We start from the raw sequence: 55,505 nt of genomic DNA, 5'->3' as shown, positions 1-55,505 counted from the left end.
CGTCGCCCCCGGCGCGGCCGGGCGCAGCAGGTCGGCCGGGCCGACCCCCAGCAGGGTGGTCGCGACGGCCGCGCCCACCGCCACCGTCAGCGCCGCCGCCGCGCCCGTCAGCAGGCCGGTGTGCAGCCGGCTGTCCGCCACCAGCAGCGCCGGGGACGGCAGCCGGGGGCCGGGGCAGCCGTGCAGCGCCGCCTCGTGCAGCAGCGCGCCGAGGCGCTCCGCGAACTCCGGGTCGTCCGGGTCGGGGCCGACCAGCGCCGGGACCTCCCGGGCCAGCGAGGCGCGCGCCGCCCGCACCCGGGCCGCGGCCGCCGCCGCGGTCGACTCCGCCTCCACCGCCAGCCGTTCGACCGACAGCCCCAGCGTGTCGTGCAGCACCAGCGCCCGGCGGCGCGGCCGCGACAGCCGCTGCAGGGCCTTGAGCAGCGCCTTGTCGCGGGGCGTCAGCCGGGTCGGCGGCTCCGGGGCGACCGGCTCGGCGACCTTGATGCGGCGGCGCGGACGCAGCGCCGGGGTGCGGCGCGGGCCGCCCCGGTGCCACGGCGACAGCGCCAGGTCGAACGCCGCCGAGCGGACGTGGCCCTCCGGGTCGGGCAGCGCCGACACCTCCGGCCAGCGCCGGCCCGCCGCGCCCAGCGCCAGGTGCACGCAGTGCACGGCGCGGTGCCGGTGGCCGGTCAGCAGGAAGGTCTGCTGCACCAGGCGGGTGTGCACCAGCGCGGCGAACTCGGCGAAATCGGCGGGGGGTTCGGCCGGGGCCGGCTCGGACTCGGGCGCGGGCGGCTCGGACGGGGCCGGCTCGGCCGGGGTGTCGGGGGCCCCGGCGGCAGGCTCCGGCCCGGGCGGGTTGCCGGGTGGCGCCGGCTCGTCCGTCGTCGGTTCGGGTGAAGCCTTCGCGCGGTCCTTCGGGCGGCCGGCGGCCGGCGGCGCGGCGGGCCGGCCCAGGGCGGCGGCGAGGACGGCGGCTTCCTCGTGGGTGCGGGCGCCGAGTTTGCGCATGGCGCGGTTGAGGTGGGCGCGGGCGGTGCCGGGGGCGATGCCGAGGTTGCGGGCCAGCGTGCGCAGGTCGTCGCCGGCGGCGAGGCGGGCCAGGGCCTGGGTTTCGCGGGGGGTGAGGCGGCGCAGCAGGCGCTCGGCGTCCTCGCGGGTGCGGGGGGAGTCTCCGGTGGTGCGCTCGGGTTCGGCGGTCGAAGGTGAAGTCACCGCAATCCTCCGCTGCGAATCCGTCCCGGCGATAGGCACATGTACTGATAATCCGGGACACGGCGAAGGTTCGCGCGTTGACACCCCGTAACGCGCGGCCTTGGCAGCATGTGGCCCATGACGCAGCTGATGGGCCGTCCGATCCTCGGCCTGCCGAGCGAACTCGACCCTCGTTCCCCCCTTGCCGATCTGCTCGCCGGAGTCCGCACCGCGCTGCTCACCCTGTCCGTGGTCGCCGTCCCGGTGTTCGGCCTGTGGGTGCTGGCCCCGTACGGCGACGACTCGGCGCAGGGCGCGGCCAGGACGGCGTTCGCACTCTGGCTGCTCGGCCACGGCGCGCCGCTCGCCCGGGGGCCGGAGGGCGCGCCGGTGACGGTGGTTCCGCTGCTGCTCACCGTCGTCGTCTCGGTGCTGCTGGTCCGGGCCGGGCGGCGGCAGGCCCGGCGTGCCCGGGGGCGCGGGTTCGTGCGCTGGCGCTCCCCGCTGGCGATGTACGCCGGGTACCAGCTGGTCGCGGCGGGCGCGGTCGCGCAGTGCGCGGACCCGGAGACGGCGCTGTGCTCGCGGGCGGTGCCGGACCTGCTGGCGGTCGCGGCGCTGACGGCCGGGGCGATCGGCTACGGGCTGTGGGCCGGGCTCGGACGGCCCGGGCAGCTGCGGCGGCTCCCGCTGCCGGACGTGCTGTGGCCGGCGGAGGGCGCCGAGCCGCTCGCGCTGCGGGTGCTGGCGGGGTGGGGGGCCGCGCTGCTGGCCGGCGGCGGGGCGGTGTTCCTGGCGGCGCTGCTGCTGGGCTCGGCCGGGCAGAGCGCGCAGCGGCTCGGCGGCGGCACCGCCGGCTGGCTCGGCATGCTGCTGGCCTGCCTGGCGCTGGTGCCCAACGCGCTGCTGTGGGCGGCCGGTTACGCGCTCGGCCCGGGCTTCACGGTCGGCGCGGGCGGCCACGGCGGGCCGCTCGGGACCAGGCTCGGCGCCGTCCCCGAGTTCCCGCTGCTCGCCGTGCTGCCCGGCCCGCGCGGCGCGGACTGGCACCTGCTGGCCTGCGCCGGGCCGGCCGCCGCCGCGGTCGTCGCCGCGCTGCTGCTGGGCCGCGCCGCCACCCGCTGGAGCGCCGCGCAGACCGCCGTGGTCGCGGCCGTCACCGCGCTCGCCGCCGCACCGCCCGGGATGCTGGCCGGCTGGTCCTGCGGGGGCGCGCTCGGCTCCGGCCGGATGTCCGAACTCGGGCCGGTGCCATGGCAGTTCGGCCTGGCGCAGAGCGCCTGGCTGCTCGCCGTGGCGGTGCCGGGCGCGGTGCTGACCCGCTGGTGGCACACCCGCCGCGGTCCCGGCCCGACGGTGCGGCTGCGGGTCGGAACGTACCGCCTGGTGTGCCGGCTCGCGGCCTAGTCGCGCCGGGGCTTCCGGCCGGGGCCGGACCGCGAGGAGCCCGGTCGGATCCGACCGGGCTCGTGCGCAGGTACTCGGCGGGCCGCTCCGGGCGGCGCCGGTCAGGCGTCGCGGCGGCGCAGGGTGCGCAGGCCGGCCAGGACGGCGACGGCCGTCCACAGGGCCATCAGCAGCAGGCCGGTGCCGTGGCCGAAGTGGAACTCCGGGTCGTCCTGCAGGCGGGTGGCGTACAGGCCGGCCCGGTCCGGCAGGAACTGGACGAGGTCGCGGACCCCGGGGATCGCCGACAGCGCGGTGGTGCCGAGCGAGACCAGCGGGGTGAGCAGGCCCAGCGCGGCGGTCTGGTTGCGCAGCACCGTGGTCAGCGACAGGCAGATCAGCAGCAGCAGCGGGTGGTACAGCACGCCCGCCGCGAGCGCCCGGTAGGTGCCGGGGGCGGACAGGTCGATGCCCACCGAGCCCATGGTGGCGGCGAGTTCGCCCGTCACGGTGAGCAGGCCGACGGCCAGGCCCAGGCCCGCGCCGATCAGCAGCTTGCCCCGGTAGAAGCGCATCCGGTCGGGGACGGCGGCCAGCGACGTGGCCAGCGTGCCGGAGGAGTACTCCTGGCCGACCAGCAGGATGCCCAGGCAGACCACCGCGACCTGGCCGAAGTTGAGGCCGTAGTACAGGCCCACCATCGGGTCGTCGGTCAGCGAGGCGTCGACCTCGCCGTAGGCGAGCTGGGCGGCCGCGGTGATGCCGGCGCTCAGCGCGATCGCGATCAGCGGGGTGGTCCACAGCGAGCGCAGCGTCGTGAACTTCGCCCACTCGGCGCGCAGCGGGTAGGTGGTGGCGCTCATGCCGCCACCGCCCGGTACTCGACGGCGTCCGCGGTCATCCGCATGAAGGCCTCCTCCAGTGAGTCGTGGGTGACGGACAGTTCGATCAGCACCACCCGGCGGGACGCGGCCAGCGCGCCCAGCTCGCCCGGTTCGGCGTCCGGCACGTCCCAGGCGTCGTCGCCGGCCGGCGTCGCCTCCGGGTGGTGCTCGGCGAGCAGTGCGGCCAGCGCGGCCCGGTCGACGGCGCGGACCCGGACCCGGCGGCGGCCGTTCTCGGCCAGGAAGTCGGCGGTCGAGGTGTCGGCCAGCAGCCGGCCCCGGCCGATCACCACCAGGTGGTCGGCGGTCTGCGCCATCTCCGCCATCAGGTGCGAGGAGACCAGCACCGCGCGGCCCTCGTCGGCGAGCCGGCGCAGCAGCGTCCGGATCCACCGGATGCCCTCCGCGTCCAGGCCGTTGACCGGCTCGTCCAGCAGCAGCGCGGCCGGGTCGCCGAGCAGCGCGGCGGCGATGCCCAGGCGCTGGCGCATGCCCAGCGAGAAGGTGCGGATGCGGCGGTCGGCGGCGTCGGAGAGGCCGACCATGGCGAGCACGTCGCCGATCCGGCGCTTCGGCAGCCCGTGCGAGGCGGCGATCCAGCGCAGGTGGCCGGCGGCGGTGCGGCCGCCGTGCACGGCCTGCGCGTCCAGCAGGGCGCCGACCCGGCGCAGCGGCTCGGTGAGCTGTTCGTAGCGGCGGCCGTCGACCAGCACCTCGCCGGAGGTCGGGCGGTCCAGGCCGAGCACCGTCCGCAGGGTGGTGGACTTGCCCGCGCCGTTCGGCCCGAGGAAGCCGGTCACCCGGCCCGCCTCCACCCGGAAGGTGAGGCCGTCCACGGCCCGGCGCTCCCCGTACGCCTTGGTCAGGTCACGAATCTCGATCACGGCGGCTCTCCTTCCGTCGGTTCCGACTGGCTGTGACGAACAGTCAACCGAACGGCGCGGGACGGGAGATCCCGCCGGGGAGTGGTCGTCCTCCCTCTCGGGAGGGAGGGCGCCGCGGGGGTCGGATGGGGCAGGATGGCGCGATGCCCGCACCCTTCGCGCCGCTGCTGCGCCCCGTCACGTACGCCCGCTGGCTGCACCTGCTGATCGGCATGCTGTTCGCCGGGGTCGTGCTGCTGGTCTACCCGGGGACGGAGGGCATCTCGACCGGCCGGATGGTGCTGGTGGGCGCCGCCGTCGACGTGCCGCTGCTGTGCCTGCTGGCGCTGGTGCCGGGGGTGCGGCAGGTGGAGGGCGTCCAGGCGCGGCTGCTGCTGGTGCCGGAGCGCGAGGAGGCGATCGGCATCGCGCCGTCGGCGAGCTGGGCGGACCGGGGGCGGACGGCGCTCTGGCTGGTCGCCCGGGTGGCGCTGGGCACGGCCGTCGGGTCGCTGATGATCGCGGCGGTCGGCGCCGCCGCCACCGCCGCCGGGCCGCCGTTCGGGCCCCGGGCGCTGCTCGTCCCGCTCCTGCTGTTCGCCCTGCTGTGGCTGGTGGAGCTCACCGGACGGCTTCAACTCGCCATGGCGGTAAGGCTGTTGGGCCCGTCGGCGGCCGAGCGGCTGGCCGCCGCGGAACTGCGCGCCGAACGCCTGCTGGAGCGCAACCGGCTGGCCCGCGAACTGCACGACTCGATCGGCCACGCGCTGACCGTGACGGTCCTGCAGGCCGGCGCGGCCCGCGAGATCGCCGACCCGGCGTTCCGCGACAAGGCGCTGGACGCGATCGAGACCACCGGCCGCCGCGCCCTGGACGACCTGGAGCGGATGCTGGTGCTGCTGCGCGAGGCCCCCGAGGGGGCCGCTGCCGAGCAGCCGGGCCTGGACCGCGCCGAGGAGCTCTTCGCCGGCGCCCGCGCCGCGGGCAGCCCCGTCGACGCCCGCCTGGAGGTCCGGGTCGCCGAACTGCCCGGCGTGCTGTCCCGCGAGGCGTACCGGATCGTCCAGGAGGGCGTCACCAACGCGCTGCGGCACGCGCCCGGCGCACCGATCCGGATCCGCGCGCTGGTCGAGGCCGGCACGCTGGAGCTGTCCTGCCGCAACGCCCCCACCGGCCGGGGGAGTTCGCGCAAGGGCGGCGGCAAGGGCCTGCGCGGCATCCGCGAACGCGCCGTGCTGCTCGGCGGCGAGTGCGAGGCCGGCCCCGACGGGACGGACTGGGTGCTGACGGTGCGGCTGCCGCTACGGTTGGCCCGGTGACGATGATCAAGGTGCTGCTGGTCGACGACGAGGAACTGATCCGGGCCGGCCTGCGCGCCGTCCTGGACGCCCAGGACGGCATCGGCGTGATCGGCGAGGCCGAGGACGGCGCCCAGGCCCTCGCCCTGGTCCGCACGCTGCGCCCCGACGTGGTGCTGATGGACGTCCGGATGCCCGGCGTGGACGGGCTGGCCGCGACCCGGGCGATCCTGCGCGCCGCGGACGAGCCGCCGAAGATCCTGGTGGTCACCACCTTCGAGGCCGACGACTACGTGTACGAGGCGCTGCGGGCCGGCGCGGACGGCTTCCTGCTCAAGCGCTCCCGCCCGGCCGAGATCGCCCAGGCGGTGCGGCTGGTCGCGGCCGGCGAGTCGCTGCTGTTCCCGGCGTCGATCCGCCGCCTCGCCGCGGCCCGCGCCGACCGCGCCGCGGACGGCGGCGCGGTGGCCCGGGCCGGGCTGACCGAGCGCGAGGAGCAGGTGCTGCGGCTGATGGCGCGCGGCCTGTCCAACGCCGAGATCGGCGAGCGGCTGCACCTGGGCGTGCAGACCGTCAAGACGCACGTCAGCAGCCTGCTCGGCAAGCTCGGCGCGCGCGACCGCACCCAGGCGGTGATCGCCGCCTACGAGTCCGGCTTCGTCGCCCCGGCCGCCGACGAGGCCTGACGGCTCACTCCGCCGGGCCCTCGTAGATCGTGGTCACCCAGGCGGGGACGTCGGTGCCGCAGCTGTGCACGCCCTCCCTGGTGATCGCGGAGTTCACGCAGTCCAGGTAGTCGTGGTACGCGAACTGCATGCCGAACGTCGCCAGCGACATCACCAGCGCCAGTCCGCCGGTGAGCAGCGCCGACAGCGCGGCCGGGACCTGCGGGCGGACCGGGCGCGGCGCGAACGGGTCGGTGACCGGCTCGGCGGGCGCGCGCAGCACCGTCACCGCGTACCAGACGGCGAGCAGGGACAGCGGGAAGCCGATCCAGAACAGGCCGAACAGCGTGCACAGCAGCGCCGCGAAGCCCGACAGCAGGGCGTTGCGGGCGGTGCGGTGCGCCGGGTCGGACAGGTCGAGCCGGGGCCCCTGCGGGCCGGGCTCGGGGCGCGGGCCCCACTGCGGCGGCTGCGGGCGCCCGTCGTCCGGCGACCCGTCCGGCCGGTCGCCGGAGGCGGGCGGCTGCGGAACGCGGGGACGCCAGGGCTGGTCCGGGGCGCCGGGCGGAGGGGGCGCGAAGGGGTTGCGCTCGCCGCTGTCCTCGCCGCTGCTCATGGTGTCGGCCGTTTCTGCTCGTCGGTTCTCCGCCCGGCGGTGGGGGAGTGGGCGGTCGGTCAATGATCCCCCAACCGCTCGGCGGCTGTAAGGCACCCTGCCGGACCGCCGCCGGGCGGCCGGGAGATCCCCGTCTCAACTACGCGCGTAGCGTTGCCAGCTGGTTACGGGTGCCCTCCCACCAGCCGTTATCGTGGTGACGGTCGGCAGCTCCCGACGGTTCCCCGGGGCCCGCAGCGCCGCGGCCGCCCGCGCCCGTCGACGGCTCCCGACCTGCCGCCGCCCGTAATGGCCCCACCGACGGTGGACGTACCAGCGGGCGACACCGACCTACGGAGACTCGCGCCGTGGCTGCCGCTGACGCCCAAGTGTTCCCGCCCCGTACCCCCGGACCGGCCCGGCTGGTGGTGCTGGTCTCCGGCTCCGGCACCAACCTCCAGGCGCTGATCGACGCCGCCGCCGACCCCGCCTGGGGCGCGGAGATCGTCGCGGTCGGCGCGGACCGCGAGGACATCGCCGGCATCGACCGCGCCGAGAAGGCCGGCATCCCGGTCTTCGTCGAGCGCGTCAAGGACCACGCCGACCGGGCCGCCTGGGACGCCGCGCTGACCGCCGCCGTCGCCTCCCACCGGCCCGACCTGGTGATCAGCGCCGGATTCATGAAGATCCTCGGCCCCGCGTTCCTCGGCGCCTTCGCCGGACGCACCGTCAACACCCACCCCGCGCTGCTGCCCGCCTTCCCCGGCGCGCACGGCGTCCCCGACGCGCTCGCGTACGGCGTGAAGGTCACCGGCTGCACCGTGCACCTGGTGGACGCCGGCGTGGACACCGGGCCGATCATCGCCCAGGGCGTGGTGGAGGTCGAGGACGCCGACCACGCCGACGGCGGCGAGGCGCTGCACGAGCGCATCAAGACAGTCGAGCGCAAGCTGCTCGTCGAGGTCGTGGGCCGGCTGGCCCGCGAAGGACACCGCATCGAAGACCGAAAGGTATGGATTCCGGCATGAGCGCCGCCCCCTCCGCCACTGCGCCCGTCTCCGAGAACGTTCGCCCGATCCGGCGCGCGCTGATCAGCGTCTACGACAAGACCGGTCTGGAGGAGCTGGCCCAGGGCCTGCACGCCGCCGGGGTCGCCATCGTCTCCACCGGCTCCACCGCCGGGCGGATCGCCGCCGCCGGCGTCCCGGTCACCGAGGTCTCCGAGCTGACCGGCTTCCCCGAGTGCCTGGACGGCCGGGTCAAGACCCTGCACCCGCGGGTGCACGCCGGCGTCCTCGCCGACCTGCGCCTGGAGTCGCACCGCGCGCAGCTCGCCGAGCTCGGCGTCGAGCCGTTCGACCTGGTCGTGGTGAACCTGTACCCCTTCACCGCCACCGTCGCCTCCGGCGCCACCCCCGACGAGTGCGTCGAGCAGATCGACATCGGCGGCCCGTCGATGGTCCGCGCCGCCGCCAAGAACCACCCCTCGGTGGCCGTCGTGGTCGACCCGGCCCGCTACGCGGACGTGCTGACCGCCGTCCGGGACGGCGGCTTCGACCTGCTGACCCGCAAGCGCCTGGCCGCCGCCGCGTTCGCGCACACCGCCGCGTACGACGTCGCCGTGGCGAGCTGGTTCGAGGAGTCCGGCTACACCGAGTCCGAGGAGGCCTTCCCGACCTTCCTGGGCGACACCTGGGAGCTCGGCAACGTCCTGCGCTACGGCGAGAACCCGCACCAGCAGGCCGCGCTCTACCTCGACGGCACGGGCGGCCTGGCCGGCGCCCAGCAGCTCCAGGGCAAGGAGATGTCCTACAACAACTACGTGGACACCGACGCCGCCCGTCGCGCCGCCTACGACCACGCCGGCCCCGCCGTCGCGATCATCAAGCACGCCAACCCGTGCGGCATCGCCACCGGCGCGGACGTCGCCGAGGCCCACCGCAAGGCGCACGCCTGCGACCCGGTCTCCGCGTACGGCGGCGTGATCGCCGTCAACCGCCCGGTCACCGTCGAGCTGGCCGAGCAGATCGCCCCGATCTTCACCGAGGTCGTCGTCGCCCCCGGCTACGAGGACGGCGCCCTGGAGGTGCTGGCCAAGAAGAAGAACCTGCGGGTGCTGCTCGCCCCCGAGGCCCCCGCCGACAAGCTGGAGTCCCGCCGGATCTCCGGCGGCGTGCTGCTCCAGCAGGTCGACCGCGTCGACGCCGCGGGCGACGACCCGGCCACCTGGACGCTGGCCACCGGCGAGGCGCTGTCCGCCGACGAGCTGGCCGAACTCGCCTTCGCCTGGCGGGCCTGCCGGGCCGTCAAGTCCAACGCGATCCTGCTCGCCAAGGACGGCGCCTCGGTCGGCGTCGGCATGGGCCAGGTCAACCGGGTCGACTCCTGCAAGCTGGCCGTCACCCGGGCCGGCGAGCGCGCCACCGGCTCCTACGCCGCCTCCGACGCGTTCTTCCCGTTCGCCGACGGCCTGGAGATCCTGCTGGAGGCGGGCGTCAAGGCCGTCGTCCAGCCCGGCGGTTCGATCCGCGACGAAGAGGTCGTCGCCGCCGCCGAGAAGGCCGGCGTGACCATGTACTTCACCGGGACCCGGCACTTCTTCCACTGACGCCCGGTCACCGCACGCCGAGGGCCCCGCACTCCGACCGGAGTGCGGGGCCCTCGGGCGCTCGGGGCGAGCGCTACCTCTTGATCACCACGGTGCCGGCGGCACGGTCGTGCCAGCCCTGCAGCTTGCCGGAGTTGTCGAAGAACGGCGACAGCCAGACCAGCAACAGGCCGATGCCGCACAGGACGTAGCCGACCTGCGGGATGATGAAGCGGATGAAACCGCCGCCGACGCCCGGGTTCTGGCCGTCGTTCTCCCTGACCACGCGCAGGCCCAGGGCCATCTTGCCCAGGGTGGCGCCCGCCAGGCCGACCATCAGCCACTCGTAGAGCAGGTTGAAGATGCCGATCACGGCGATGAAGCCGAAGAAGACCGCGAAGAAGCCGCCGACCGCCTGGGCCTGGTCGTCCATGCAGCTCTGGTACGACGAGGTGCCGTAGAGGGTGGAGCAGTCCTTGATGTCGTTCGTCATGCCGAGCATGCCGGCCAGGCCCAGCGCGAACGCGATGCCCAGCACCACACCGGTGATCAGGCCGTCCAGCAGGCGGGCCAGGAAGCGCTGGCCCATGGTGGCCACCCGCACCATGCCGATGTTGGCGATGTTGATGTAGCCGTTGTTGGCCTGGATCGTGCCGGGCGCCTGCGGGTAGCCGTAGCCGTAACCGGCCTGCGGCGGCACCTGGCCCTGCGGGTAGCCGTAGCCGGGCTGCGGCTGCTGCGGCGGCTGCTGCGGGTAGCCGTAACCGGGCTGCTGCTGGCCGTACGGGTTGTTGGGGTCGGGCGGGTAGCTCATCGATGCCTCCGGGCAGGAAGGAGCGTGGACGGAACAGTGAAAACCTGGGGACGGACGGGCAGGGGAGTCGCCGACCGGGTCGGACAGTAGCGGACGGGTCCGACGGAGCGGGGGTCAACAGCCATCGGCAGCAGACCCGTTCAGAGCGTGAGGACGCCGAGCCGGACCAACTCCCAGACCCAGGCCGCGATCGCGGCCACGCCGAGCAGCAGGTTCCGGCCGCCGTACGACAGCCCGCGCCACCAGCGGCCCGGGCCCAGCGGCGCGAACACCAGCGCCGCCACCACCGCCACCGTCACCGGGTTCGCCGCCAGCGCGGCCCCCCACTGCGCGTGGCCGGCCTCGATGAACACCGTGGTGCTGCCGCACAGCGGGCACGGCACGCCGGTCATCAACCGCAACGGGCAGAGCACGCCCGGGTCGTGGGCGTCGTGCACCGCCGCCACCGCGAACGCCGCACCCGCCGTCGCGGCCAGCCCCACCAGCACCCGCAGCACCGCGCCCGGCAACGCCTGGACCGACCCGCGCCGACGATCCGCCGGCGCACCGCCGCCCGGCGGCAGCGGACGGGGCGTCACCGGCGCGGCCGGCCCGGGAGCCGCGGAGCTCATCCGGTCTGGAAGGCGAGGACGAGGACGCCGATGCTGATCAGCACGGCCAGCGAGTTCAGCGCGATGCCGCCGATCGCGGCGGTGCGCCCCGTACCGCCCAGCTGCGCCGCCTTGTTGAGCCCCCCGACGCCCAGTCCGAGGCCCACCAGGCCGGCCAGGCCGACGACCCAGCAGGACAGCAGGATCGCCACGAAACCGACCACCACCGAGGCCGTCGCCAGCGCGTTGTTCGCCGCCATCGGAACGCCGGGCGGGTACGGGTGCGAGAAGTGCTGCGGCTGCGGCTGCGGATAGCCGTAGTGGGGCTGCTGCGGCGGCTGCGGCGCCTGGGGATAGCCGTACGACGGCTGCTGCGGCGGCGGGCCGGGCGGGCCGCCTGCCTGGCCGTAACCGCCGTACGGGTCCGGCTGGTACGGATTGCTCACGTGTCGATTCCCCCGACTTTTTTCGTCTCCCGCCGCCCGAACAGTCCGTCACCAGGTGGTGGGCGGCGGTACTTGCTTTGTCATCGTGGGCCTTGGCGCAGCACGCTGTCCAGCCACATGCGGGCCGAGGACACGACCGTGGCACAACCGCAACCCCCTCGGCACGCTCCGTGGCCGCGCCCCGGACGCTCCGTGCAGGCCACGCCCCGGCACCGACACCGGCCCCGCATCCGGAAGAATGGAGACATGACTGCCCAGATTCTCGATGGCAAGGCCACCGCGGCCGCGATCAAGTCCGAACTCGCCGTCCGCGTGGCGGCCCTCAAGGAACGGGGCATCGTCCCCGGCCTCGGCACCGTCCTGGTCGGCGACGACCCGGGCAGCCGGTGGTACGTCAACGGCAAGCACCGCGACTGTGCGGAGATCGGCCTCGCCTCCATCCAGCGCGAGCTGCCGGCCGACGCCACCCAGGAGGACGTCGAGAACGTCGTCCGCGAGCTCAACGCCGACCCGGCCTGCACCGGCTACATCGTCCAGCTGCCGCTGCCCAAGGGCCTGGACCAGAACCGCGTGCTGGAACTCATGGACCCCGACAAGGACGCCGACGGCCTGCACCCGACCTCGCTCGGCCGCCTCGTCCTCGGCATCGACGGCCCGCTGCCCTGCACCCCGCTCGGCATCGTCGAACTGCTCCGCCGCCACGACGTCGCCATCGACGGCGCCGAGGTCGTGGTCGTCGGCCGCGGCATCACCGTCGGCCGCTCGATCGGCCTGCTGCTCACCCGCCGCAGCGAGAACGCCACCGTCACGCTGTGCCACACCGGCACCCGCGACCTCGCCTCGCACCTGCGCAAGGCCGACATCGTCGTCGCCGCCGCGGGCGTCCCGCACCTGGTCAAGCCCGAGGACGTCAAGCCCGGCGCGGCCGTGCTCGACGTCGGCGTCTCGCGCAGCGAGGGCAAGATCGTCGGCGACGTGCACCCCGGCGTCGCCGAGGTCGCCGCGTGGATCTCCCCCAACCCCGGCGGCGTCGGCCCGATGACCCGCGCGATGCTCCTCAACAACATCGTCGAGGCGGCCGAGCGCCGCGCCGGCGTCTGAGACCGGTGCCCGGCGTCATGAAGCGCGCCCGCCGCCGACCCGTCACCACCGAAGGAACCCTCCCGCCGGAGGGTTCCCGGGCGGCACTCGGCCGCGGCCACACCCTCCCGCTGCGGCAGTGGCCGATCACCCTGGTGCTCGCCGTCGCCACCCTCGGCCTGCTCACCACCTGGGCCGGCAACTTCCGCCTCGGCCTGCTCGCCGTCGGCATCGCGCCCCTGCTCGGCGCACTGCTGAGACTCGGCCTCCCGGACGTCGGCATGCTCGCCGTCCGCAGCCGGTTCACCGACGTCACCCTGATGTTCGTCCTCGGCGGGGTGATCGTGCTGCTGACTCTGGTGGCGCAGCCCAGCCCGTGGCTGAACGTCCCGATGCTCGACAACATCGGCCGCCTCATCGGGCACCCGGCCCGATAGGGGCGGGGGAGAGCTGCGCGACAAGCGCAAGTCACGTCCGCAAGGTCGCGATCACGTGCAGGTCATTGTCCTGCGTCGCGATCTTGCGGACGTGGTGCGTTCCCCCCTCGCGCAGTTCCCCGCGCCCCCGGTTGTGCTCCCCCTGGTTTCCTCGTCCACCTGCCTTCGCGCCTGTCCGTGCTGCTGCGATAGCCTGTCTCGGGTCTCTCGACATCGAGAGATCATCTCGGCTCCAGCGCGCCGATGTGCCTGGGGCGCCTGGCGACAGCTGGAGAAGGTAGATATGACTCGCACCCCCGTCAACGTCACCGTTACCGGAGCGGCCGGCCAGATCGGCTACGCGCTGCTCTTCCGCATCGCCTCCGGTCACCTGCTGGGTGCCGACGTTCCGGTGAACCTGCGCCTGCTGGAGATCCCGCAGGGCGTGAAGGCCGCCGAGGGCGTCGCGATGGAGCTGGACGACTGCGCGTTCCCGCTGCTGCGCGACATCACCATCACCGACCAGGCGAACGTCGCGTTCGACGGCGCCAACGTCGCGCTGCTGGTCGGCGCCCGTCCGCGCACCGCGGGCATGGAGCGCGGCGACCTGCTGGCCGCCAACGGCGGCATCTTCGGCCCGCAGGGCAAGGCGATCAACGCCCACGCCGCGGACGACATCAAGGTCCTGGTGGTCGGCAACCCGGCCAACACCAACGCCCTGATCGCCCAGCGCAACGCCCCGGACGTTCCGGCGGAGCGCTTCACCGCGATGACCCGTCTGGACCACAACCGCGCCGTCGCCCAGCTGGCGAAGAAGGCCGGCGTGACGGTCGAGGACGTCAAGAAGGTCACCATCTGGGGCAACCACTCGGCGACCCAGTACCCGGACCTGTTCCACGCGGAGATCTCCGGCAAGGCCGCGTTCGACGCCGTCGGCGCGGACCAGGAGTGGGTCGAGAACTTCTTCATCCCGAAGGTCGCCAAGCGCGGCGCCGAGATCATCGAGGTCCGCGGCGCGTCCTCGGCCGCCTCGGCCGCGAACGCCGCCATCGACCACGTGTACACCTGGGTCAACGGCACCCCGGCCGGCGACTGGACCTCGATGGGCATCGTCTCCGACGGCTCGTACGGCGTGCCCGAGGGCCTGATCTCCTCGTTCCCGGTCACCACCAAGGACGGCAAGTTCGAGATCGTCCAGGGCCTGGACCTCTCCGAGTTCGACCGCACCCGGATCGACGCCTCCGTCAAGGAGCTCGCCGAGGAGCGCGACGCGGTGCAGGAGCTCGGCCTCATCTGAGTGCCGCCGCACAGCGTGTGAACGGCCGGGCGCCCACGGGGCGCCCGGCCGTTCTCCTACACTCGCGCTGTGAGCGAAACCCTGCAGGACGCCGCGCTCGTCCTGGTGTTCATCATGCTGGGCGGTCTGTTCAACGTCGCCGAGATCGCGCTGATCTCACTGCGCGAGGGGCAGATCCGCACCCTGGAGTCGGCGGGCTCGCGCCGGGCGGCCAGGGCGGCGCACCTGGCGGCCGATCCGAACCGGTTCCTGGCCGCCGTGCAGGTCGGGGTGACCTGCATGGGCTTCCTGTCGGCGGCGTTCGGCGCCGACACGCTGGCGGGCAAGCTGGCCCCGGTGTTCGTGAAGGCGGGCCTCTCGGACGGCGTCGCGGACGCCGTCGCCCTGGTCGGCCTGACCCTGGTGATCTCCTACGCGTCGCTGGTGCTGGGCGAGTTGACGCCCAAGCGGATCGGCCTGCAGCGGGCCGAGTCGATCGCCCTGCTGGCCGCGCCGGTGGTGGACGTGATGTCGGTGGTGCTGCGCCCGGTGATCTGGCTGCTGGGGCACTCGACCAACCTGATGGTGCGGCTGCTGGGCGGCGACCCGTCCGCCGGGCGGGGCGTGATGAGCCCGGAGGAGCTCCGCGGCCTGGTCGCCGCCAACACCGAACTCGGTTCGGACGAACGCGAGTTGATCAACGAGGTGTTCGCGGCGGGGGAGCGCCAGCTGCGCGAGGTGATGGTGCCGCGCACCGAGGTGACGTTCCTGGACGCCGACCGGCTGGTGCGCGAGGTGCGCGCCGAGACGGACTCCTCGCCGCACTCCCGCTACCCGGTGGTGGAGGGCTCCTACGACTCCGTCACCGGCTTCGTGCACGTCCGCGACCTGTACGGGGTGCGCGGCGAGGAGGCCGCCCGGGTCCGCGAGCTGGCGCGCCCGGTCAAGCTGCTGCCCGCCACCAAACGGGTGCTTGAGGCGATGAGCGAGATGCGCCGCGAGGGCCACCACCTGGCCATCGTGGTGGACGAGTACGGCGGCACCGCGGGCATCGTCACCCTGGAGGACCTGGTCGAGGAGGTGATCGGCGAGATCCGCGACGAGTACGACGCGCAGGACACCACCGCGACCCGGCGGCTGGCCGGCGGCGGCGTCGAGCTCGACGGCCTGCTGAACCTCGCCGACTTCGCCGAGGAGACCGGCTTCGCGCTGCCCGAGGGCCCGTACGAGACGGTCGCCGGCTTCGTGGTGCGCGAGCTCGGCCGGCTGCCGCAGAAGGGCGACCAGGTGCTGACCGACTCCGGCGCCCGGCTGACCGTGGCCCGCCTCGACGGGCGGCGGATCGAACGGCTGCGGGTGAGTGCCGTCACACTGCCGAACCCGCCTTCGCCGGACGTTTCCTGAGCGGCCCCGGGAACTGGAACAATGGCTCCATGGTCAACGCAGCGGTCACCGGTCCGGTGAAGGACCGTCCCCGGGTGCTCTCCGGCATCCAGCCCACCTCAGGCTCCTTCCACCTGGGCAACTACCTCGGCGCGGTGCGCCAATGGGTCGACATGCAGGAGGCCAACGACGCCTTCTACATGGTCGTCGACCTGCACGCGATCACCGTCGAGCAGGACCCGGCGGCGCTGCGGCAGAACACCCGGGTCTCCGTCGCCCAGCTGCTCGGCGCCGGCCTGGACCCGGAGCGCTGCACCCTGTTCGTGCAGTCCCAGGTGCCCGAGCACGCGCAGCTGGCCTGGGTGATGAACTGCCTCACCGGCTTCGGCGAGGCCTCCCGGATGACGCAGTTCAAGGACAAGTCCCTCCGGCACGGCGCCGACCGCACCACCGTCGGCCTGTTCACCTACCCCGTGCTGATGGTCGCCGACGTCCTGCTCTACCAGACCCAGACCGTCCCGGTCGGCGAGGACCAGCGCCAGCACCTGGAGCTCACCCGCGACCTCGCGGAGCGCTTCAACACCCGCTACGGCAAGACCTTCACCGTCCCCGAGCCGTACATCCTGAAGGCCACCGCCAAGATCCAGGACCTGCAGGACCCGACGGCGAAGATGAGCAAGTCCGCGGCCAGCGACAAGGGCCTGATCAGCCTGCTCGACCCGGCGAAGACCAGCGCCAAGAAGTTCAAGAGCGCCGTCACCGACACCGACACCGTCGTCACCTACGACGAGGCGAACAAGCCCGGCGTCTCCAACCTGCTGCGGATCCACTCGGCGCTCAGCGGGATGAGCGTCGAGCAGCTGGTCGCGCACTTCGACGGCAAGATGTACGGCGCCCTGAAGACCGAGCTGGCCGACCTGTTCACCGACTGGGTCACCCCGTTCCAGACCCGCGTCCAGGAGTACCTGGACGACCCGGCCGAGCTGGACCGGGTGCTGGCGCTCGGCGCCGACAAGGCCCGCGCGGTGGCGTCCGAGACGCTCGCCGAGGTGTACGACCGGGTCGGCTTCCTGGCGCCGAAGCGCTGATGCCGACGGCTGCCGCCCCCGACGGTGACGGGCTCGACCGGCCCGTCACCATCGGCGTGTCGATACACGTCCCGGAACCGTACGGCAGTCAGGTGCAGGACGCCCGGGCCGGCCACGGCGACCCGCTGGCCCGGGCGATACCCACCCACGTCACCCTGCTGCCGCCCACCGAGACCAGCACGGACCGGCTGCCCGGGATCGAGCAGCACCTGCGGGCGGTCGCCGCCGGGCGGCGGCCGTTCCGGATGCTGCTCCAGGGCAGCGGCACCTTCCGGCCGGTCTCCCCGGTGGTGTTCGTCCGGGTCGAGGAGGGCGCGCAGGAGTGCCGCGAGCTGGAGGCCGAGGTCCGCTCCGGCCCGCTGGCGCGCGAGCTCGCCTTCCCCTACCACCCGCACGTCACCGTCGCCCACGGCCTTCCCGAGGCGATCCTGGACGAGGCGCAGGAACAGGCGCGGAGTTTCCGCGCCGTGTTCGACGTCACCGAATTCGTGCTCTCCACATTCGGCGCGGACGGCGTGTGGCGGCCCTGGCGCGGTTATGAATTCGGCCGTTCCTGACCATTTCTGAAGGTTTTCCGAAAGGCCCGGCCGCCGGTGCGGCGGCCGGGAGTTTCCGGTGGATTCACTGGGAGCCGGCTGGGTGCCCCTCGGCGGCCATCGCCAGCATCCGGTCGACCACCCGGGCGGCCGCGTGCCCGTCGTCCAGCGGGCAGAACCGCTCGCGGAAGGCCCGGTAGCGCTCCCGGTACGGGGCAGGGTCGAGGTCGCGCAGCGCGTCGACCAGCCCGGCGGAGTCGGCCAGCACCGGGCCCGGCGCCAGCGCCTCGAAGTCGAAGGTGAAGCCGCGCAGCCTGGTCCGGTAGTGCTCCAGGTCGTAGGCGAAGAACAGCATCGGCCGGCCGGTCACCGCGAAGTCGAACATCAGCGACGAGTAGTCGGTGACCAGCACGTCGGCGATCAGCATCAGGTCGGCGACGTCCGGGTGGTCGGAGACGTCCCGGACGAACTCGTCGTCGGGCATCCGGCCGCCCACGTGGACGTGCGGGCGCAGCAGCAGCACGTGGTCCTCGCCGAGCGCCTTGCGGGCCTGCTCCACGTCGAGCCGCAGGTCGAGCCGGTAGCGGTCGCCCGCGCCGCGCTGGTCGTCGCGCCAGGTCGGGGCGTACAGCACCACCTTGCGGCCGTCCGGGATGCCCAGCCGGGCGCGGACCCGGGCCGCCTCCGCCGGGTCGTCGCGCACCAGCCGGTCGTTGCGCGGGTAGCCGGCCTCCAGCACCTCGCCCCGGTAGTCGAAGGAGTCGGCGAGGATCGGCGTGGCGAACGGGCTGGGCGACAGCAGCAGGTTCCACTGCCGCACCTCGCGGGCCAGCCGCTCCAGGTAGCCGTCCGCGGCCAGCCAGTCGCCGTCCACCTGCCGGGCGATCCGCTTCAGCGGCGTGCCGTGCCACAGCTGGGCCACCACCTGGCCCTCGCGGCGGCGCAGGAAGTCCGGGAAGTGCGTGTTGCCGACCAGGTAGCGGCTGGTGGCCAGCGCCTCGTACCACTCGGGGCTCCACTGGCGGACGGCCGTGGCGCCCGTCGGGGGCTGCTCCTGCCCGTCCTCAACCACCCACAGGTGCCGCAGCGGCAGGTCGCGGCGGACCAGTTCCTCGTGGACGGCGCGCGGGTTGCACGAGTAGCTGCGCCCGCCGAACACGTCGTACAGCACGGCGTCGCGCAGCGGCAGGCGGCGGGCGGCCGGGTAGGACTCGGTGCGCAGCCGCAGCTGGCGGTGGGCGCTGCGTTCGACGGCGGCCAGCACCGGCTTGCTGTCCAGGATCAGGGTGTCGTGCCAACGGTGCTGCAACTGGAAGGACTTGGGGCCGGCGTGGGCCGTCGCGGGCAGCTGCGGCAGCACGTTCGGGTGCAGGCGCAGCGACAGGCCGGCGTGCTCGGGGTCGTCGGCGGGGCGCAGGGCCGGATCCCAGACGCCCTTGGCGAGCGGCCGGGGCCGCCCGTCGGAGGCGGCCGGTTCGAGGTCGAGCACGGCGCGGAAGCGGCCGTCCCTGCCGACCTGGGCGGGCAGTCGGCGCTCGCGGCCGTCGCCGCTGTGCCGCAGCACCAGGTCGACCGGGCGGCCCGCGAAGTGCGGGAGTTCGCCGCGGAGTTCGAACCCGGCGGGGGCCGGCACCATGGCGTCCACCAGCGGCTCGGGCTCCTGGACGCAGAACTGCAGCCGCTGGTCGGACAGTTGCTTGGCGTACAGCACCTGCCCGTCGTCCAGCGGGAGTTGGCGGCGGCCGCCGGGCGGGCAGTTCAGCAGCAGGTCGTGCCGGCGGCCGTCGCGGTCGACCAGGGCCGGGTCCCAGTGCCCGTCCGGCCGGCACAGCCCGGCGGGGACGAGCGCGGTGAAGTGGGCGCCGTCCCAGTCGGTGCGGCAGCGGGCCTCGGCGCCGCTCTGCCGGTGGCGCAGCACCAGGGCGGCGCCGGCGGAGCCGGCCGGGCCGCGGCCGGCCAGCCGGAACCCGCCGTCGGCGCAGGCCAGTTCGGTGACGACGGCCCGGTCGAGGTGGACGGTCAGCCGCAGCGCGCCCTGGTCGAAGTGCAGCACGAGCAGGACGTCGTCGGCGGCCCAGTGCGCGGGCGGGTACTCGCCGGTGCCGCACCAGTGCGGGGCGAGCGGGGTCTCCGCGCGCCGGCCGCCGGCGGTGACCCGGGCGGTGATCGCCCAGGTGCCGGGCTGCCACCGGTCGCGCCGCCGGAGCAGCGCGGGGTCGAGGAGCGCGGTGAAGCCGGTCCAGTCGAGCCGGTGCCGGTCCTGCCCGCTGTCGTCGGTCGCCTCCGGCAGGTAGTGCGGGAAGGTACGCACCCGCACCCGCCGCCGACCGGTCGGCGGGGTCAGCTCCAGCTCGACCCGGGTCGCGCCGGGCCGGTCGCCCGGCTGCCCGTCCATCCGGCCCTCGCCGAGCAGGGTGAGCACCCCGCCGTCCCAGCCCGCCCGCCGCAGCCCGGTGCGGGCTGCGACGGGCGCCGTGGTCCGGGCGCGGCGGAAACGGCCGGGGAAATCGGGAAGACGCAGCACGCAGTCATGACATCCAAGGGAACTGGTGAAGTCAATTTCCCCAACCCTGGGAATATCGTGGGTTTCCTGGGAATTGAGGGAATCAATCAGCCCTTGACCTGCGGATTACTCTCCGCTATTCGCCTTCGGCGAGCAGCGCGTCCGTCACCCGACTGGCCGCACTGCCGTCGTCCAGGTCGCAGTAGGCCTCGCGGAACGCCGCGTACTTGTCGGCGTACTCGGCGCTGACCTGCGGAAGGTCGCCGAGCGCGGCGACCACCTCGGCGGAGGTGGACAGCAGCGGACCGGGGGCCCGGTTCTCCAGATCGAGGCTGAAGCCGCGCAGGTTGTCGCGGTAGTGCTCCAGGTCGTAGGTGAAGAACAGCACCGGACGGCCGGTGTTCATGAAGTCGAACACGGCGGCGGAGTAGTCGGTCACCAGGACGTCCGCGATCAGCAGCAGCTCCGCCATGTCGGGGTAGGTGCTGACGTCCCAGACGTAGCCGTTGCCGGCCTCGGGCAGCCGGCCGCGGACCACCTCGTGGGCGCGCACCAGCAGCACCTGGTCGTCGCCGAGGGCGGCGCGGGCCGCCTCCAGGTCGAGCTGCAGGTTCAGCTGGTAGCCGCCGTCGGGCAGCCGGCGGTCCTCCCGGAAGGTCGGCGCGTACAGCACCACCTGCTTGCCCTCGGGCAGGCCCAGCTGCTCGCGGACCCGCTCGGCGGTCTTCTCCCGGTCGGCGGCGAACAGCACGTCGTTGCGCGGGTAGCCGCTCTCCAGCACCTTGCCCTCGAAGCCGAAGGCGCGGCGCAGCACGGGCGCGGCCCAGCGGCTGCCCGCCACCATCAGGCTCCACTGCGGCACCTCCTCCTTGAGGTGCTCCAGGTAGCCGGAGTCGGTGAACCAGACCTTCTCGAAGTCGGCGCCGATCCGCTTCAGCGGGGTGCCCTGCCAGGTCTGCAGGACGACCTGGCCGGGGCGGCGGCGGAAGTACGTCGGCAGGTGGGTGGAGGTGACGATGTACTTGGCGGTGGCCAGCGCCTCGAACCACTCGGGGGAGCGGTGCCGGACGCACTCGGCGGTGTTCGGCAGCTCGGCCTGCAGGTCCACGGAGGTCCACAGGTGGCGCAGCGGCAGGCCGCGGCGGACCAGCTCCTCGTGCACGGCGCGCGGCGAGTCCGCGTACAGCCCGCCGTCGGCGGCCCACCAGTCCTCGCGGACGGTGTGGTACAGCACGGTGTCGGTGAGCGGACCGTACTGGCCCTTCTTGTACGCGTCCCGCAGCTGCCGCTGCCGGTAGCCGCTGCGCTCGGCCGGGGACAGCGCGTCGTGGGACTCCAGCGACAGGCTGTCGAAGGCGCGGCGCTCCAGCGCCACCCGCTTGCCGCGGGCCTGCACCTCCATCGGCAGCACGTCGAAGGTGGAGGCGGCGAGGACCGCGATCGGCCACTCGCTGTTCGCGGGCGCGCCGACCGGGCGGAACAGCACCGTCCAGGTGCCCTTGTGCAGCGGCACCAGGCCGGCGAACGACGCGGTGGGCAGCGCGGGCAGCGCGGCCCGGAACCGGCCGTCGACGATCTCCACCGGGTAGGCGTGCTCCTCGCGGCGCTTGCCGTGCTGGATCACCAGCTCGTAGCGGTGGGTGCCGGGCAGCGGGAAGGAGCCGCTGAGCACGAAGCCCTCGCCGTCCTTGGCCCGGGCGATCTCCTCGACGATGGGCTGCACGACCTGGTCGCACAGCTGCAGGTAGCCGCTCGGGGAGGGCTTGGCGTACAGCGTGCGGGCGCCGTCGCCGAGCGGCAGGTGCAGCTCGACGGGGGCGGTGCGGTCGTCCAGGACGAGCGCCAGCGCGGTGCCGTCGACGAGCCTGAGCTCCAGGTCCCAGCGGTCGCGGGTGCGCTTCTCGGCCGTCGGGTCGAGGGCGTCCCAGGCCTCCCGGACGGCGGTCAGCTCGGCCACCCGGAACCGGGCGGTGAACGGCAGGTCGCGGCCGGACGGGACGCCCAGCTCCAGCGGCACGAACACGTCCTTCTCGGACTCGACGTGCTTCAGCCGCAGCTCCGCGCCGGCCAGGTCGGCGCCGGAGCGGACCAGGCCGCGCAGCTCGACGGCGCCGCCCTCGGCGGTCACCGACAGGGCGCGGGCCCGGACCCGCTCCACCCGCAGCAGCAGGTGGCCGTCGCGCGACCACGGCACCACCCGGACGTCGTCCTCGACCCAGTGCACCGGCGCGTACTCGGCGCGGTCGTGCCAGCCGACCGACACCCGGCCCTTGTACAGGCCGCCCTTGCCGACACCGGCCACCAGCACCCGCCAGGAGCCGTCCTTCCACTGGCCGCGGTGCTTGAGCCGGGCCGGGTCGATGGTGGCGGAGAAGCCCGCCCAGTCGCAGCTGTACAGGTCGTGCGGGGAGCTGGCGGTGGCCTCCGGGCTGAACTCCGCCTTGGTCTGCACGGCCACCACGCGGCGGCCCTTGGCCTCGCGCAGCACCAGCGCCTTGACCATGTCGTGCTTGCTCTCGGCGCCCAGGTGCTCGGGGAAGGCGTGCCCGGTCAGCTGCAGCTTGTCGTCCGACCAGCGGGCCTCGTACACCCGGGAGCGCATCACCAGGGCGTTGTTCAGCCGCAGCACGTCCGCCGGGACGCTCTTGCGGCCGCCGCGCAGGAACGGGTAGTCGGCGTACGGGCGCAGCAGGCCGCGGGCCGGGGCGGCGCCGTTGGACTCCTTCTCGAACCGCAGCTGCTCGATCAGCTCGTCGAGGCGGCCCTGCAGGGTCAGGTGGTACTTCAGGCGCAGCGGGGCGCGCAGCTTGCGGACCTGCTCCGGGCCGATGGCGCGCAGCAGGCGGCCGGCCGACTCCAGGTAGGCGGCGTTGTACTCCGGGTCGCCCTCCAGCACCGAGCCGAAGAACATCGGGATCTCCTCGACGAGGTTGTTCTCGTCGTAGGAGTGCAGGTACTTGCGGAACTTCGGGTCGCTCTGCCTGCTCAGCCAGTCGCGGACCAGCTCCATCGACTTGACCCGGTCGATGACGCCCTTCGGGTTGGTCTTCATCTGGGTGATCGACATCTCGCCGACCTCCCGCTCGCGCCAGTGGTAGATCGGCTCGGCGAGCACGTCGACCCGGCGCGCGAGGTAGTGGTGCGGCACGCTGACCGGGGCGTCCTCGTACAGGATGCCCTCGGGGTAGAGCACGCCCGCCTCGTCGAAGAACGAGCGCCGGTACACCTTGTTCCACGCGGTGCGGTCGGTGACCAGCGCCGGGATCTCGGTGATGTGGGTGCGCAGCCGGGTCGCCGCGAACGGCTTGCGGTGACCGCCCGACTGGTAGTGGCCCACGGCGCGGAAACGCAGCACGTTGCCGGTGCAGAAGTCCGAGCCGGTCTCGTCCAGGGTGCCGATCATCAGCTCGTAGGCCGACGGCGGCATGGTGTCGTCGCTGTCGACGAAGGCGAGGAACTCGGTGCCCTCGGAGATGTGGCGGTAACCGGTGTTGCGCGCCGCGCCGAGGCCCTTGTTCACCTGCTGGACCAGCCGGAAGCGCGAGTCCTTGGCGGCGTAGGCCTTGGCGATTTCGGCGCTGGAGTCCTTGGAGCCGTCGTCGACCATGACGCATTCGAAGTCGTCGAAGGTCTGGGCGGCGATCGAGTCGAGGCACTCCTCCAGGTAGCGCTCGACGTTGTAGATCGGGACGACGACGGACAGACGGGGGGCCATCGGGAGCGCAGAGCCTTTCCTCAGGGAGTGCGGGCCGGGTGGGCCGGGCAATTCGTGTCGAACCCGGACCGGCACCGGCCGCGATCCTACCTCTCCGGGCTTGCTAGTCTGCGCCTGGCCAGGTCAGGTCAGGAGAGTGAAGAGATGCCGCGGTTCAGCGTGATCGTGCCCGTCCACGCCGTGGAGGAATACCTCCCGGCCTGTCTGGACTCCGTCCTCGGCCAGACCTTCGCCGACTTCGAACTGATCGCCGTCGACGACCTCTCGCCCGACGGCTGCGGCGCCATCCTGGACGAGACCGCCGCCCGGGACAGCCGGGTGACGGTCCGCCACCTGGAACGCAACGTCGGCCTCGGCCTGGCCCGCAACGCCGGCCTGGAGCTCGCCACCGGCGAGTACGTGCTGTTCCTGGACAGCGACGACACCCTCACCCCCGACCTGCTGGCCGCCACCGACGCCCGCCTGCGCGCCACCGGCGATCCCGACCTGCTGGTGTACGACTACGCCCGCAGCTACTGGGACGGCCGCGTGGTGCGCTCCGCCTCCGCCCCCGTGTTCGCCCGGCCCGGCGCCGACACCTTCACCCTGGACGAGCGCCGCGACCTGCTCGACCTGCTCCAGGTGGTGTGGAACAAGGCCTACCGCCGCGAGTTCGTCCAGCGGCAGGGCCTGACCTTCCCGCCCGGGTACTACGAGGACACCCCCTGGACCTACCCGGCGCTGCTCGCCGCCGAGTCGATCACCCTGCTCGACCAGGTCGGCGTCCACTACCGGCAGCGCCGCGAGGGCGGCAACATCCTGGCCACCGCCTCCCGCAAGCACTTCGACGTCTTCGAGCAGTACGACCGGGTGTTCGCCTTCCTCGACGCCCGCCCCGAGCTCGACCGCTGGCGGCCGGTGATCTACCGGATGATGCTCGGCCACCTCGCCACCGTGGTCACCAAGCCCGGACGCGTCCCCGCCGCCGACCGCCGCGAGTTCTTCCGCCGCGCCGCCGAGCACTGCGCCCGGCACCGCCCCGCCGGCTACCGGCCGCCCGCCGGACCCGAGGGCGTCCGCGGCGAACTCCTCAGCCGCGGCAGCTACCTGGGCTTCCAGAGCCTGCGGGTGCTCGCCAAGGCCCGCCGCGCCGTCCGCCGCTGAGCCACCGGCCGGGCGGCGCGTCACCCGGACGCGCCGCCGCCCGCCCGGTATACAGCGGTGGGTGGACCTCCTCACCCGTTTGCCGCTGATCGGACCCCTGGTCGCCCGGGTGCTGCGCAGCCGCCCCTACCTGGTGTACCGGCTGTTCGCCGACGTCAAGGGCACCCGGCTGGCCGGGGCGGTCACCTTCTTCGGGTTCCTGGCGCTGTTCCCGCTGCTCACCGTGGCCCTGGCGATCGCCCTGGCCACCCTCTCCGACTCCCGGGTGCACCACCTCCAGGAGCAGATCGCCGAGCAGCTGCCCGGCCTGTCCGACGCCCTCGACCTGAACGCGATGGTGGCCAACGCCGGCACCGTCGGCCTGGTCTCCGGCGTCCTGCTGCTGGCCTCCGGCCTCGGCTGGGTGGACACCATGCGCGGCGCGGTGCGCACGGTGTGGCGACTGCCCGACGACGGCGGCAACCCCGTTCAGGTGAAACTCCGGGACTGCGCGGTCCTGATCGGCCTCGGCCTGGTCTGCCTCGCCTCGCTGGCCGCGTCCGCGGTCGCCACCACCCTCGCGCACCGGCTCGCCGACGGCCTCGGCCTGGAGGGCGCCACGGCCCGCGGGCTGCTGACCGGGCTGGGCTTCCTGATCGCCGTCTGCGCCGATCTGCTGCTCTTCTGGTACCTGCTCGGCCCGTTCGCGCGGATCCGCGGCCAGCGCCGGCGCGACCTGCTGCAGGGCGCGCTGATCGGCGCGGTCGGCTTCGAGGTGCTGAAAGTGGCGCTCTCCTCGTACCTCGGAACGGTCGCCGGCCGCAGCCTGTACGGGGCGTTCGGGGTGCCCGTCGCGCTGCTGCTGTGGATCAACTTCGTGTCCGGACTGCTGATGTACTGCGCGGCCTGGACCGCCCTCGCCGACCCCGCCGCCGCCCGCCGCAGGGCCGTCCGGCAGGCCGAGAGGGCGCTCGCGGCGGCCGTCGAATCACCGAATTCACCCCTGTCCGACATCCGGACAACTGACTATGATCCCCGTCACAACCAAAAAGCTCGGCTGTCCCCTCGGCCGACCGTCTCGCCGGAACACCCCTGTCTCCGGCCAGCATCTCTGGAGGCCGCGTGTCCGTCACCGACACCACCGCCGCGCTGCCCGTACCGGCCACCCCCGACGACGTCCCCGGGTGGTTCTTCCGCGTCGACCGCGAGGTCTTCGCGTGGCTGCTCGACCGCCAGAGCGCCGCCGGTGTCACCGGCGACCTGCTGGAGATGGGCGCCTACCTGGGCCGCTCCGCGATCCTGCTCGGCGACCACCTGCGCCCCGGCGAGGCCTTCACCGTCTGCGACCTGTTCGACATGGACGCGCCCGACGACGAGAACTCCGCCGAGATGTCCATGTCCTACCGCTCCACCCTCACCCGGCGGGCCTTCGAGACCAACTACCAGGCCTTCCACGCCGAACTGCCGACGATCATCCAGGCCCCCACCTCGGTCCTCGCCGACGGCCGGATCGCCGCCGACAGCTGCCGCTTCGTCCACATCGACGCCTCGCACCTCTACGAGCACGTCGCGGGCGACATCCTGGTGGCCCGCGACGCCCTGGCCGGCAACGGCGTCGTCTCGCTCGACGACTACCGCGCCCCGCACACCCCCGGCGTGCACGCCGCCGTCTGGGAGGCCGTGTTCACCCTCGGCCTGAAGCCGGTGCTGCTCACCCCCGAGAAGTTCTACGGCACCTGGGGCGACGCCGACGCCGTCCGCGCCGACCTGCTCGCCCGCGACTGGCGCGCCGAGGGCTTCCGGCTCGACGAGGAGCACCTCGCCGGCCAGACCTGCCACCGCCTCGCCTGGGACGAGCCCTCCGGCCGCCCCGAGAGCGCCGTCCGCGCCCAGGCCGGCAGCGCCGCCACCCCCCGCCCCCGGCGCTCGCTCGCCCGCCGGGTCGCCATCGACGTGATGCCCCCGGTCGCCACCCGCGCCGTCCGCCGCGCCCTGAGCGCCGGCCGCGCCCGCAAGTCGTCCTGACGACAGAGCCCCCACGGGGCCGGTCCACCGTCGGGCCCCGCCGCCCAGTCGCCCGCCGACGCGGCGGCGGGACCCGGTGCATGCCCGGGCGGGCGGGGCTCAACTGCCGGGCAGGAGTGGCCGGTTGACCAGGTCTGCGGACCGGCGTCGCGGGGGCGGCCGACCGGGGCGCGCGGGCCGTTCTGTGAGGCCCGGGGCAACTGCCTTGCGGGGGGCGTTTGCTGATGGCCTGCCGCCCGGCGGGCCGGCGTCGTTGCCGCTGTCGGGGTGGCAGGCCGGGGGCGTGTGCGTTCGGCGGTGCGATGTGCGGGCTTCTCCGTGAGGCCCGGGGCAACCGCCCTGCGGGGGTGGCCGGTTGACGATCGCGTGTGCCCTGTCGGCGGCGCGGCCGGCGCGCTCGGGCCGTCGGGTCGGTCGGTGGGCGCTGCCGTGCGAGTGGGCTGCTGTCAACCGGCTTGGCGGGGCGGGCGGCCCGCTGCCGCGCGGGCCTGGCGGCGGGCGGCCTGGAGGCGCAGGGCGCGCAGGCGGAGCATGCCGAGCGACGCCACCAGCGCGCACAGGCCGACCGCCGTCCACGTCCCCGGGCCCGGGCCGTCCGCCTCGGCGTGTGCCGCCCGGACCGGTTCGGCCTGGTGGGCGGCGGGCTGCGCGGCCGGTTCCGGCGCCTCGGCGGGGGGCGTCGGCGACGGCGTCCCGGCGACCGGCCGGGCCGGGGCGTCCGCGGCCGCGTCCGGCGCCCGGTCCTCGGCCAGCACACCCACCGCCGTGACCTTGCCGGCCGCCGCGAACCCCCAGTCCAGCAGCGCCGCCGCCTCGTCGTACACCTGCGGACTGCTCGCCGGGTGCATCACCGTCACCAGCAGCGTCCGCCCGCCGCGCACCGCCGCGCCCGTGTACGTCGCGCCCGCGTTGGTGGTGTAACCGTTCTTCACGCCGATCAGCCCCGGGTACTTGCCCAGCAGCCGGTCCGTGTTGGCGATGCCGAAACTGCCGCGCTGCCCGTTCTTGTCGAGCGCGCCCGGGAACTGCGCCCACCGGGTGCCGCAGTACCCCCGGAACTCCTCGTTGCGCAGACCCGCCCGGGCGAACAGCGTCAGGTCGTACGCCGAGGTGACCTGCCCGTCCATGTCGTAGCCGTCCGGACTGACCACGTGGGTGTCCCGGGCCTGCAACTGGTCGGCGCGGGCCTGCATGTCGGCGACGGTCTTCGCCACCCCGCCGTTCATGTTCGCCAGCACGTGCACCGCGTCGTTGCCGGAGGACAGGAACACCCCGCGCCACAGGTCTTCGACCTTGTAGTCCAAGTCCTCCTTGATGCCCACCAGACTGCTGCCCGGCCCCATCCCCTGCAGCTCCGACCACGCCACCTTGTGCACCAGATCGGCCGGGAACCTCGGCAGCACCGTGTCCGCGAACAGCATCTTCAACGTGGACGCCGGCGGCAGCTGCGCGTGCGCGTTGAACGCCGCCAGCACCTCCCCGCTCCCCGCGTCCGCCACCACCCAGGACTTCCCGGTCAGGTTCCCCGGCAGCGCCGGCGCCCCCGGCCCCGGCGCGACCTGCACCCCTGCCGCCCCCAGCCGGTCGCCGCCCACCACGGCGGGCGGCGGCACGTCACCGGGCCCCGCCACCGCGACGGCCGGCGGGCCGACCGGGCCGAGCACCAGCGCGGCAGCGGACGAACCGAGGACGATCCGGCGGACTGTCTGCATTCCCGGAAGCTAACCCGCGCCCGCGGCCCCCCACCGCCCAAGCCGTCGCCCACGCCACGAACGAGTACCGCCCGCTGCTCCGTTCGGCGGGCCGCGCATACTGGACGGGCCACCCGTCTGCCGCGAAGGACCCGTCATGAAGCTCAGCCGCCCGGTCTCCTGGTTCCTCACCGCCTTCGGCGTCTGGTCGATCTTCATCTGGACGACCTTCGCGAAGAACCTCTGGAAGGACTCCGGCGGCCAGGCCTTCGTCAACGGCGACCACTCCCAGCCCACCGCCTTCTTCTGGGTCCACCTGCTGCTCGCCATCACCTCCCTGCTCCTCGGCCTCGCCATCGGCACGATCGGCATCCGCGGCCTGCGCGCCCTGCGCAAGCCCGCCGTCGCGGAGTGAGAATTCTGCTTGCGCGGTGATCCCGGACACTGCCAGGATGCGCGGCCGGGCGATCGAACGATTCGCCCGCGCACCGCTTCCTGGGGGGAATGCCGATGTCCCGCACCACCGCTCCGCGGCTGCTCGCCGCCTGCGCCACCGCGGCCCTCGCGGCCGGACTGTTCGCCGCACCCGCCGCTCAGGCCGTACCGGGCCGGGCCGTCACCGGCCCGGGCGTCCGAGCGGTGCCGGGCCTGGCCGGCGACGGCTGCTGGGCCACCGGCACACCCGGCTGGGTGACCACCGCGAACCCGGTCCTCACCGCGCACACCACCGCGCCCTCCGCCCGCTTCAAGGTCTGGGACGCCACCGGCACGAAGGTGTTCGACGGCACCGCCGACACCGCCGCCGACGGCACCGTCCAGGTCACCGTCCCCGGCCTGGCCGACGGCTCCGGCTACACCTGGCAGGTCTGGCCGGAGTACCAGCCGGGCTCCGGCGAGCCCACCGAGACCTGCCGGTTCGGCGTCGACACCGCCGCGCCCACCGGTCTGACCGTGACCTCCGCGGACTTCCCGGAGAACGGCGGCGGCAAGTACGCCGGCCAGAACGGCGTCTTCACCTTCTCCGCGACCGACGCAGGCTCCGGCGTGGCCTGCTTCCGCTACGCCCTGGACAACGTCGTCGGCGTGGGCGGCTGCACCCCCGGCCCGGGCGTGGTCGCGGCCGGCGCGGACGGCGCCGCGAGTGTCACCATCAAGCCCGCCGAGTGGGGCACCCACAGCCTCCAGGTGCAGGCGATCGACCGCACCGGCCGGGTCACCCAGCCGCTGGCCTACACCTTCTACGCGCCGTGGAACCCGAACCCGCCGAAGGCGCTCGGCGACGTCGACAACGACGGCGTCCCGGACATCCTGCTGCCCGACTCGCAGGGCAACCTGCTGGTGATCAGCGGCGGTGCCGGCAGCACGACCCCGTCCACCGTGGTGCCCGCCGCCCGGGCGCCCATCGGGGACAGCTGGACCGGGCTGCAGATCACCCACAAGGGCTGGAGCGGCGGCGGCGCGCCCGCCGACACCGTCTACGTCCGCGACGCCGCCCCCGACAACTCGGGCTACCTGTACCAGTACGTCAACCAGGGCGCGCTGCCGCTCGGCACCCGCTCGCCGTCGCTGATGAGCCACGCCACCGACTGCGTCGACACCGCCAAGGCCCCGGTCGCCTGCCCGGCCGACCACAGCACCAGCTTCCGGGAGGTGCAGCAGCTGGTCGCCCTCGGCTCGGTGGAGCCCGGCAACCCGACCGCCATCACGCTGCTGGACGTCGAGCAGGGCAACCTGTGGCTCCAGCGCGACCCTTCGCGGTTCGGTGATTCCACCCAGCTCACCACCACCGGCCTGTGGAACGGCTATGACCTGATCGCCCCGGGCCCCGACGCCGGCGGCAACCTCGCGCTGTGGTCCCGCGAGCAGGCCACCGGCACCCTGCGGGCGCACGCCGTGCCGAAGCTCGCCAACGGCAGCTACGACTTCTCCGGGCTGGCGAACCCCGCCGACGGCGCCGTCATCGGCAGCTTCCCGGTGGCCGAATACCCGGTGCTCGGCAGCTCCGGCGACCTCGACGCCGACGGGCAGGCCGACCTGTACGCCGTCACCGCCGGGCGGCACCTGATCACCTTCATGGGCGTGGGCGACCCCAAGGATCTGGGCGTTCTCGCCTGACGGGCCGCCAGGGCCCGTTCCGGTCGCGGCCGGGGCGGGCCTTCGGCGTGTCCGGACCTCTGGAGGTGGCCGAATCCGGCTGCTAGCCTGCCCGGCACGACTTCCGGGCGAAGCCGGGGAGCAGGGGACGGGGAGGCTCCGCGATGAGCACCGGCACCACCCTCGGCGACACCCGCCCCGAGTGGGCGCAGCGCCACGAGCGCGAGCGGCGGCACCGGCGCGCCAAGTCCCGGCTGCGGCTGCCGTTCGCGGTGGCCGCGGCCTGCCAGGCCGTGCTGCTGCTGTGGTGGGCGGCCGGGTACCCGGCGTTCACCGGCAGCCGGGCGAGCGGTGCGCCGCTGTACGACGCCGCCGTGCGGATCCTGCACCCGGCGGGGGCGACGCTGGCCCAGACGGCGGCGGTGGCGTTCGCGCTCGGGTACCTGGTGGCGGCGCTGGCCCGGTACGGGGTGCGCGGACGCTGGTCGGGGCCGGTCGCCGTCGCGCTGGCCGCGCTGCCCCCGACCGGCAGCCTGGTGGTCTCGCTCAGCCCCGAAGTGCCGTCCGCCGCGGGCGCGTTGCTGCTCACCGCGGCGGGCCTGCGGCTGCTGGTCCGGCGCGCGGAGGGGACGCTGCACCGGGGCGGCCCCGCCCAGCGGCTGGATCTGGCGGTGCTGTTCTCGGCCGTCGTGCTGCTCGCGCTGACCGGCCCCCGGGGCGCGGGCACCGCACTGGTCGCGGCCCTGGTGCTGCTGCCCGCCCTGCCCCGGGTGCGCGGCCGGCTCGCGCTGCTCACCGCCCTCGCGCTGGCCGTCCCGATCGCGCTCGCCCTGTTCGGCCACCCGGCGGCCCGCACCGGCGACCTGCACACGCTGCGCGCCGCCGACCTGGCGCTCGCCCGGCACCGCGACCCCGGCAGCCCGGCGCCGACGGCCGTCGCCCCGGCTGCCGCCTGGGACGCGGCCGGCGCGGACTGCTCGTCGACCGCCGCCCTCACCGACCGCTGGGACGCCGCCTCGGCCCGCCGCGAGCAGTCCGAACTGGCCCGGGAATGGCGGCAGTTGCTGCGCGAGCACCCGGACCGGGTGTTGGACGCCCGGCTCTGCCGGGGCCGCCTCGCCTGGGCCGTGTGGGCGGGCGCCGGCGGCCCGCACGCGGCCACCGAGGTGCCGGAGACGTCCCCGTCCTCGCGCGGCCTGCTCGGCCCGCTGCACGCCGCCGCCGCGTGGAGCCGCACCCTGCTGCGCGCCCCGCAGCTGGACTGGCTGCTGTGGCGCGGCGCCCTGTGGGCCTACCTGGGCCTGGCGGCGTCCCTGCTGTACGCCTGGCGGCACCGGCTGCCCGCGCTCGTCCCGGTGGCCGGCGCGGCCGTCCTCGGCACCCAGCTGGCGCTGACCGCGTCCGCCGCCGGCCAGGACTACCGGACCATGGCGGCGGCGCTGTTCCTCGGCCCGCTGCTGCTCACCCTGGCCACCGTCAGACGCGAACGGACCCCCTGAGACGCCGCAGGGCCCGCCCGGAGCGAACTCCGGACGGGCCCTGCGAGGAAGTCCGAGGACTAGAAGCGACGCGTGACGAGCGCGCGCTTCACCTCCTGGATCGCCTTGGTGACCTCGATGCCGCGCGGGCAGGCCTCCGAGCAGTTGAAGGTGGTGCGGCAACGCCACACGCCCTCACGGTCGTTGAGGACCTCCAGGCGCTGCTCGGCGCCCTCGTCGCGGGAGTCGAAGATGAAGCGGTGCGCGTTGACGATCGCCGCCGGGCCGAAGTACTGGCCGTCGTTCCAGAACACCGGGCACGAGGAGGTGCACGCGGCGCACAGGATGCACTTGGTGGTGTCGTCGAAGCGCTCGCGGTCGGCCTGCGACTGCAGACGCTCGCGGGTCGGCTCGTTCCCCGAGGTGATCAGGAACGGCATGACGTCCTTGTACGCCTGGAAGAACGGGTCCATGTCCACGATCAGGTCCTTGAGGACCGCGAGGCCCTTGATGGCCTCGATCGTGATCGGCTTCTCCGGGTTGACGTCCTTGATCAGGGTCTTGCACGCCAGCCGGTTGCGCCCGTTGATCCGCATGGCGTCCGAACCACAGATGCCGTGCGCGCAGGAGCGACGGTACGTGAGGGTGCCGTCCTGCTCCCACTTGATCTTGTTGAGCGCGTCCAGGACGCGCTCCTTCGGGTCCATTTCGAGCTGGTAGTCCACCCACACCGGGTCCGGGTGTTCCTCCGGGTTGAACCGGCGGATCCGGAAGGTGACGTTGATCAGCTTGACGCTGCCGGCCTCGACCGCGTCCAGCGCGGCCGAGTGCGTCTCGACGGTCGGAGTGGACATCAGTACTTACGCTCCATCGGCTGGTAGCGGGTCTGCACGACCGGCTTGTAGTCGAGGCGGATGGAGGTGGTGCCGTCCTCGGCCACCTCGCGGTACGCCATGGTGTGCTGCATGAACTTCACGTCGTCGCGGGTCGGGAAGTCCTCGCGGTAGTGACCGCCGCGGGACTCCTCGCGGGCCAGCGCGGAGACGACCAGCACCTCGGCCAGGTCGAGCAGGTTGCCCAGCTCGATGGCCTCCAGCAGGTCGGTGTTGTACCGCGAGCCCTTGTCCTGGATCGAGACGTTCTTGAAGCGCTCCTTGAGCGCCGTGACGTCCTCGACGGCCTGCTGCAGGGTCTTGCCGGTGCGGTAGACGGACACGTTGGTGTCCATCGACTCCTGCAGCTCCTTGCGGATCTGCGCGACCGACTCGGTGCCGGTGGACTCCCGCAGGCCCTCGACCAGCGCCTCGACCAGCGCGCCCGGGTTCTCCGGCAGCTCGACGAAGTCGTGCTTGTCGGCGTACGCGGCGGCGGCGATGCCCGCGCGGCGGCCGAACACGTTGATGTCCAGCAGCGAGTTGGTGCCCAGGCGGTTGGCGCCGTGCACCGACACGCACGCGACCTCGCCCGCGGCGTACAGGCCGGGAACGATGTCGGTGTTGTTGCTCAGGACCTCACCCTCGACGTTGGTCGGGATGCCGCCCATCGCGTAGTGCGCGGTGGGCTGGATCGGGATCGGGTCCGTGTAGGGCTCGATGCCGAGGTAGGTGCGCGCGAACTCGGTGATGTCCGGCAGCTTGGCGTCCAGCTGCTCCGGCGGCAGGTGCGTCAGGTCCAGGTAGACGTGGTCGCCGTCGGGGCCGCAGCCGCGGCCGGCCCGGATCTCCGAGTAGATCGCGCGGGAGCAGACGTCACGGGACGCGAGGTCCTTCATGACGGGGGCGTAGCGCTCCATGAAGCGCTCGCCGTCCTTGTTGCGCAGGATGCCGCCCTCGCCGCGGGCGCCCTCGGTGAGCAGGATGCCCATCCGCCAGATGCCCGTCGGGTGGAACTGGAAGAACTCCATGTCCTCCAGCGGCAGGCCGCGACGCAGCGCCACGGCCTGGCCGTCACCGGTCAGGGTGTGCGCGTTCGAGGTGACCTTGAACATCTTGCCGGTGCCGCCGGAGGCGAACACCACGGCCTTGGCCTGGAAGACGTGGATCTCGCCGGTGGCGAGCTCGTACGCCACCACACCGGCGGTCTTGCCCTCGTTGATCAGCAGGTCGAGGACGTAGAACTCGTTGAAGAACTCCACACCGTGCTTGACGCAGTTCTGGAACAGCGTCTGCAGGATCATGTGGCCGGTGCGGTCCGCGGCGTAGCAGGACCGGCGGACCGGGGCCTCGCCGTGGTTGCGGGAGTGGCCGCCGAAGCGGCGCTGGTCGATCCGGCCCTGGTCGGTGCGGGAGAAGGGCAGACCCATCTTCTCCAGGTCGAGGACCGCGTCGATGGCCTCCTTGCACATGATCTCGGCGGCGTCCTGGTCGACCAGGTAGTCACCGCCCTTGACCGTGTCGAAGGTGTGCCACTCCCAGTTGTCCTCCTCGACGTTGGCGAGCGCGGCGCACATGCCGCCCTGCGCCGCGCCGGTGTGGGAGCGGGTCGGGTAGAGCTTGGTCAGGACCGCGGTGCGGCTGCGCTGGGTCGACTCGATGGCCGCGCGCATGCCGGCGCCGCCGGCGCCGACGATGACGGTGTCGTACTGGTGAATCTGCATGGGGTCAGTCGCCTCTGGTGGCTCGTCAGATGTTCGGGTCGAAGGTGAAGATCACCAGGGTGCCGAGGACCACCGTGAAGACGGTCGCGACACCGAGGAGGCCCTTCAGCCACAGACGAGTGGCGTCCTTCTCCGCGTAGTCGTTGATGACGGTGCGCATGCCGTTCGAGCCGTGCAGCATCGCCAGCCACAGCATCAGCAGGTCCCACATCTGCCAGAACGGGGACGCCCAGCGGCCCGCCACGAAGGCGAAGCTGATCTTGGAGACGCCGCCGTCCAGCATCAGGTTGATCAGCAGGTGGCCGAGGACCAGCACCACCAGGACGACACCCGACAGGCGCATGAACAGCCAGGCGAGCATCTCGAAGTTGGTGCGGGTGCGGCGCGGGGTCTTCTTCGTGCGGGCCCGGGCGGGCTCCACCACGAAGGCGTCGGCCGGGTTGCCGGTGCCCAGGCCCTGGCCCGTGTGGGCCTGCAGCGAGGGGACCACCAGGTCCTTGGTCTCAGTGGACATGCCGGATCAGCCCCCGAACCAGGTGCGAAGGGTGTGCTGCAGAACGGGGTAGAAGGCGCCGCCCATCAGGACGATCCAGATGCCGACCACGGTCCACAGCATCTGCTTCTGGTACTTCGGGCCCTTGGCCCAGAAGTCGACCGCCACGACCCGCAGGCCGTTCAGGGCGTGGAACAGGATGGCGGCCACCAGGCCGTACTCCATCAGGTTCACAAGCCAGAACTTGTAGGTGGCGATCACCGAGTCGTAGGCCTCGGGCGACACCCGCACCAGGGCGGTGTCCAGGACATGTGCGAACAGGAAGAAGAAGATCAGGACGCCGGTGACTCGGTGAGCCACCCAGCTCCACATGCCTTCCCGGCCGCGGTACAGCGTTCCAGCCGGCACGGAAAACCCTCCGGAAGCGGTTTGGGGGCTCGGCCGGCTTTCTGTCGGTCAGCCCGGCCGGATACGGTCCACCGGCCGCGAGCATCCTATCGACGCGCCGCGCCCTCCCGCCGTCGGGGGGCCCTGCTGTGATCAATCAGGTACGTACGGGCTAATCGGAACGGGAACTCTCACGGTCGGTGACCGCCCGGCCGCGCGGCGGCGCGGCCGCCCGGGGTCAGGCCCGGACGGCCACCAGGTGCTCCAGGCGGCTCAGCGCGATCCGCCGGAGCTCCTCGGCGGAGATCAGGCGCTCCTCGTCCGGGTCGTTGGCCAGCCGGGTGCGGATCGAGGTCAGCACCGCGTCCAGCATCTCCTCCGGGTCCACGCCCTCCAGGCAGACCACGAAGACGTGGCCGAACCGCGCCTCGTACGCGGCGTGCGCGGCCCGCAGCGCGGTGTGCGCCGCCTGGCTGCCCGGGGCGCGCATGCCGAGCAGCGGCTGCGGCATCCAGCTCTCGTCGGCCAGCGCCTCCGCGAGGTCCGCCGGGCGCAGGTCGTAGCTGGCCTCGCTGGCGGCCGCCAGCAGCGAGCCGATGTCGGGGTAGGGGCGGTGGGCGGTCAGGCGCAGCGCCCAGCGGTGGCTGCCGCAGCAGGCGAGCAGCGCCTCCTCGACCGCTCCGGAGTCGGCCTCGTTGAACCGGTGCAGTCCCAGCAGGGACGGGTCCGTCCGCACGTCCAGACGCTGCGGCGGGATGTCGCTGGCCAGCGGATCCTCCTCGTGAGGGCGGGAAGGGGGGATGCTGCAGAGACAGAAAGGGGTGGGGCAGTGCCTCGGCGCGAGGCCGGAGCGGCTCGGCGGGGCAGCGCCTCCACGGTAGTTGAGGGTTCATCAGTTGGGGAGGCGGCGGGCCGATTTCATCCGATCGAGCTATCAAGTTGTGACCCGCCGCCCGTGCCGTTCACCCGGATCCGGGTCAGCCCGCCCGGTGCACCTTGTGGTTGGCGGCCTGCGCCCGGGGCCGGACCACCAGCAGGTCGATGTTGACGTGTGCCGGACGGGTCACCGCCCAGGAGACCGTGTCCGCGACGTCCTCCGAGGTCAGCGGCTCGGCGACGCCCGCGTACACCGCGTCCGCCTTGGCCTGGTCGCCGCGGAACCTGGTCAACGCGAAGCCCTCGGACTTCACCATTCCGGGCGCGATCTCGATCACCCGGATCGGCTCGCCCACGAGTTCGAGGCGGAGGGTCTGCGCCACCGAGTGGACGGCGTGCTTCGCGGCCACGTAGCCGCCGCCGCCCTCGTACGCGGCCAGCGCCGCCGTCGAGGACATGATCAGCACGGTGCCGTCGCCGGTGGCGCGCAGCGCGGGCAGCAGCGCCTGGGTCAGGTGCAGCACGCCGAGCACGTTGACCTCGTACATGGTGCGCCAGTCCTCCGGGTCGCCGGCCTCGACGCTGTCCGCGCCGAGCGCGCCGCCCGCGTTGTTGACCAGCACGTCCACCCGGCCGACCTCGGCGGCGAACGCGTCCACCGCGGCCCGGTCGGTGACGTCCAGGGTGAAGGCCCGGCCGCCGAGCTCCTTCGCCAGCGACTCGATCCGGTCGGTGCGGCGGGCGGTCAGCACCACCTCGAAGCCGTCCGCGGCCAGCCGGCGGGCGGTCGCCGCCCCGATGCCGCTGCTGGCGCCGGTGACCACGGCCACCTTCTGCTCGCTCATGTCCCACTCCTGTGTCTCGGGCTGTGCTCGGCCTGGTGTTCGGTGCAGCCCGATCATCCCAAGGAGGGGTGGGTCGGTGTCGCCCGATGTTGTGAGAAAGCTCCCAGCCGTGGCATCTGTCTGCCCGTGAGGGGCGCGGCTACATTGCGTATCCAGCCGACCCGTTGATCGGCGCCAACCCCTCACCATCTTCCGCGGAGGACATCCATGGCAGCCGAGCCCCGCCGCACCGAGTCGGGCCTGCCGATCGAGCCGGTGTACGGCCCCGAGACCCTGGCCGGCTTCGACGCCGCGAGCCGGCTCGGCACCCCCGGCCAATACCCGTTCACCCGCGGCGTGTACCCGACCATGTACACCGGCAAGCCGTGGACGATGCGCCAGTACGCCGGCTTCGGCACCGCCGCCGAGTCCAACGCCCGCTACAAGCAGCTCATCGCCAACGGCACCATGGGCCTGTCCGTCGCCTTCGACCTGCCCACCCAGATGGGCTACGACTCCGACGCCGCGATCTCGCACGGCGAGGTCGGCAAGGTCGGCGTCGCCGTCGACAGCGTCGAGGACATGAGCGTCCTGTTCGGCGGCATCCCGCTCGGCGAGGTCTCCACCTCGATGACCATCAACGCGCCCGGCTCGCTGCTGCTGCTGCTCTACCAGTTGGTCGGCGAGGCCCAGGGCGTGCCGTCGAACCGGCTCACCGGCACCATCCAGAACGACGTGCTCAAGGAGTACATCGCCCGCGGCACCTACATCTTCCCGCCCAAGCCCTCGCTGCGGCTGATCGCCGACGTCTTCCAGTACTGCCGGGCCGAGATCCCCAAGTGGAACACCATCTCCATCTCCGGCTACCACATGGCCGAGGCCGGGGCGAACCCCGCGCAGGAGATCGCCTTCACCCTCGCCAACGGCATCGAGTACGTCCGCACCGCCGTCGCCGCCGGCATGGACGTCGACGACTTCGCGCCCCGGCTGTCCTTCTTCTTCGTCTCCCGCACCACCCTGCTGGAGGAGGTCGCCAAGTTCCGTGCCGCGCGCCGGATCTGGGCCCGCGTGATGAAGGAGGAGTTCGGTGCGAAGAACCCCAAGTCGCAGATGCTGCGCTTCCACACCCAGACCGCCGGCGTCCAGCTCACCGCCCAGCAGCCCGAGGTCAACCTGGTCCGGGTCTCCGTGCAGGCGCTGGCCGCCGTCCTCGGCGGGACGCAGTCGCTGCACACCAACTCCTTCGACGAGGCCATCGCGCTCCCCACCGAGAAGTCCGCACGGCTCGCGCTGCGCACCCAGCAGGTGCTCGCCTTCGAGACCGACATCACCGCGACCGTCGACCCGTTCGCCGGCTCCTACGTGGTCGAGGCCATGACGGACGAACTGGAGGCCGCCGCACTGGAGTTGATGGCCAAGGTCGAGGACATGGGCGGCGCGGTCGCGGCGATCGAGCAGGGCTACCAGAAGGGTGAGATCGAGCGCACCGCGTACCGCATCCAGCAGGAGCAGGACTCCGGCGCGCGGACCGTGGTCGGCGTCAACCGCTTCCAGCTCGCCGAGGAGGAGCCGTACGAGCCGCTCAGGGTCGACCCGGCGATCGAGGCCCAGCAGGCGGAGCGGCTGGCGCGGCTGCGGGCGGACCGGGACTCGTCGGCCGTCGACCGGGCGCTCACCGTGCTGCGCAAGGCGGCGGAGGGGACGGAGAACGTGCTGTACCCGATGAAGGAGGCGCTGGCCGCCCGGGCCACCGTCGGCGAGGTGTGCGACGCGCTGCGCGGTGTGTGGGGGACGTACACGCCGGTGGACCGCTTCTGAGTCGCACCCACGTGCAAGTGGAGGCCCGTGCCGCGATCTTTCCGGCACGGGCCTCCCGCTTCGCGCAGTTCCCCGCGCCCCTGGCGGGGCGCGGGGATAGGGCGCTTACTTCTTGATGGCGAAGGACTTGAAGAAGCCCTTGCCCGGGGAGCCCAGGCCGGTGGCCGTGTCGTAGCCGCTCGCGGCCGAGAGGCCGTAGTCGGCGCCGATCTTGTAGAGCCGGACGCGGAGGGTGCCGGAGACGACGCCGAGGTCGACGACGTTGCCGCGCTTGGTGTTGACGGCGCTGTCGTCCACGTCGTGGAAGGCGTTGGTGGCGGCGCGGTCGTACAGGGCCGGGTTGGCGAAGCCGAGGGCGCGGCCGCCGCGGGTCTCGATGGCATTGGCGAACATCGCGGCGGTCTCCGGGGCGGAGACCGAGGTGCCGCCGAAGCCGCCCTCGCTGTAGGCGCCGGCGGAGGTGTAGCCGACCAGGGTGGCGGCGACCAGGTCACCGCTCATCGCGATGTCGGGGGTGGCGCGCAGCGGGGTCGCGGACTTGGTGCCGTCGGCAGCGGTCCTGCTGATGCTGTCGGGGACGACGCCCTGCTGGTACCACGGCTGGGCGAAGTCCTTGGAGACACCGCCGCCGCCGCCGAAGTAGAACGTGCCGGGCATCGGGCTCCAGGACTTCTGGTCGGCGGAGAGCACCGAGCGCAGGTCGCCCATGGAGACCTCGTGGCCGTACTTGCCGGCCTTGTCGCCCAGCTGGAGGGCGGTGCCGCCGACCGAGGTGACCCACGGGGAGGCGGACGGCCAGTCGGCCTGGGCCTGGTTGGTGTCGGCCTGGCAGTTGACGCCGGTGGCGGCCGCGCCCGGGGAGCTGTCGCCGCAGTCGCCGGAGGAGAAGGTGAAGCCGATGCCGGTGACGGCGCCGAGCTGGAAGATCTGGTTGTCGGCGGCCACCACGGCGGGGTCGATGTCGCCGGAGGTGCCGTGCATGATCTCGCCCCACGAGTTGGAGACGACGTCGGCGAGGTGCTCGTCCACGACCTTGGCCATGGCGTCGTAGAGGTCCTCGTCGTAGCAGGAGTTGCCGCCGACGTAGACGACGTTCGCGTCCGGCGCGAGGCCGTGGACCATCTCGACGTCGAGGGCCTCCTCGCCGGCCCAGCCGTCGGGGCCGCCGCACTCCTCCTGGTGGGTCCACTTGTCCGGGGTGACGTACTCGGTGTACTGGCCCGGCTTGAACGGCCGGTCGCCGTGCAGGGTGGCGAAGTGGTTGGCGTCCTGCTCCATGGTGGACAGGCCGTAGGCGTCGATGACGGCGACGCGGGCGCCCTTGCCGCTGACCTTGGCGTCGGTGACGCCGTAGGCCTTGCGCAGCTGGGACGGGATGTAGGAGCAGGGGGCGAACGGCTCGTTCTTCTCGTAGCCCTCGGGCGCGCCCTTGGCGATCTTCGAGCCGTAGCCGTCCTCGGAGCAGGTCGGGACGGTCGGCAGGGTCGCCGGGTCCTTCTTGTCGGGGCCGGCCAGCTTGGCGTCGGTGCGCCGCTCGGCCTCGCGGACGGAGGTGGCGGAGGAGCTGTTCTTGTGGATCGCGTCGGCGAGGCCGGAGACCGCGAGGACGGCGTCGGAGACGGAGGCCGGCACCTTGGCGTCGGCGGTGGGCGCCCGGTGGGTGCCGTCCGCGGTGCGGTAGTTGTGGAAGCCGGTGCCGAACGCCTTGGTCATCGCGGCGGTGGAGCCGGACACCTGCACGTAGTGGGCGTTGCCGGCGGAGACCGTGAGGCCCGCCGCGGACACCCAGTCGGTGACGGCCTTGACCTGCTCGGGGGTGGCGCCGAACTTCGCCCGGACCTGCTCGGACGACAGGAACCGGCCGTAGGAGGCCGAGTTCGGGTCGGAGACGGCCTTGGCGAGGGCGGCGAGGCCGCTCGCGTCGCGCCCGGCCAGGTAGATCCGGGCGGTCGCCGGGGCGGCGGCGTCGGCCGCGCCCGCGTCGGCCTGCGGGGTGGCCCACTCCGGGTGGGTGCCCGGCAGGGTGCGGGCGGTGTCGCCCGCGGGGGTGGCGGCGGTGGCCGGGACGGCCGCGCCGAGGGTGGTGAGGATCAGTGCGGCGGCGACGGTGGCAGGAGCGATGCTCTTGGCGAGCCGATTGCGCGCGATGGGCACGTCGGTCCCCCCTTCTCGGTTCGATGGAGCGTCAACTGCCCTTCGTGAGGGCGTGACGAGGCGCGCCGCAGGCGGACTGTCCCACCCCACTGCGGCACCGGAGTTGACTGTGCGGAAGCTGTCTATTCGGACTGCTGTGCGTCACTCAAGAGCACGTCCGAAAGCTTTACCTCGGCATGACCCGATCGGGGGGAAGGGGCGGCCCGGGGCGGGACGGCGGGTGTGCGCCGTGTCCGGCGGCCGGTGCAGGTCGTTGCATACGAAGGGAGCCGTGCACAGCTGCGGGCCGAATCAAGGAGCCATACCCACCGGGGTTTTGAGGTATGCATCCAAACGGTGAGAACTTTCGCGGAAGAGGGGCCAAAAGCCTCTCACCGGCCTACTCTTGTCAAGGTGAACGATCCTCAGCCCGCAGCCGCTGCCACCGTCACCGCCGTCCGCCCGCTCGCCGACCTCCGGGTCCGAGTAGCGGCCCACCAGGCCGAGTTGATCGACCTGCGTCGGGATCTCCACCGGCACCCGGAGCTCGGCCGCCAGGAGTTCCGCACCACCCGGCTGCTGCGTGAACGACTGGTCGCCGCGGGGCTGGAGCCACGGGTGCTCCCGGGCGGCACCGGCCTGCTGGTGGACCTCGTCCCGCCCGGCACCGCGCCCGGCACGCCGCTGCTGGCGTTCCGCGCCGACATCGACGCGCTGCCGATCGACGACAAGAAGGACGTCCCGTACCGCTCCACGCTGCCCGGGCGGGCGCACGCCTGCGGGCACGACGTGCACACCGCGGTGGTGCTCGGCACCGGGCTGGTGCTGGCCGAGGCGATGGCGGCCGGGCAGCTGTCCCGGCCGGTGCGGCTGATCTTCCAGCCGGCCGAGGAGATGATGCCCGGCGGCGCGCTGGACGTGATCGCGGCCGGCGGGATGGAGGGCGTCGGGCGGATCTTCGCGGTGCACTGCGACCCCAAGGTGCAGGTCGGCCGGATCGGGCTGAAGGTCGGGGCGATCACCTCGGCCTGCGACAAGGTGATGATCGGCGTGGAGGGCCCGGGCGGGCACACCGCCCGTCCGCACCTGACCACCGACCTGGTCACCGCGGTCGCCAAGCTGGCCGCCGAGGTGCCGTCCGCGCTGGCCCGCCGGATGGACCCGCGCTGGGGCGTCTCGCTGGTGTGGGGGCGGATCGCGGCCGGCTCCGCGCCGAACGTGATCCCGCAGCACGCCGAGCTGGAGGGCACCGTGCGCTGCCTGGAGCTGGCGGGCTGGCGGCAGGCCCCGGAGGTGATGGAGGAGCTGGTCGCACACCTCGCCGAGACGCACCGCGCCAAGTGGACGCTGGACTACCACCGGGGCGTCCCGCCGGTGGTCAACGAGGCCGACACGATCGACCAGTTCGAGCGCGCGATGACCGACCGCTTCGGCGGCGCCGCCGCCCCCGTGGTCGAGCCCACCGAGCAGAGCCTGGGCGGCGAGGACTTCTCCTGGTACCTGGAGCACGCCCCCGGCGCCCTGGCCCGGCTCGGCGTGCGCGGCCCCGACGAGAAGGGCGTCCGCGACCTCCACCAGGGCGACTTCGACGCGGACGAGCGGGCGATCGCCGTCGGCGTCGAACTGTTCGCCTCGCTGGCCCTGGAGCACGCCCGGATCTGAGCCCGCGCACCTCCCCGGACCCCTTCCCGGGGCGGTCGTTCCGTGGTCGAATCGGCCGCGAACGATCACCCAGGGGAGGGGCCCGTCCATGCACAGCACCCGTCGCAGACTCCTGCTCGCCGCCGGCGCCACCGCCGCGGCCGGCCTGGCCACCGCGCCGCCGGCCGACGCCGCCCTCCAGGGGGCCCCGCCGAACCCGGCCGAGCCGCTCGTCGACTGGTGCAACGTGAAGCAGTTCAACGCGCTCGGCAACGGCGTGGACGACGACTGGCAGCACATCACCGACGCCATCGCGGCCTGCCCGCCCGGCGGCGTGGTGTACTTCCCGGCCGGGCAGTACGTGGTCAAGCAGACCCTGGTGGTGCCCGCCAACATCACCCTGGCGGGCTCGGTCGGCATCCGCTGGTTCACCTACCAGCCGAACAGCACCGCGGCCGTCTTCATCAAGCCCAAGTACGGCGACTTCAGCGGCTCCGAGCTGATCCGGCTGGAGGGCACCGGCGCCCGGCTGCGCGACCTGGTGCTGGCCTCCGGCCGCGCCCTGGACAGCCAGACCGGCGGCGGCACCGTCGACGGCCTGCGGGCCACCGGCCCCGTCAAGGCCGTGCGGCTGCAGAACGTCGGCATCCACAACTTCCACGGCTACGGGGTGCGCACCGACACCACCGCGGACGGCTTCCCCGGCGGCTGGGAGGTGTCCCAACTCAGCCTGGAATCCAACAAGTTCGGCGGCTGGCGGTCCGACAACACGAACAGGGCGGCGGTCTTCTCGTTCGGCGACGGCATGTTCGAGTCCTGCGAGGCCGGCCACAACGGCGGCGACGGCTGGTACTTCGCCGGCCTCGGCGCCCTCGGCTTCACCGGCGTCCGCGCCACCTGGAACGACGGCAACGGCTTCCACCTGACCGGCAAGTGCGGGACGGTCGGCTTCACCGAGTGCCAGACCGACCGCAACCGGTTCAACGGCTGGCTGCTGGAGGCCCCGCAGAACGCCCCCGGCTACGCCCCCGCCCCGCACGTCGTCACCCTCACCGGCTGCCAGGCCAGCCGCGACGGACGCAACGACAACGCCGCCCCGGCCGGCTACGCGGGCTTCCGGATCACCGCCCCCGAGGGCGGCGACCCGGCCGTCCCGGTCGCGCTGACCGGCTGCGCCACCCACGTCGCCGGCGACGACCGGCCGGGCGGGCTGCTCGCCCCCGACTACGGCGTGTACGTCGACCGCGCGCTGCGGGTGCTGCTCACCGGCTGCATACTCACCGGCACCGTCGCGAGCGTGCGCGACGACGCGGGCGCGGTGCTGGACACCGGCAGCACCATGCACGTCCGGACCACCGCCACGAGCGTGACCTACAACGCGCCGTCGCCCGCGATCACCCCGGTCGGCAACTCCCCGCAGCCCGCCGACTACGGTTTCGGCGCCTGGTCCTTCGACCCGGCCACCTCGACCGACCAGAGCACCCAGCTGAGCTCGGGCAACGTCTACCTGGTGCGGGTGGAGACGCACCAGTCGATCGCCGTCTCGGCGGTGTCCGTGCTGCTGGCGGCGTCCGGCGGCGGGTTCACCGCCGGCAACCGGGCCGGCGTGTACGACCGCACCGGCAGGCTGCTGGCCAGTACCGGCGACCAGGCGGCGGCCTGGTCGGGCGGGGGCAACCAGCTGTGCCGGATGGCGCTGTCCAAGACCCTCACCCTCGGGCCGGGCTTCCACTGGGTGGCGCTGATGGCCAACGCCGCCAACCCGCCCGCCTTCGCCCGGGGTTCGACCTTCCCCGCCCCGGGCGCGTTCCTGAACGCGAACCTCACCCCGGCGACCTACCGGGTGGCCAATCTGGCGAACAGCGCCACCGCGCTGCCGGGCACCTTCGACCCCGCACAGAACCGGAACGGCACGGTGCAGATGTTCTGGGTCGGCCTGAGTTGAGCCGGGCCCGGGGAGGCGCTCGGCGGGCGCGGCGCGGCTGCTTCTCGGGGGGCCGGGCGGAGGCGTACCGTGGTGGCGCGCTACCAGCCAGTAGCGGAACGGGAGTTGAACAAGTGTGCGGCTATGTCCGGATTTGCCCGGGCGTACGACCACATTTTGATAACAACCCCGAGGCCCGTGCAGGCCGTAACACAACCGTGTTCTACGCGCGTTACGGTGGCGCTCGACCACGCCATCCGGGTGTGTGAGAAGGAGAAACTCCCTTGCGCCGTTCACTCAAGCTCGCCGCGGTCGTGCTCTCGGGTTCCCTGGGCATCGCCTCGCTCGCCGCCTGCGGCGCAAAGAGCACCGACACCACCGACGCCGGCGCCGGCGGCGCCTCCGGTCTCAAGGTCGGCATGGCCTACGACATCGGCGGCCGCGGCGACCAGTCCTTCAACGACTCGGCCGCGCGTGGTCTGGACCAGGCCAAGTCCGAGCTGGGCGCCACCATCAACGAGGCCGAGGCCAAGTCCGGCGAGTCGGAGGGCGACAAGGAGCAGCGCCTGAAGTCGCTGGTCACCGGCGGCTTCAACCCGGTCATCGCGGTCGGCTTCATCTACCAGGACGCGGTCAACAAGGTCGCCAAGGAGAACCCGAACGTCAACTTCGCGATCATCGACTCGTACTCGCCGGAGCAGCCGAAGAACGTCACCTCGCTGACCTTCTCGGAGGAGCAGGGCTCCTTCCTCGCGGGCGTGGCCGCGGCCAACAAGTCGAAGAACAAGCACGTCGGCTTCATCGGCGGCGTCCAGTCCGAGCTGATCAAGAAGTTCGAGGCCGGCTACGTCGCGGGCGCCAAGTCGGTGGACCAGAACATCGCGGTCGAGGTCACCTACCTCTCCACCCCGCCGGACAACACCGGCTTCGCCGACCCGGGCAAGGGCAAGCAGGCCGCCGCCGGCCAGCTCGACAAGGGCGCGGACGTCATCTACTCCGCCGCCGGCTCCTCCGGCTCGGGCGCCATCGAGGCCGTCTCCACCGCCGCCGGCGGCAACAAGTGGGCCATCGGCGTCGACTCCGACCAGGCCAGCCAGCCGGCCCTGTCGAAGTACAAGGACCACATCCTCACCTCGATGGTGAAGAACGTGAACACCGCCGTGTTCTCCTACGTCAAGTCGGTCAAGGACGGCAGCGCCGCGGGCGGCGTGAAGAACTTCGACCTGAAGGACGGCGGCGTGTCGCTGGCCGTCACCGGTGGCTTCATCGACGACATCAAGGCCAAGCTGGACGCCGCCACCCAGCAGATCACCAGCGGCGCCACCAAGGTTCCGACCGCTCCGGCGCAGGGCTGACGCCCTGCCACCGCGCCGCCCGGCCGCCGGGCGGCGCGACGGCCCGGCACCTCTGACGGAAGGGGCTCGGACGGGATGCGCCCAGCGCATCCCCCGGGCCCCTGCCCATGCCGCACGCCCCGGTCGGCCGGACCGGGCGGGCGGCGGCACCATCCCGGCCCACCCGAGCCTCCAGCCGGCCCCCTGAGCCTCCAGCGCAACGACGCGCCCGACGACCCGCAGGAGATCGCCATCACCCCCTCCGACTCCGCCTCCCCCGGCGGCACCCCCAGCGCGGGGACGGCGACACCGGCCGTCGAACTGCGCGGCATCACCAAGCGCTTCCCCGGCGTGGTGGCCAACCACGACATCGACATCACCGTGCGACGCGGCACCGTGCACGCCCTGATGGGCGAGAACGGCGCCGGCAAGTCCACCCTGATGAACATCCTCTACGGGATGCAGAAGCCGGACGAGGGCACCATCGCCATCAACGGCGAGCAGGTGTCCTTCAGCACCCCCGGCGACGCGATCGCCCGCGGCATCGGCATGGTGCACCAGCACTTCATGCTGGCCGACAACCTCACCGTCTGGGAGAACATCGTCCTGGGCAGCGAGAAGCTGTACGGCATCGGCGCGAAGGCCAAGGCGAAGATCCGCGAGCTGTCCGACCAGTACGGCCTGGGCGTGAAGCCGGACGTGCTGGTCGAGGACCTCGGCGTGGCCGACCGGCAGCGCGTGGAGATCCTCAAGGTGCTGTACCGCGGCGCCCGGATCCTGATCCTCGACGAGCCGACCGCGGTCCTCGTCCCGCAGGAGGTCGACGCGCTGTTCGACAACCTGCGCGAGCTCAAGGCCGAGGGCGTCACCGTCATCTTCATCTCGCACAAGCTGCACGAGGTGCTGTCGGTCGCCGACGCGATCAGCGTGATCCGCCGCGGCACCACGGTCGGCGACGCCGACCCGAAGGCCGTCACCGCCCGCCAGCTGGCCGAGCTGATGGTCGGCGCCGAACTGCCGTCCCCGGAGAGCCGCGAGTCCACCGTCACCGACGCGGAGATGCTCCGGGTCGAGGGCCTGCGGATCGCCAAGCCGGACGCCGAGGGCGTCGAGCGGGTGGTGCTGGACGACATCTCGCTGCGCATCCGCAAGGGCGAGATCCTCGGCATCGCCGGCGTCGAGGGCAACGGCCAGGCCGAACTGGTCGAGGCGATCATGGGCATGCTGCCGCTGGACGCCGGCACCGTCACGCTGGACGGCGCCGACCTGAGCGGCAGCCGGACCCGGGCCCGCCGGGAGGCCGGCATCGGCTACATCCCGGAGGACCGGCACCGGCACGGCCTGCTGCTGGAGGCCCCGCTCTGGGAGAACCGGATCCTCGGCCACGTCACCGAGCGGCCCAACTCCAAGGGCCTGCTGCTCGACCCGGCCGGCGCCCGGACCGACACCCAGCGGATCGTCGAGCAGTTCGACGTCCGCACCCCGGGCATCGAGGTCACCGCGGCGTCGCTGTCCGGCGGCAACCAGCAGAAGCTGATCATCGGCCGCGAGATGAGCCACCACCCGAAGCTGCTGATCGCCGCCCACCCGACCCGCGGTGTGGACGTCGGCGCGCAGGCGCAGATCTGGGAGCAGATCCGCTCCGCGCAGCGCGAGGGCCTCGCGGTGCTGCTGATCTCCGCCGACCTGGACGAGCTGATCGGCCTGTCCGACACCATCCGGGTGATCTACCGGGGCGCGCTGGTCGCCGACGCCGACCCGGCCACCGTCACCGCCGAGGACCTCGGCACCGCGATGACCGGCGCCGCCCGGGGCCACATCGTCTCCGACCCGGTTCCGCCCACCGACACCGCCGACCACCCGCAGGCGGGGGAGTAGCCAGATGACCAGTCCCAACCCCCCGGCCGCGGGAGCGGCCGCCCGGCCGCGCCGGCAGCGGTTCGACCTGGAGCGGATCGGGCTCGGCCTGGCCGCGCCCGTGCTCGCCGTGCTGCTGTCGGTGATCATCGCCGGCACGCTGCTGGCGGTCTCCGGCCGCGACCCGTTCAGCGCCTTCCGGATCATGTGGAACTACGGCACCGCCTCGGACGGGCAGGTCGCCGTCCTGAACAAGGCGACCGTGTACTACCTGGCCGCGGCCGCCGCCGCGTTCGGGTTCCGGATGAACCTGTTCAACATCGGCATCGAGGGCCAGTACAAGCTGGCCATGATGATGGCCGCGTTCGTCGGCACCCAGATCGACCTGCCGGCCTTCCTGCAGATCCCGCTGCTGCTGATCGTCGCGATGTTCGTCGGCGGCCTGTGGGCGTCGATCGCCGGTGTGCTGAAGGTCTACCGGGGCGTCAGCGAGGTCATCTCGACCATCATGCTGAACGCCATCGCCACCGCCGTGATCGGCGTGCTGCTGGTGCCGGGCATCCTGGCGCCGAAGACCGGCGGCGTCACCAACTCGATCCAGACCGCGAAGATCTCCGACTCCAGCCACTTCTTCTCGATCGAGACCCAGGGCGGCACCCTGTGGGGCTTCATCGTGATCGCGGTGCTGGTCGGCGTGGTCTTCCACTTCACCCTGAACCGCACCCGGTTCGGCTTCGACCTGCGCGCCACCGGCCGCTCGGAGACCGCCGCCAAGGCCTCCGGCGTCAACGTCAAGCGCATGGTGATCACCTCGATCGTGGTCTCCGGCGCGCTGGCCGGCCTGGTCGGCCTGCCCGAACTGATGCAGAACACCCCGTACTTCGGTCAGAACGTGCAGACCGGCCTGGGCTTCATCGGCATCTCGGTGGCCCTGCTCGGCCGCAACACCCCGATCGGCATCGCGTTCTCCGCGCTGCTGTTCGCCTTCCTGGACGCCTCCGGCGCCCAGCTGCCCACCCGGGGCGACTACCCGTCCGAGATCATCCCGGTGATCCAGGGCACCATCGTCATCTGCGTCGTCGTGGCCTACGAGTTGGTGCGCCGCTTCGGCCTCAAGCGCCAGCAGCAGAAGGTCGGCGCCGAGCTCGCCGCGCAGGCTGCCGCGGCCGCCCAGAAGGAGGTGGCGGCATGAGCACCGCTGTCGCCAAGCCGAAGCCGCCGGTCGCACCGGCCAAGAAGAAGTCCAAGCTGACCTGGCCGGTGGTGCTGCTGCTGATCGCGGGCGCCCTGGTGCTGTTCGCGGCCGTCGGTGCGATCACCGGCAACCACGGGCTGACCTCCTCCGGCCAGATCGGCGCCGCGCTGTCCTCGGCCGTGCCGATCGCCATGGCCGGCCTCGGCGGCCTGTGGTCCGAGCGCGCGGGCGTGGTCAACATCGGCCTCGAAGGCATGATGGTGGCCGGCACCTTCTGCGGCGCCTGGGGCGGCTTCCTGGTCAACCCGTGGGTCGGCCTGCTGGCCGGCATGGTCGGCGGCGCGCTCGGCGGTCTGCTGCACGCGCTGATCACCGTCACCTTCGGCGTCGACCACATCGTCTCCGGCGTCGGCATCAACCTGCTGATCCCCGGCATCTGCGCCTACATGAACCGCATCTACTACAAGGACTACGTGGCCGACGGCGCCGGTGCGAACCAGTCGCCGCCCGCCGAGTCGCTGCCCACCATCACCGTCCCCGGCCTGTCGAGCTGGCTGGACGGCATCGAGCAGCACCACTGGTTCCTGGTCTCCGACCTGGCCGGCATCGTCCGCGGCCTGACCACCGACCTGTCGGTGGTCACCCTGATCGCCGCCGCGTTCCTGGTCGCCAGCTACTTCGTGCTCTGGCGCACCGTGTTCGGCCTGCGGCTGCGCTCCTGCGGCGAGAACCCGACCGCCGCCGAGTCGCTGGGCGTCAACGTCTACAAGTACAAGTACCTCGCGGTGATCTCCTCTGGCGCCTTCGCGGGCCTCGGCGGCGCGTACCTCTCGCTGGTCGCCGCGCACTTCTACCGGGACGGCCAGACCCAGGGCCGCGGCTTCATCGGCCTCGCCGCGATGATCTTCGGCAACTGGATGCCGGGCGGCCTGGCCGCCGGCGCGGGCCTGTTCGGGTTCACCGACAGCCTCCAGCTGCGCGACGCCGACTCGGTGCACGTGCTGCTGCTGGTGGTCGCCGTCGCGATGACGCTGCTCGCGCTGTGGCAGCTCTACCGCGGCACGTACGCGGCGGCCGCGATCAGCCTGGTGGTCGCCGGCGGCGTCGCCCTCTGGTACGCCACCACCGACGCCGTCCAGCGCCCGCTGATCGTCGCCACCCCGTACGTCATCACCCTGGTGGTGCTCGCGCTGGCCTCCCAGCGGCTGCGGATGCCCAAGGCGGACGGCCAGATCTACCGCAAGGGGCAGGCCAAGTGACGGCCCCCGAGGTGGACTGGGAGGCCCTGCGGGAGGCCGCCCGCGCGGCGATGCGGCACGCGTACGCCCCGTACAGCAAGTACCCGGTCGGCGCGGCCGCGCTGGTCGACGACGGGCGCACGGTGACCGGCTGCAACGTGGAGAACGCCTCCTACGGCCTCGGCCTGTGCGCCGAGTGCGGCCTGGTCTCCGCGCTGCACGCCACCGGCGGCGGCCGGCTGACCGCGTTCACCTGCGTGGACGGGGCCGGCGAGCTCTTGATGCCGTGCGGCCGCTGCCGGCAGCTGCTGTTCGAGCACGGCGGCCCCGACCTGCTGGTCGAACTGCCCTCCGGGGTACGGCCGATGAGCGAGGTCCTGCCGGACGCGTTCGGGCCGGACAAGCTGTAGCCCGCCGGGCTCTTGCTGGCCGATCGAATTGTTACGCGCGTAGAGTGTCGTGGGAGGACATCCCGCGGCACTCTTCGCATTTCACACCTCTCTGGAGCACCTGCATGGACGCCATCTCCGTCATCCGGGCCAAGCGCGACCGGGGCGAACTGACCGACCCCCAGATCGACTGGGTGATCGACGCCTACACCCGCGGCGAGGTCGCCGACGAGCAGATGTCCGCCCTCGCCATGGCCATCCTGCTCAACGGCATGACGGCCCGTGAGATCAGCCGCTGGACCGACGCCATGATCCGCTCCGGCGAACGCATGGACTTCTCCTCGCTCGCCGTCCCCACCGCGGACAAGCACTCCACCGGCGGCGTCGGCGACAAGATCACCCTCCCGCTCGCCCCGCTGGTCGCCGCCTGCGGCGCCGCCGTCCCGCAGCTCTCCGGCCGCGGCCTCGGCCACACCGGCGGCACCCTCGACAAGCTCGAATCCATCCCCGGCTGGCGTGCCCTGCTCTCCAACGAGGAGATGCTCGCCGTGCTGCGCGACTGCGGCGCCGTGATCTGCGCCGCCGGCGACGGCCTCGCCCCCGCCGACAAGAAGCTCTACGCCCTGCGCGACGTCACCGGCACCGTCGAGGCCATCCCGCTGATCGCCTCCTCGATCATGTCCAAGAAGATCGCCGAAGGCACCGGCGCGCTCGTCCTGGACGTCAAGGTCGGCTCCGGCGCGTTCATGAAGAACCTCGACGACGCCCGCGAACTCGCCCGCACCATGGTCGGGTTGGGCCGCTCGGCCGGCGTCGCCACGGTCGCCCTGCTCACCGACATGTCCACCCCGCTCGGCCTCACCGCCGGCAACGCGCTCGAAGTCCGCGAGTCGCTGGAGGTGCTGGCCGGCGGCGGCCCCGCCGACGTCGTCGAGCTCACCCTCGCGCTCGCCCGCGAGATGCTCGCCGCCGCGGGCGTCCACGGCAAGGACCCGGCCGACGCGCTGCGCGACGGCTCCGCGATGGACCACTGGCGCCGCATGATCACCGCCCAGGGCGGCGACGTCGACGCGCCCCTCCCGGTCGCCCGCGAGACCCACGTCGTCCCCGCCCCCGCCACCGGCGTCCTCACCACCCTCGATGCCTACGCCGTCGGCGTCGCCGCCTGGCGGCTCGGCGCCGGCCGCGCCCGCAAGGAGGACCCGGTCCAGGCCGGCGCCGGCGTCGAACTCCACGCCAAGCCCGGCGACACCGTCACCGCCGGCCAGCCCCTGCTCACCCTCCACACCGACACCCCCGAGCGCTTCCCCTACGCGATCGAGGCCCTGGCGGACGCCGTCACCGTCGCCCCCGCCGGCACCGAGTTCACCCCGGCCCCGATCGTCCTCGACCGGATCGCGTGAGCGACACACCCGCGGCGCGGCGGCACTACGCTGCGCCGCGGGTGCGCAGTGCGGGAGCTGCGGTTCGATCCGGTCGTGGAGACGACGGGAGTGAGCGGAACACCCGTCCGTGCACGCGGAGTTCGGCCGCGCGGTCACGAGAGGCGACATCCGGTGAACCACTCGCGGTGGAAGACCGCCCGCACCCGCGCCCTGCTCGGGGAGCCGGCGGAGGACCCGGAAGTCGCCGCGCTGCGGCTGGAGATCCGCCGTGCGATGGCCCTCGGGCAGGCGGTGTACGACCGCCGGACCGCGCTCGGGCTGTCGCCGGCCGAGCTGGCCCGGCGGGCCGGACTGACGGAGGCCCAGGTCGAGGCGATCGAGGGCGGGGACACCGTCCCCACCCTGCCGCTGCTGCACCGGCTGGCCACCGCCCTGGAGTCCGAGCTCGACATCCATGCGGCAACCGGCCCGGAGGCCTGATCAGCCCGCGTAGGTGCGCAGGACGCCGGTGTCCAAGGTCCAGGGGCCGACGGTGAGGACGTCCCCGAAGGCGAAGTCGGTGCGGCGGGTGCAGCCCGGTTCGGCGTGGACGATGCCGGTGCCCAGACGGGGGTCGACCAGCAGGTAGAGCGGGATGCCCATGGCGGCGTAGTCGGCGACCTTGGCGCGGTAGTCGGTCTCCGGGTCGTACGGGGAGACGACCTCGGCCACGAGCAGCGGGCGGTCGGCCGGGGCGGCGCAGACCGTGAGGTCGGGCCGGCGGAGGACGCCCAGCGCGGGGGACTCCACGACCGCGTTCGGCGTCACCCGGGCGGGTGGTGGCGACTGCGCGACGAGTTGACGGCAGATCAGTTCGGCCGTGCGGTCGTGGTGGCTGCCGGGGGCCAGCGGGAGCCGGATCGTGCCCCCGGAGATCTCCGGCGGCCGCAGGTCCGGCACTGCGGGCAGCAGGTCGAGGACTGCCCGCAGTGCGGCGAAGTCGTGGTTCATGCCCGGACGGTAGTGGCTGCCGTTCGGCGGGAGGCGACGGCGCGGTGGGTGGCGTACAGCGTCACGCCGGCCGCGCAGGCCATGGCGGTGAGGGCGACGGTGGCGGTGCCCGGCCAGCCGGTGGCGTGGTAGGCGTCGGCGCCGATCGTGCCGCCGAGGCTGTTGCCCAGGTAGTAGGCGATCAGGTAGAGCGCGGAGGCCTGGGCGCGGCCGGTGGTCGCGGTGCGGCCGACCGAGGAGGACGCCGTCGCGTGGCCGGCGAAGAAGCCGGCGGTGATCAGGACCAGGCCGAGGATCGCGCAGAACAGCGAGTTCGCGAGGGAGAGCAGCAGGCCGGCCGTGGTGGTGGAGATCGCCAGGTAGAGGGTGCCGCGCCGACCCCAACGCGCGGTCAGCCGGCCGGCCGAGGCGGAGGACGCGGTGCCGACCAGGTAGACCACGAAGATCGACGCCGCGACCGACTCCGGCAGCTGGAACGGCGCCGAGACCAGCCGGTACCCGACGGTGTTGTAGACCGCGCCGAACACCGCCATGAACAGCATCCCGAGCAGGTACAGCCGCACCAGCAGCGGGTTGCGCAGGTGCCCGGCGACGGTCGCGGCCAGCGCCCGCGCGTCCACCGGCGCCCGCCGGAAGTGCCGGGCCCGGGGGATCAGCATCCGGAACGCGAGCACCGCGAGCAGCGCGAGGACGGCGGAGACCGCCAGCCCCCAGCGCCAGCCCCACGCGGCCGCCGCCCAGCCGGAGACCAGGCGCCCGCCCATCCCGCCGATCGAGTTGCCGGCCACGTAGAGGCCCATCGCGGAGGCCAGCGCCTCCGGGTGCACCTCCTCGGCGAGATAGGCCATCGCGGTGGCGGGCAGCCCGGCCAGCGCCGCGCCCTGGACGGCCCGCAGGACCACCAGCGTGGTGAGGTCCGGGGCGAGCGGCAGCGCCAGGGCGAGCAGCGCGGCGGCGAGGGTGGAGGCCGTCATCACGGCGGTGCGCCCGTAACGGTCGGAGAGGGCGCTGGCGGGGAGCAGGGCGAGCGCGAGTCCGAGGGTGGACGCGGAGGCCGTCCAGCTGGCCTGTCCGGGCGTCAGGTCGAGGTCGGCGGAGAGGATCGGCAGCAGGCCCTGGGTCGAGTACAGCAGGACGAAGGTGGCGACACCCGCCGCGAACAGGGCGAGGTTGGCGCGACGGAAGTCCCGGGTGCCGGGGCGCAGGCGCAGGTCGGTGGGGGAGGTGGCAGGGGCGGGCGCGAACGCCTCGGTACTGGCAGGCTGCATGGCGTTGACGCTACGGCCGCGCGGCTTGATGCGTCCAATGCATGAAAGCGCGAGAATCGATGCTGTGACGCATCAGAGCAGCTCCGCCCCCACCCGCCTCGCCGACCTCGGTCCGGACGCCGATGTGACGCGCCTCGCACCGCAGTTGGCGGAGTTCGCGGCGGTCGCCCGGCTCGAACACGTCACCCGGGCGGCGCAGCTGCTCGGCATGCCGCAGCCCACCCTCTCCCGCGCCGTCGCCCGGCTGGAGGCACAGCTCGGCGTCGACCTGCTCGCCCGCCAGGGCCGCACCGTCCGGCTCACCCGCGCCGGGCGGCTGCTGCTGGACGCCGTCGAACGCGCGCTCGCCGAGGTCGAACGCGGCGCGGAGGCGGCCCGGGCGGAGGCCGACCCGGCGGCGGGACGGGTCGCGTTCGGGTTCCTGCACACCATGGGGACGGACGCGGTGCCCGCCCTGCTCAGGGGCTTCCGGGCCGGGCACCCGCAGGTCCGGTTCCAGCTGGTGCAGGACTACGTCGCGGCGATGCTGGAACGGCTGCGGGCCGGGGAGCTGGACCTCTGCCTGGTCTCGCCGCTGCCCGACACGCCCGACCTGACGGCCTGCCCGCTCGACGAACAGCGGCTCTACCTGACCGTCCCCGCCGACCACCGGCTGGCCGCCCGCCGCCGGATCCGGCTCGCCGAGGTCGCCGAGGAGTCCTGGGTGACGGTCGAGGAGGGCTACGGGCTGCGCCACATCATGGAGGGCTTCTGCGCGGAGGCCGGCTTCACGCCGCGGATCGCCTTCGAGGGCGAGGAGGTCGAGACCCTCCGAGGCCTGGTCGCCGCCGGCCTCGGCGTCGCCCTCCTCCCGCCGGCCCTCGTCCCCCGCCCGGGCGTCGTCGAACTCGAAGTCACCGCCCCCCGCACCCGCCGCGCCATCGGCCTCGCCTGGCACGCCACCCGCCCCCTCACACCCCCGGCCGCGGCCTTCCGCGACTTCGTCCGGTCCCGCAGGGGGAGCATCCTCGCCCACGACTGACCCGGCCGGCGGCACACGGCTGCGCAAGCGCCACGCTTCGCGGGTGCTTGCCCGGGGGCGGGGCCTGGCGGCTGACGCGCGAACCCGCCTGGCCGACGGCGACGTCCGGTCCGCTTCGCAGGTGCGGTTGTTCAGTTGCGTGGTGCGGCGGGCGCGGGGGTCGGGGTGCGGTGCGCCAACTCGCTTGGTCGGCAACGTTGTCCGGCGGCTTCGAGTTGCGTCGGCGGGCCACGGCGGCATGCGGCTGCGCGAGCGCCTCGCTGCGCGTGCGTCCCGCTTCGCGTGGGCTTCCGCTGCGCGTGCGTGCCGCTTCGCGTGGGCTTGCCGCTGCGCGTGCGTGCCGCTTCGCGTGGGCTTGCCGCTGCGCGTGCGTGCCGCTTCGCGTGGGCTTGCCGCTGCGCGTGCGTGCCGCTTCGCGT

General features: G+C 73.2%; 46 protein-coding genes and 1 pseudogene. 28 read left to right on the top strand and 19 right to left on the bottom strand.

Translation table 11 applies throughout. The annotated features are described in order from the left end of the window. Positions 1–1,203, bottom strand: a 1,203-nt coding sequence (locus ACWEMJ_RS19440) for a LuxR C-terminal-related transcriptional regulator (protein WP_452138294.1), incomplete at its 3' end; no start/stop codon positions are given. A 117-nt stretch (positions 1,204–1,320) separates the two neighbouring features. Here ACWEMJ_RS19440 and ACWEMJ_RS19435 point away from each other — a divergent pair. Next, on the top strand, positions 1,321–2,589 hold the full coding sequence (locus tag ACWEMJ_RS19435) for a cell division protein PerM (protein WP_452138293.1): 1,269 nt from the start codon (positions 1,321–1,323) through the stop codon (positions 2,587–2,589). A 101-nt stretch (positions 2,590–2,690) separates the two neighbouring features. On the opposite strand, the gene ACWEMJ_RS19430 is transcribed toward ACWEMJ_RS19435, so the two are convergent. After that, a complete protein-coding gene (locus ACWEMJ_RS19430) occupies positions 2,691–3,431 on the bottom strand; it encodes an ABC transporter permease (RefSeq protein ID WP_452138292.1) in 741 nt (246 codons plus the stop codon). Further along, the gene (locus ACWEMJ_RS19425) at positions 3,428–4,336 is read right to left on the bottom strand and encodes an ABC transporter ATP-binding protein (RefSeq protein WP_452138291.1); all 909 of its coding nucleotides are present in this window, start codon (positions 4,334–4,336) and stop codon (positions 3,428–3,430) included. The genes ACWEMJ_RS19430 and ACWEMJ_RS19425 overlap by 4 nt, the downstream gene beginning before the upstream one ends. A 143-nt stretch (positions 4,337–4,479) precedes the next feature. Here ACWEMJ_RS19425 and ACWEMJ_RS19420 point away from each other — a divergent pair, with 143 nt between their 5' ends. Continuing rightward, on the top strand, positions 4,480–5,634 hold the full coding sequence (locus tag ACWEMJ_RS19420) for a sensor histidine kinase (RefSeq protein ID WP_452138290.1): 1,155 nt from the start codon (positions 4,480–4,482) through the stop codon (positions 5,632–5,634). 2 nt (positions 5,635–5,636) lie between these two features. After that, positions 5,637–6,299 carry a response regulator transcription factor gene (locus ACWEMJ_RS19415; RefSeq protein WP_452138295.1) on the top strand — a complete coding sequence of 221 codons (663 nt, stop codon included), beginning with the start codon at positions 5,637–5,639 and terminating at the stop codon, positions 6,297–6,299. Positions 6,300–6,303: 4 nt separating this feature from the next. On the opposite strand, the gene ACWEMJ_RS19410 is transcribed toward ACWEMJ_RS19415, so the two are convergent. Beyond that, entirely contained in the window at positions 6,304–6,894 is a 591-nt protein-coding gene (locus tag ACWEMJ_RS19410; RefSeq protein ID WP_452138289.1) for a hypothetical protein, read from the bottom strand. A 347-nt stretch (positions 6,895–7,241) separates the two neighbouring features. Here ACWEMJ_RS19410 and purN point away from each other — a divergent pair, with 347 nt between their 5' ends. Continuing rightward, complete coding sequence (gene purN / locus ACWEMJ_RS19405) at positions 7,242–7,901, top strand: phosphoribosylglycinamide formyltransferase (RefSeq protein WP_452138288.1); 660 nt, start codon at positions 7,242–7,244, stop codon at positions 7,899–7,901. Beyond that, on the top strand, positions 7,898–9,481 hold the full coding sequence (purH, locus tag ACWEMJ_RS19400; RefSeq protein ID WP_452138287.1) for a bifunctional phosphoribosylaminoimidazolecarboxamide formyltransferase/IMP cyclohydrolase: 1,584 nt from the start codon (positions 7,898–7,900) through the stop codon (positions 9,479–9,481). Before purN ends, purH begins: the two co-directional genes overlap by 4 nt. Before the next feature lie 73 nt (positions 9,482–9,554). On the opposite strand, the gene ACWEMJ_RS19395 is transcribed toward purH, so the two are convergent. The 3 genes from ACWEMJ_RS19395 to ACWEMJ_RS19385 all read right to left on the bottom strand — a co-directional run bounded on the left by ACWEMJ_RS19395 (position 9,555) and on the right by ACWEMJ_RS19385 (position 11,310). After that, positions 9,555–10,274 carry an RDD family protein gene (locus ACWEMJ_RS19395; protein WP_452138286.1) on the bottom strand — a complete coding sequence of 240 codons (720 nt, stop codon included), beginning with the start codon at positions 10,272–10,274 and terminating at the stop codon, positions 9,555–9,557. A gap of 140 nt (positions 10,275–10,414) precedes the next feature. Beyond that, positions 10,415–10,885, bottom strand: coding sequence for a DUF2752 domain-containing protein (locus ACWEMJ_RS19390; RefSeq protein ID WP_452138285.1), 471 nt, complete (start codon positions 10,883–10,885; stop codon positions 10,415–10,417). Next, positions 10,882–11,310 carry a hypothetical protein gene (locus ACWEMJ_RS19385; RefSeq protein ID WP_452138284.1) on the bottom strand — a complete coding sequence of 143 codons (429 nt, stop codon included), beginning with the start codon at positions 11,308–11,310 and terminating at the stop codon, positions 10,882–10,884. The genes ACWEMJ_RS19390 and ACWEMJ_RS19385 overlap by 4 nt, the downstream gene beginning before the upstream one ends. Before the next feature lie 246 nt (positions 11,311–11,556). Here ACWEMJ_RS19385 and ACWEMJ_RS19380 point away from each other — a divergent pair, with 246 nt between their 5' ends. From ACWEMJ_RS19380 to ACWEMJ_RS19355, 6 genes are all read left to right on the top strand, one after another. Next, positions 11,557–12,411 carry a bifunctional methylenetetrahydrofolate dehydrogenase/methenyltetrahydrofolate cyclohydrolase gene (locus ACWEMJ_RS19380; RefSeq protein ID WP_452138283.1) on the top strand — a complete coding sequence of 285 codons (855 nt, stop codon included), beginning with the start codon at positions 11,557–11,559 and terminating at the stop codon, positions 12,409–12,411. 17 nt (positions 12,412–12,428) lie between these two features. Further along, positions 12,429–12,827 carry a DUF3017 domain-containing protein gene (locus ACWEMJ_RS19375; protein ID WP_452138282.1) on the top strand — a complete coding sequence of 133 codons (399 nt, stop codon included), beginning with the start codon at positions 12,429–12,431 and terminating at the stop codon, positions 12,825–12,827. 283 nt (positions 12,828–13,110) lie between these two features. Next, complete coding sequence (locus ACWEMJ_RS19370; protein WP_452138281.1) at positions 13,111–14,103, top strand: malate dehydrogenase; 993 nt, start codon at positions 13,111–13,113, stop codon at positions 14,101–14,103. A 69-nt stretch (positions 14,104–14,172) separates the two neighbouring features. Then, positions 14,173–15,486 carry a hemolysin family protein gene (locus ACWEMJ_RS19365; protein WP_452138280.1) on the top strand — a complete coding sequence of 438 codons (1,314 nt, stop codon included), beginning with the start codon at positions 14,173–14,175 and terminating at the stop codon, positions 15,484–15,486. 29 nt (positions 15,487–15,515) lie between these two features. Continuing rightward, positions 15,516–16,553 (top strand): tryptophan--tRNA ligase, encoded by a 1,038-nt coding sequence (gene trpS, locus ACWEMJ_RS19360; protein WP_452138279.1) that lies wholly within the window; start codon positions 15,516–15,518, stop codon positions 16,551–16,553. Continuing rightward, positions 16,553–17,110, top strand: a complete 558-nt coding sequence (locus tag ACWEMJ_RS19355; protein ID WP_452138278.1) for a 2'-5' RNA ligase family protein — start codon at positions 16,553–16,555, stop codon at positions 17,108–17,110. Before trpS ends, ACWEMJ_RS19355 begins: the two co-directional genes overlap by 1 nt. 64 nt (positions 17,111–17,174) lie before the next feature. Here the strand turns inward: ACWEMJ_RS19355 and ACWEMJ_RS19350 are convergent, their stop codons facing one another. Next, a complete protein-coding gene (locus ACWEMJ_RS19350; protein WP_452138277.1) occupies positions 17,175–19,613 on the bottom strand; it encodes a CDP-glycerol glycerophosphotransferase family protein in 2,439 nt (812 codons plus the stop codon). Positions 19,614–19,728: 115 nt separating this feature from the next. Further along, positions 19,729–23,307 (bottom strand): bifunctional glycosyltransferase/CDP-glycerol:glycerophosphate glycerophosphotransferase, encoded by a 3,579-nt coding sequence (locus ACWEMJ_RS19345; RefSeq protein WP_452138276.1) that lies wholly within the window; start codon positions 23,305–23,307, stop codon positions 19,729–19,731. A gap of 144 nt (positions 23,308–23,451) precedes the next feature. Between ACWEMJ_RS19345 and ACWEMJ_RS19340 the strand changes: the two genes are divergently transcribed. The 3 genes and pseudogenes from ACWEMJ_RS19340 to ACWEMJ_RS19330 all read left to right on the top strand — a co-directional run bounded on the left by ACWEMJ_RS19340 (position 23,452) and on the right by ACWEMJ_RS19330 (position 26,454). After that, positions 23,452–24,450 carry a glycosyltransferase family 2 protein gene (locus ACWEMJ_RS19340; protein ID WP_452138275.1) on the top strand — a complete coding sequence of 333 codons (999 nt, stop codon included), beginning with the start codon at positions 23,452–23,454 and terminating at the stop codon, positions 24,448–24,450. A 61-nt stretch (positions 24,451–24,511) separates the two neighbouring features. Further along, a pseudogene (locus ACWEMJ_RS19335) lies at positions 24,512–25,288 on the top strand (YihY/virulence factor BrkB family protein); the annotation flags it as partial. Positions 25,289–25,551: 263 nt separating this feature from the next. Then, positions 25,552–26,454 carry a class I SAM-dependent methyltransferase gene (locus ACWEMJ_RS19330; RefSeq protein ID WP_452138274.1) on the top strand — a complete coding sequence of 301 codons (903 nt, stop codon included), beginning with the start codon at positions 25,552–25,554 and terminating at the stop codon, positions 26,452–26,454. A 446-nt stretch (positions 26,455–26,900) separates the two neighbouring features. On the opposite strand, the gene ACWEMJ_RS19325 is transcribed toward ACWEMJ_RS19330, so the two are convergent. Then, positions 26,901–28,166: a D-alanyl-D-alanine carboxypeptidase family protein gene (locus ACWEMJ_RS19325; protein ID WP_452138273.1), complete on the bottom strand. Its 1,266-nt coding sequence runs from the start codon at positions 28,164–28,166 to the stop codon at positions 26,901–26,903. Positions 28,167–28,302: 136 nt separating this feature from the next. On the opposite strand from ACWEMJ_RS19325, the gene ACWEMJ_RS19320 reads away from it, so the two are divergent. From ACWEMJ_RS19320 to ACWEMJ_RS19310, 3 genes are all read left to right on the top strand, one after another. Then, on the top strand, positions 28,303–28,560 hold the full coding sequence (locus ACWEMJ_RS19320) for an SCO4848 family membrane protein (protein WP_452138272.1): 258 nt from the start codon (positions 28,303–28,305) through the stop codon (positions 28,558–28,560). A 95-nt stretch (positions 28,561–28,655) separates the two neighbouring features. After that, a complete protein-coding gene (locus tag ACWEMJ_RS19315; protein ID WP_452138271.1) occupies positions 28,656–30,260 on the top strand; it encodes a hypothetical protein in 1,605 nt (534 codons plus the stop codon). Positions 30,261–30,403: 143 nt separating this feature from the next. Further along, positions 30,404–31,738 carry a hypothetical protein gene (locus tag ACWEMJ_RS19310; protein WP_452138270.1) on the top strand — a complete coding sequence of 445 codons (1,335 nt, stop codon included), beginning with the start codon at positions 30,404–30,406 and terminating at the stop codon, positions 31,736–31,738. Positions 31,739–31,797: 59 nt separating this feature from the next. On the opposite strand, the gene ACWEMJ_RS19305 is transcribed toward ACWEMJ_RS19310, so the two are convergent. The 6 genes from ACWEMJ_RS19305 to ACWEMJ_RS19280 form a co-directional block, all read right to left on the bottom strand. Further along, a complete protein-coding gene (locus ACWEMJ_RS19305) occupies positions 31,798–32,571 on the bottom strand; it encodes a succinate dehydrogenase iron-sulfur subunit (protein ID WP_452138269.1) in 774 nt (257 codons plus the stop codon). Further along, a complete protein-coding gene (gene sdhA, locus ACWEMJ_RS19300) occupies positions 32,571–34,313 on the bottom strand; it encodes a succinate dehydrogenase flavoprotein subunit (RefSeq protein ID WP_452138268.1) in 1,743 nt (580 codons plus the stop codon). Before sdhA ends, ACWEMJ_RS19305 begins: the two co-directional genes overlap by 1 nt. 25 nt (positions 34,314–34,338) lie before the next feature. Then, entirely contained in the window at positions 34,339–34,827 is a 489-nt protein-coding gene (sdhD, locus tag ACWEMJ_RS19295; protein ID WP_043914353.1) for a succinate dehydrogenase, hydrophobic membrane anchor protein, read from the bottom strand. A 6-nt stretch (positions 34,828–34,833) separates the two neighbouring features. Continuing rightward, positions 34,834–35,214, bottom strand: coding sequence for a succinate dehydrogenase, cytochrome b556 subunit (gene sdhC, locus ACWEMJ_RS19290; RefSeq protein WP_452138267.1), 381 nt, complete (start codon positions 35,212–35,214; stop codon positions 34,834–34,836). Between the two features lie 217 nt (positions 35,215–35,431). Further along, the gene (locus ACWEMJ_RS19285) at positions 35,432–35,929 is read right to left on the bottom strand and encodes a 2-oxo-4-hydroxy-4-carboxy-5-ureidoimidazoline decarboxylase (protein WP_452138266.1); all 498 of its coding nucleotides are present in this window, start codon (positions 35,927–35,929) and stop codon (positions 35,432–35,434) included. A 241-nt stretch (positions 35,930–36,170) separates the two neighbouring features. Next, a complete protein-coding gene (locus tag ACWEMJ_RS19280; protein ID WP_452138265.1) occupies positions 36,171–36,914 on the bottom strand; it encodes an SDR family oxidoreductase in 744 nt (247 codons plus the stop codon). 207 nt (positions 36,915–37,121) lie between these two features. Between ACWEMJ_RS19280 and ACWEMJ_RS19275 the strand changes: the two genes are divergently transcribed. Continuing rightward, entirely contained in the window at positions 37,122–38,711 is a 1,590-nt protein-coding gene (locus tag ACWEMJ_RS19275) for an acyl-CoA mutase large subunit family protein (RefSeq protein ID WP_452138264.1), read from the top strand. 105 nt (positions 38,712–38,816) lie between these two features. Here the strand turns inward: ACWEMJ_RS19275 and ACWEMJ_RS19270 are convergent, their stop codons facing one another. Further along, positions 38,817–40,865 (bottom strand): S53 family peptidase, encoded by a 2,049-nt coding sequence (locus tag ACWEMJ_RS19270; protein WP_452138263.1) that lies wholly within the window; start codon positions 40,863–40,865, stop codon positions 38,817–38,819. 393 nt (positions 40,866–41,258) lie between these two features. Here ACWEMJ_RS19270 and ACWEMJ_RS19265 point away from each other — a divergent pair, with 393 nt between their 5' ends. From ACWEMJ_RS19265 to ACWEMJ_RS19225, 9 genes are all read left to right on the top strand, one after another. Further along, positions 41,259–42,506 (top strand): amidohydrolase, encoded by a 1,248-nt coding sequence (locus ACWEMJ_RS19265; protein ID WP_452138262.1) that lies wholly within the window; start codon positions 41,259–41,261, stop codon positions 42,504–42,506. Between the two features lie 88 nt (positions 42,507–42,594). Further along, the gene (locus ACWEMJ_RS19260; protein ID WP_452138261.1) at positions 42,595–44,430 is read left to right on the top strand and encodes a glycosyl hydrolase family 28-related protein; all 1,836 of its coding nucleotides are present in this window, start codon (positions 42,595–42,597) and stop codon (positions 44,428–44,430) included. 263 nt (positions 44,431–44,693) lie between these two features. Beyond that, the gene (locus ACWEMJ_RS19255; RefSeq protein WP_452138260.1) at positions 44,694–45,764 is read left to right on the top strand and encodes a BMP family lipoprotein; all 1,071 of its coding nucleotides are present in this window, start codon (positions 44,694–44,696) and stop codon (positions 45,762–45,764) included. Between the two features lie 75 nt (positions 45,765–45,839). Continuing rightward, entirely contained in the window at positions 45,840–47,621 is a 1,782-nt protein-coding gene (locus ACWEMJ_RS19250) for an ABC transporter ATP-binding protein (RefSeq protein WP_452138259.1), read from the top strand. 4 nt (positions 47,622–47,625) lie between these two features. Beyond that, the gene (locus ACWEMJ_RS19245; RefSeq protein WP_452138258.1) at positions 47,626–48,792 is read left to right on the top strand and encodes an ABC transporter permease; all 1,167 of its coding nucleotides are present in this window, start codon (positions 47,626–47,628) and stop codon (positions 48,790–48,792) included. Beyond that, complete coding sequence (locus ACWEMJ_RS19240; protein ID WP_452138257.1) at positions 48,789–50,054, top strand: ABC transporter permease; 1,266 nt, start codon at positions 48,789–48,791, stop codon at positions 50,052–50,054. Before ACWEMJ_RS19245 ends, ACWEMJ_RS19240 begins: the two co-directional genes overlap by 4 nt. Beyond that, positions 50,051–50,443, top strand: a complete 393-nt coding sequence (locus ACWEMJ_RS19235) for a cytidine deaminase (protein WP_452138256.1) — start codon at positions 50,051–50,053, stop codon at positions 50,441–50,443. Before ACWEMJ_RS19240 ends, ACWEMJ_RS19235 begins: the two co-directional genes overlap by 4 nt. Positions 50,444–50,547: 104 nt before the next feature. Next, positions 50,548–51,825 carry a thymidine phosphorylase gene (locus ACWEMJ_RS19230; protein ID WP_452138255.1) on the top strand — a complete coding sequence of 426 codons (1,278 nt, stop codon included), beginning with the start codon at positions 50,548–50,550 and terminating at the stop codon, positions 51,823–51,825. Between the two features lie 153 nt (positions 51,826–51,978). Continuing rightward, on the top strand, positions 51,979–52,287 hold the full coding sequence (locus tag ACWEMJ_RS19225; protein ID WP_452138254.1) for a helix-turn-helix domain-containing protein: 309 nt from the start codon (positions 51,979–51,981) through the stop codon (positions 52,285–52,287). On the opposite strand, the gene ACWEMJ_RS19220 is transcribed toward ACWEMJ_RS19225, so the two are convergent. Together ACWEMJ_RS19220 and ACWEMJ_RS19215 are read right to left on the bottom strand one after the other, a co-directional pair. Continuing rightward, entirely contained in the window at positions 52,288–52,797 is a 510-nt protein-coding gene (locus ACWEMJ_RS19220; protein ID WP_452138253.1) for a Uma2 family endonuclease, read from the bottom strand. Then, positions 52,794–54,065 carry an MFS transporter gene (locus ACWEMJ_RS19215; protein ID WP_452138252.1) on the bottom strand — a complete coding sequence of 424 codons (1,272 nt, stop codon included), beginning with the start codon at positions 54,063–54,065 and terminating at the stop codon, positions 52,794–52,796. The genes ACWEMJ_RS19220 and ACWEMJ_RS19215 overlap by 4 nt, the downstream gene beginning before the upstream one ends. Before the next feature lie 64 nt (positions 54,066–54,129). Here ACWEMJ_RS19215 and ACWEMJ_RS19210 point away from each other — a divergent pair, with 64 nt between their 5' ends. Next, positions 54,130–55,086: a LysR family transcriptional regulator gene (locus ACWEMJ_RS19210; RefSeq protein ID WP_452138251.1), complete on the top strand. Its 957-nt coding sequence runs from the start codon at positions 54,130–54,132 to the stop codon at positions 55,084–55,086. The last annotated feature ends 419 nt before the right edge of the window (positions 55,087–55,505 follow it).

It is taken from the genome of Kitasatospora sp. NPDC004531 (genome assembly GCF_053602195.1).
This window is presented reverse-complemented; position numbering and strand designations above follow the sequence as displayed.

What these genes read in the sequence shown, in the direction of transcription:
- ACWEMJ_RS19435 (WP_452138293.1), top strand. Translation starts at nt 1,321, where the DNA reads ATGACGCAGCTGATGGGCCGTCCGATCCTCGGCCTGCCGAGCGAACTC.
- ACWEMJ_RS19430 (WP_452138292.1), bottom strand. Translation starts at nt 3,431, where the DNA reads ATGAGCGCCACCACCTACCCGCTGCGCGCCGAGTGGGCGAAGTTCACG.
- ACWEMJ_RS19420 (WP_452138290.1), top strand. Translation starts at nt 4,480, where the DNA reads ATGCCCGCACCCTTCGCGCCGCTGCTGCGCCCCGTCACGTACGCCCGC.
- ACWEMJ_RS19415 (WP_452138295.1), top strand. Translation starts at nt 5,637, where the DNA reads ATGATCAAGGTGCTGCTGGTCGACGACGAGGAACTGATCCGGGCCGGC.
- ACWEMJ_RS19410 (WP_452138289.1), bottom strand. Translation starts at nt 6,894, where the DNA reads ATGAGCAGCGGCGAGGACAGCGGCGAGCGCAACCCCTTCGCGCCCCCT.
- purH (WP_452138287.1), top strand. Translation starts at nt 7,898, where the DNA reads ATGAGCGCCGCCCCCTCCGCCACTGCGCCCGTCTCCGAGAACGTTCGC.
- ACWEMJ_RS19395 (WP_452138286.1), bottom strand. Translation starts at nt 10,274, where the DNA reads ATGAGCTACCCGCCCGACCCCAACAACCCGTACGGCCAGCAGCAGCCC.
- ACWEMJ_RS19390 (WP_452138285.1), bottom strand. Translation starts at nt 10,885, where the DNA reads ATGAGCTCCGCGGCTCCCGGGCCGGCCGCGCCGGTGACGCCCCGTCCG.
- ACWEMJ_RS19380 (WP_452138283.1), top strand. Translation starts at nt 11,557, where the DNA reads ATGACTGCCCAGATTCTCGATGGCAAGGCCACCGCGGCCGCGATCAAG.
- ACWEMJ_RS19375 (WP_452138282.1), top strand. Translation starts at nt 12,429, where the DNA reads ATGAAGCGCGCCCGCCGCCGACCCGTCACCACCGAAGGAACCCTCCCG.
- ACWEMJ_RS19370 (WP_452138281.1), top strand. Translation starts at nt 13,111, where the DNA reads ATGACTCGCACCCCCGTCAACGTCACCGTTACCGGAGCGGCCGGCCAG.
- trpS (WP_452138279.1), top strand. Translation starts at nt 15,516, where the DNA reads ATGGTCAACGCAGCGGTCACCGGTCCGGTGAAGGACCGTCCCCGGGTG.
- ACWEMJ_RS19355 (WP_452138278.1), top strand. Translation starts at nt 16,553, where the DNA reads ATGCCGACGGCTGCCGCCCCCGACGGTGACGGGCTCGACCGGCCCGTC.
- ACWEMJ_RS19345 (WP_452138276.1), bottom strand. Translation starts at nt 23,307, where the DNA reads ATGGCCCCCCGTCTGTCCGTCGTCGTCCCGATCTACAACGTCGAGCGC.
- ACWEMJ_RS19340 (WP_452138275.1), top strand. Translation starts at nt 23,452, where the DNA reads ATGCCGCGGTTCAGCGTGATCGTGCCCGTCCACGCCGTGGAGGAATAC.
- ACWEMJ_RS19325 (WP_452138273.1), bottom strand. Translation starts at nt 28,166, where the DNA reads ATGCAGACAGTCCGCCGGATCGTCCTCGGTTCGTCCGCTGCCGCGCTG.
- ACWEMJ_RS19320 (WP_452138272.1), top strand. Translation starts at nt 28,303, where the DNA reads ATGAAGCTCAGCCGCCCGGTCTCCTGGTTCCTCACCGCCTTCGGCGTC.
- ACWEMJ_RS19315 (WP_452138271.1), top strand. Translation starts at nt 28,656, where the DNA reads ATGTCCCGCACCACCGCTCCGCGGCTGCTCGCCGCCTGCGCCACCGCG.
- ACWEMJ_RS19310 (WP_452138270.1), top strand. Translation starts at nt 30,404, where the DNA reads ATGAGCACCGGCACCACCCTCGGCGACACCCGCCCCGAGTGGGCGCAG.
- ACWEMJ_RS19305 (WP_452138269.1), bottom strand. Translation starts at nt 32,571, where the DNA reads ATGTCCACTCCGACCGTCGAGACGCACTCGGCCGCGCTGGACGCGGTC.
- sdhA (WP_452138268.1), bottom strand. Translation starts at nt 34,313, where the DNA reads ATGCAGATTCACCAGTACGACACCGTCATCGTCGGCGCCGGCGGCGCC.
- sdhD (WP_043914353.1), bottom strand. Translation starts at nt 34,827, where the DNA reads ATGTCCACTGAGACCAAGGACCTGGTGGTCCCCTCGCTGCAGGCCCAC.
- ACWEMJ_RS19280 (WP_452138265.1), bottom strand. Translation starts at nt 36,914, where the DNA reads ATGAGCGAGCAGAAGGTGGCCGTGGTCACCGGCGCCAGCAGCGGCATC.
- ACWEMJ_RS19275 (WP_452138264.1), top strand. Translation starts at nt 37,122, where the DNA reads ATGGCAGCCGAGCCCCGCCGCACCGAGTCGGGCCTGCCGATCGAGCCG.
- ACWEMJ_RS19260 (WP_452138261.1), top strand. Translation starts at nt 42,595, where the DNA reads ATGCACAGCACCCGTCGCAGACTCCTGCTCGCCGCCGGCGCCACCGCC.
- ACWEMJ_RS19250 (WP_452138259.1), top strand. Translation starts at nt 45,840, where the DNA reads ATGCGCCCAGCGCATCCCCCGGGCCCCTGCCCATGCCGCACGCCCCGG.
- ACWEMJ_RS19245 (WP_452138258.1), top strand. Translation starts at nt 47,626, where the DNA reads ATGACCAGTCCCAACCCCCCGGCCGCGGGAGCGGCCGCCCGGCCGCGC.
- ACWEMJ_RS19240 (WP_452138257.1), top strand. Translation starts at nt 48,789, where the DNA reads ATGAGCACCGCTGTCGCCAAGCCGAAGCCGCCGGTCGCACCGGCCAAG.
- ACWEMJ_RS19230 (WP_452138255.1), top strand. Translation starts at nt 50,548, where the DNA reads ATGGACGCCATCTCCGTCATCCGGGCCAAGCGCGACCGGGGCGAACTG.
- ACWEMJ_RS19220 (WP_452138253.1), bottom strand. Translation starts at nt 52,797, where the DNA reads ATGAACCACGACTTCGCCGCACTGCGGGCAGTCCTCGACCTGCTGCCC.
- ACWEMJ_RS19215 (WP_452138252.1), bottom strand. Translation starts at nt 54,065, where the DNA reads ATGCAGCCTGCCAGTACCGAGGCGTTCGCGCCCGCCCCTGCCACCTCC.